The sequence below is a fragment of the Hymenobacter metallicola genome (assembly GCF_004745645.1).
GTDB lineage: Bacteria > Bacteroidota > Bacteroidia > Cytophagales > Hymenobacteraceae > Hymenobacter > Hymenobacter metallicola.
On record NZ_SRMB01000003.1, the window covers coordinates 517,489 to 573,451 of the forward strand.

Annotated in this window: 54 protein-coding genes and 1 tRNA gene (2 of these 55 running past the window's edge); 20 read left to right on the forward strand and 35 right to left on the reverse strand. The window is 56.6% G+C overall.

The window, feature by feature from the left end; all coding sequences use genetic code 11:
* The 3 genes from truA to E5K02_RS17415 all read right to left on the reverse strand — a co-directional run.
* Window positions 1-470, reverse strand: the 5' portion of a protein-coding gene (gene truA / locus E5K02_RS17405; RefSeq protein ID WP_135396479.1) for a tRNA pseudouridine(38-40) synthase TruA. Its footprint begins 322 nt before the window's first position; 470 of the gene's 792 nt are visible here — the first part of the coding sequence; it begins with the start codon at window positions 468-470; the stop codon falls past the left edge of the window.
* Window positions 471-549: 79 nt separating this feature from the next.
* Window positions 550-1,095: a GNAT family N-acetyltransferase gene (locus E5K02_RS17410; protein ID WP_135396480.1), complete on the reverse strand. Its 546-nt coding sequence runs from the start codon at window positions 1,093-1,095 to the stop codon at window positions 550-552.
* 19 nt (window positions 1,096-1,114) lie between these two features.
* The gene (locus E5K02_RS17415; RefSeq protein WP_135396481.1) at window positions 1,115-2,317 is read right to left on the reverse strand and encodes a thiolase family protein; all 1,203 of its coding nucleotides are present in this window, start codon (window positions 2,315-2,317) and stop codon (window positions 1,115-1,117) included.
* 91 nt (window positions 2,318-2,408) lie between these two features.
* On the opposite strand from E5K02_RS17415, the gene E5K02_RS17420 reads away from it, so the two are divergent.
* On the forward strand, window positions 2,409-2,885 hold the full coding sequence (locus E5K02_RS17420) for a DUF4293 domain-containing protein (protein WP_135396482.1): 477 nt from the start codon (window positions 2,409-2,411) through the stop codon (window positions 2,883-2,885).
* A 76-nt stretch (window positions 2,886-2,961) separates the two neighbouring features.
* Here E5K02_RS17420 and E5K02_RS17425 read toward each other — a convergent pair whose 3' ends face one another.
* The 5 genes from E5K02_RS17425 to E5K02_RS17445 all read right to left on the reverse strand — a co-directional run bounded on the left by E5K02_RS17425 (window position 2,962) and on the right by E5K02_RS17445 (window position 9,115).
* Window positions 2,962-3,816 carry a DUF4476 domain-containing protein gene (locus E5K02_RS17425; protein ID WP_135396483.1) on the reverse strand — a complete coding sequence of 285 codons (855 nt, stop codon included), beginning with the start codon at window positions 3,814-3,816 and terminating at the stop codon, window positions 2,962-2,964.
* A 209-nt stretch (window positions 3,817-4,025) separates the two neighbouring features.
* Window positions 4,026-5,954 (reverse strand): OmpA family protein, encoded by a 1,929-nt coding sequence (locus E5K02_RS17430; protein WP_240737334.1) that lies wholly within the window; start codon window positions 5,952-5,954, stop codon window positions 4,026-4,028.
* Between the two features lie 115 nt (window positions 5,955-6,069).
* Window positions 6,070-6,552: a hypothetical protein gene (locus E5K02_RS17435; protein ID WP_135396484.1), complete on the reverse strand. Its 483-nt coding sequence runs from the start codon at window positions 6,550-6,552 to the stop codon at window positions 6,070-6,072.
* A 195-nt stretch (window positions 6,553-6,747) separates the two neighbouring features.
* Window positions 6,748-7,608, reverse strand: a complete 861-nt coding sequence (locus tag E5K02_RS17440; RefSeq protein ID WP_135396485.1) for a (Fe-S)-binding protein — start codon at window positions 7,606-7,608, stop codon at window positions 6,748-6,750.
* A 112-nt stretch (window positions 7,609-7,720) separates the two neighbouring features.
* Window positions 7,721-9,115, reverse strand: a complete 1,395-nt coding sequence (locus tag E5K02_RS17445) for a 4Fe-4S dicluster domain-containing protein (protein WP_240737335.1) — start codon at window positions 9,113-9,115, stop codon at window positions 7,721-7,723.
* Between the two features lie 164 nt (window positions 9,116-9,279).
* Here E5K02_RS17445 and E5K02_RS17450 point away from each other — a divergent pair.
* A tRNA-Phe gene (locus E5K02_RS17450) sits at window positions 9,280-9,352 on the forward strand.
* 77 nt (window positions 9,353-9,429) lie between these two features.
* Here E5K02_RS17450 and E5K02_RS17455 read toward each other — a convergent pair.
* The 3 genes from E5K02_RS17455 to E5K02_RS17465 all read right to left on the reverse strand — a co-directional run bounded on the left by E5K02_RS17455 (window position 9,430) and on the right by E5K02_RS17465 (window position 12,471).
* Window positions 9,430-10,737 (reverse strand): Y-family DNA polymerase, encoded by a 1,308-nt coding sequence (locus E5K02_RS17455; protein WP_135396487.1) that lies wholly within the window; start codon window positions 10,735-10,737, stop codon window positions 9,430-9,432.
* A complete protein-coding gene (locus E5K02_RS17460; protein ID WP_135396488.1) occupies window positions 10,721-11,188 on the reverse strand; it encodes a LexA family protein in 468 nt (155 codons plus the stop codon). The genes E5K02_RS17455 and E5K02_RS17460 overlap by 17 nt, the downstream gene beginning before the upstream one ends.
* 140 nt (window positions 11,189-11,328) lie before the next feature.
* Window positions 11,329-12,471: a J domain-containing protein gene (locus E5K02_RS17465; RefSeq protein ID WP_135396489.1), complete on the reverse strand. Its 1,143-nt coding sequence runs from the start codon at window positions 12,469-12,471 to the stop codon at window positions 11,329-11,331.
* A gap of 151 nt (window positions 12,472-12,622) precedes the next feature.
* Here E5K02_RS17465 and E5K02_RS17470 point away from each other — a divergent pair, with 151 nt between their 5' ends.
* The 4 genes from E5K02_RS17470 to E5K02_RS17485 all read left to right on the forward strand — a co-directional run bounded on the left by E5K02_RS17470 (window position 12,623) and on the right by E5K02_RS17485 (window position 15,767).
* Window positions 12,623-13,000 carry a phage holin family protein gene (locus tag E5K02_RS17470; protein WP_135396490.1) on the forward strand — a complete coding sequence of 126 codons (378 nt, stop codon included), beginning with the start codon at window positions 12,623-12,625 and terminating at the stop codon, window positions 12,998-13,000.
* A 7-nt stretch (window positions 13,001-13,007) separates the two neighbouring features.
* Entirely contained in the window at window positions 13,008-13,766 is a 759-nt protein-coding gene (locus E5K02_RS17475; RefSeq protein ID WP_135396491.1) for a hypothetical protein, read from the forward strand.
* Complete coding sequence (locus tag E5K02_RS17480) at window positions 13,744-14,514, forward strand: geranylgeranylglyceryl/heptaprenylglyceryl phosphate synthase (RefSeq protein ID WP_135396492.1); 771 nt, start codon at window positions 13,744-13,746, stop codon at window positions 14,512-14,514. The genes E5K02_RS17475 and E5K02_RS17480 overlap by 23 nt, the downstream gene beginning before the upstream one ends.
* Window positions 14,515-14,681: 167 nt before the next feature.
* On the forward strand, window positions 14,682-15,767 hold the full coding sequence (locus tag E5K02_RS17485; protein WP_135396493.1) for a tetratricopeptide repeat protein: 1,086 nt from the start codon (window positions 14,682-14,684) through the stop codon (window positions 15,765-15,767).
* A 116-nt stretch (window positions 15,768-15,883) separates the two neighbouring features.
* On the opposite strand, the gene E5K02_RS17490 is transcribed toward E5K02_RS17485, so the two are convergent.
* From E5K02_RS17490 to panC, 7 genes are all read right to left on the reverse strand, one after another.
* Entirely contained in the window at window positions 15,884-16,807 is a 924-nt protein-coding gene (locus E5K02_RS17490; protein ID WP_135396494.1) for a helix-turn-helix domain-containing protein, read from the reverse strand.
* 159 nt (window positions 16,808-16,966) lie between these two features.
* Window positions 16,967-18,106 carry an acyl-CoA dehydrogenase gene (locus tag E5K02_RS17495; RefSeq protein WP_135396495.1) on the reverse strand — a complete coding sequence of 380 codons (1,140 nt, stop codon included), beginning with the start codon at window positions 18,104-18,106 and terminating at the stop codon, window positions 16,967-16,969.
* A gap of 257 nt (window positions 18,107-18,363) precedes the next feature.
* Window positions 18,364-19,062, reverse strand: a complete 699-nt coding sequence (locus E5K02_RS17500; RefSeq protein WP_135396496.1) for a zinc metallopeptidase — start codon at window positions 19,060-19,062, stop codon at window positions 18,364-18,366.
* A gap of 11 nt (window positions 19,063-19,073) precedes the next feature.
* Window positions 19,074-19,559 carry a D-glycero-beta-D-manno-heptose 1-phosphate adenylyltransferase gene (gene rfaE2 / locus E5K02_RS17505; protein ID WP_135396497.1) on the reverse strand — a complete coding sequence of 162 codons (486 nt, stop codon included), beginning with the start codon at window positions 19,557-19,559 and terminating at the stop codon, window positions 19,074-19,076.
* Complete coding sequence (locus tag E5K02_RS17510; RefSeq protein WP_135396498.1) at window positions 19,549-20,598, reverse strand: lysylphosphatidylglycerol synthase transmembrane domain-containing protein; 1,050 nt, start codon at window positions 20,596-20,598, stop codon at window positions 19,549-19,551. The genes rfaE2 and E5K02_RS17510 overlap by 11 nt, the downstream gene beginning before the upstream one ends.
* A 95-nt stretch (window positions 20,599-20,693) precedes the next feature.
* The gene (panD, locus tag E5K02_RS17515; RefSeq protein WP_135396499.1) at window positions 20,694-21,041 is read right to left on the reverse strand and encodes an aspartate 1-decarboxylase; all 348 of its coding nucleotides are present in this window, start codon (window positions 21,039-21,041) and stop codon (window positions 20,694-20,696) included.
* Window positions 21,042-21,114: 73 nt separating this feature from the next.
* Entirely contained in the window at window positions 21,115-21,981 is an 867-nt protein-coding gene (panC, locus tag E5K02_RS17520) for a pantoate--beta-alanine ligase (protein WP_135396500.1), read from the reverse strand.
* A gap of 120 nt (window positions 21,982-22,101) precedes the next feature.
* Between panC and E5K02_RS17525 the strand changes: the two genes are divergently transcribed.
* From E5K02_RS17525 to E5K02_RS17565, 9 genes are all read left to right on the forward strand, one after another.
* Entirely contained in the window at window positions 22,102-22,914 is an 813-nt protein-coding gene (locus E5K02_RS17525; protein ID WP_100338327.1) for a glycogen/starch synthase, read from the forward strand.
* A complete protein-coding gene (locus E5K02_RS17530) occupies window positions 22,898-24,412 on the forward strand; it encodes a DUF4270 family protein (RefSeq protein WP_135396501.1) in 1,515 nt (504 codons plus the stop codon). The genes E5K02_RS17525 and E5K02_RS17530 overlap by 17 nt, the downstream gene beginning before the upstream one ends.
* Window positions 24,413-24,509: 97 nt before the next feature.
* Window positions 24,510-26,345 carry a glutamine--fructose-6-phosphate transaminase (isomerizing) gene (gene glmS / locus E5K02_RS17535; RefSeq protein ID WP_135396502.1) on the forward strand — a complete coding sequence of 612 codons (1,836 nt, stop codon included), beginning with the start codon at window positions 24,510-24,512 and terminating at the stop codon, window positions 26,343-26,345.
* A gap of 105 nt (window positions 26,346-26,450) precedes the next feature.
* Window positions 26,451-27,944 carry a DUF6056 family protein gene (locus E5K02_RS17540; RefSeq protein ID WP_135396503.1) on the forward strand — a complete coding sequence of 498 codons (1,494 nt, stop codon included), beginning with the start codon at window positions 26,451-26,453 and terminating at the stop codon, window positions 27,942-27,944.
* A gap of 103 nt (window positions 27,945-28,047) precedes the next feature.
* A complete protein-coding gene (locus E5K02_RS17545; protein WP_135396504.1) occupies window positions 28,048-28,434 on the forward strand; it encodes a RidA family protein in 387 nt (128 codons plus the stop codon).
* 95 nt (window positions 28,435-28,529) lie between these two features.
* A complete protein-coding gene (locus tag E5K02_RS17550; protein ID WP_135396505.1) occupies window positions 28,530-28,715 on the forward strand; it encodes a hypothetical protein in 186 nt (61 codons plus the stop codon).
* Between the two features lie 160 nt (window positions 28,716-28,875).
* The gene (gene gltX, locus E5K02_RS17555; RefSeq protein ID WP_135396506.1) at window positions 28,876-30,435 is read left to right on the forward strand and encodes a glutamate--tRNA ligase; all 1,560 of its coding nucleotides are present in this window, start codon (window positions 28,876-28,878) and stop codon (window positions 30,433-30,435) included.
* A gap of 116 nt (window positions 30,436-30,551) precedes the next feature.
* Window positions 30,552-30,926, forward strand: a complete 375-nt coding sequence (locus E5K02_RS17560) for a hypothetical protein (protein ID WP_135396507.1) — start codon at window positions 30,552-30,554, stop codon at window positions 30,924-30,926.
* 136 nt (window positions 30,927-31,062) lie between these two features.
* Entirely contained in the window at window positions 31,063-31,845 is a 783-nt protein-coding gene (locus tag E5K02_RS17565) for a TIGR00266 family protein (RefSeq protein ID WP_135396508.1), read from the forward strand.
* 27 nt (window positions 31,846-31,872) lie between these two features.
* On the opposite strand, the gene E5K02_RS26085 is transcribed toward E5K02_RS17565, so the two are convergent.
* The 4 genes from E5K02_RS26085 to E5K02_RS17580 form a co-directional block, all read right to left on the reverse strand.
* Window positions 31,873-32,007, reverse strand: a complete 135-nt coding sequence (locus E5K02_RS26085; RefSeq protein ID WP_262709862.1) for a hypothetical protein — start codon at window positions 32,005-32,007, stop codon at window positions 31,873-31,875.
* Window positions 32,008-32,365: 358 nt separating this feature from the next.
* Window positions 32,366-33,883 carry a GH3 auxin-responsive promoter family protein gene (locus E5K02_RS17570; RefSeq protein ID WP_135396509.1) on the reverse strand — a complete coding sequence of 506 codons (1,518 nt, stop codon included), beginning with the start codon at window positions 33,881-33,883 and terminating at the stop codon, window positions 32,366-32,368.
* A 149-nt stretch (window positions 33,884-34,032) separates the two neighbouring features.
* Window positions 34,033-34,764, reverse strand: a complete 732-nt coding sequence (gene lptB / locus E5K02_RS17575) for an LPS export ABC transporter ATP-binding protein (protein WP_135396510.1) — start codon at window positions 34,762-34,764, stop codon at window positions 34,033-34,035.
* A 60-nt stretch (window positions 34,765-34,824) separates the two neighbouring features.
* Window positions 34,825-36,669 carry a M61 family metallopeptidase gene (locus tag E5K02_RS17580; RefSeq protein ID WP_135396511.1) on the reverse strand — a complete coding sequence of 615 codons (1,845 nt, stop codon included), beginning with the start codon at window positions 36,667-36,669 and terminating at the stop codon, window positions 34,825-34,827.
* Window positions 36,670-36,791: 122 nt separating this feature from the next.
* Here E5K02_RS17580 and E5K02_RS17585 point away from each other — a divergent pair, with 122 nt between their 5' ends.
* A complete protein-coding gene (locus E5K02_RS17585; protein ID WP_135396512.1) occupies window positions 36,792-37,181 on the forward strand; it encodes a DoxX family protein in 390 nt (129 codons plus the stop codon).
* Between the two features lie 15 nt (window positions 37,182-37,196).
* On the opposite strand, the gene recJ is transcribed toward E5K02_RS17585, so the two are convergent.
* From recJ to pdhA, 12 genes are all read right to left on the reverse strand, one after another.
* A complete protein-coding gene (gene recJ, locus E5K02_RS17590; RefSeq protein ID WP_206025979.1) occupies window positions 37,197-38,921 on the reverse strand; it encodes a single-stranded-DNA-specific exonuclease RecJ in 1,725 nt (574 codons plus the stop codon).
* 250 nt (window positions 38,922-39,171) lie between these two features.
* Complete coding sequence (locus E5K02_RS17595; RefSeq protein ID WP_135396513.1) at window positions 39,172-41,007, reverse strand: tetratricopeptide repeat protein; 1,836 nt, start codon at window positions 41,005-41,007, stop codon at window positions 39,172-39,174.
* Window positions 41,008-41,232: 225 nt separating this feature from the next.
* A complete protein-coding gene (locus tag E5K02_RS17600; RefSeq protein WP_135396514.1) occupies window positions 41,233-43,365 on the reverse strand; it encodes a peptidylprolyl isomerase in 2,133 nt (710 codons plus the stop codon).
* Between the two features lie 131 nt (window positions 43,366-43,496).
* Window positions 43,497-43,781, reverse strand: coding sequence for a hypothetical protein (locus tag E5K02_RS17605; RefSeq protein WP_135396515.1), 285 nt, complete (start codon window positions 43,779-43,781; stop codon window positions 43,497-43,499).
* 12 nt (window positions 43,782-43,793) lie between these two features.
* Complete coding sequence (gene lptC / locus E5K02_RS17610) at window positions 43,794-44,366, reverse strand: LPS export ABC transporter periplasmic protein LptC (protein WP_135396516.1); 573 nt, start codon at window positions 44,364-44,366, stop codon at window positions 43,794-43,796.
* Between the two features lie 13 nt (window positions 44,367-44,379).
* Window positions 44,380-45,744 carry a hypothetical protein gene (locus E5K02_RS17615; protein ID WP_135396517.1) on the reverse strand — a complete coding sequence of 455 codons (1,365 nt, stop codon included), beginning with the start codon at window positions 45,742-45,744 and terminating at the stop codon, window positions 44,380-44,382.
* Window positions 45,731-46,474, reverse strand: coding sequence for a type III pantothenate kinase (locus tag E5K02_RS17620; protein ID WP_135396518.1), 744 nt, complete (start codon window positions 46,472-46,474; stop codon window positions 45,731-45,733). Before E5K02_RS17620 ends, E5K02_RS17615 begins: the two co-directional genes overlap by 14 nt.
* A 126-nt stretch (window positions 46,475-46,600) precedes the next feature.
* Window positions 46,601-48,382, reverse strand: a complete 1,782-nt coding sequence (locus tag E5K02_RS17625; protein ID WP_240737336.1) for a pseudouridine synthase — start codon at window positions 48,380-48,382, stop codon at window positions 46,601-46,603.
* Window positions 48,383-48,552: 170 nt separating this feature from the next.
* Window positions 48,553-48,936, reverse strand: a complete 384-nt coding sequence (locus tag E5K02_RS17630) for a TraR/DksA family transcriptional regulator (RefSeq protein WP_135396519.1) — start codon at window positions 48,934-48,936, stop codon at window positions 48,553-48,555.
* 246 nt (window positions 48,937-49,182) lie between these two features.
* The gene (gene ribH, locus E5K02_RS17635) at window positions 49,183-49,659 is read right to left on the reverse strand and encodes a 6,7-dimethyl-8-ribityllumazine synthase (protein WP_135396520.1); all 477 of its coding nucleotides are present in this window, start codon (window positions 49,657-49,659) and stop codon (window positions 49,183-49,185) included.
* Window positions 49,660-49,751: 92 nt separating this feature from the next.
* On the reverse strand, window positions 49,752-50,528 hold the full coding sequence (locus E5K02_RS17640) for a tetratricopeptide repeat protein (RefSeq protein ID WP_167856472.1): 777 nt from the start codon (window positions 50,526-50,528) through the stop codon (window positions 49,752-49,754).
* Window positions 50,529-50,582: 54 nt separating this feature from the next.
* Window positions 50,583-51,755, reverse strand: a complete 1,173-nt coding sequence (pdhA, locus tag E5K02_RS17645) for a pyruvate dehydrogenase (acetyl-transferring) E1 component subunit alpha (RefSeq protein ID WP_135396521.1) — start codon at window positions 51,753-51,755, stop codon at window positions 50,583-50,585.
* A gap of 65 nt (window positions 51,756-51,820) precedes the next feature.
* Between pdhA and recF the strand changes: the two genes are divergently transcribed.
* The 3 genes from recF to E5K02_RS17660 all read left to right on the forward strand — a co-directional run bounded on the left by recF (window position 51,821) and on the right by E5K02_RS17660 (window position 54,074).
* A complete protein-coding gene (gene recF, locus E5K02_RS17650; RefSeq protein ID WP_135396522.1) occupies window positions 51,821-52,930 on the forward strand; it encodes a DNA replication/repair protein RecF in 1,110 nt (369 codons plus the stop codon).
* Between the two features lie 85 nt (window positions 52,931-53,015).
* Window positions 53,016-53,339 (forward strand): DUF721 domain-containing protein, encoded by a 324-nt coding sequence (locus E5K02_RS17655; RefSeq protein WP_135396523.1) that lies wholly within the window; start codon window positions 53,016-53,018, stop codon window positions 53,337-53,339.
* 171 nt (window positions 53,340-53,510) lie between these two features.
* Complete coding sequence (locus E5K02_RS17660) at window positions 53,511-54,074, forward strand: acyl-CoA thioesterase (protein WP_240737338.1); 564 nt, start codon at window positions 53,511-53,513, stop codon at window positions 54,072-54,074.
* A 111-nt stretch (window positions 54,075-54,185) separates the two neighbouring features.
* Here E5K02_RS17660 and E5K02_RS17665 read toward each other — a convergent pair whose 3' ends face one another.
* Entirely contained in the window at window positions 54,186-54,572 is a 387-nt protein-coding gene (locus tag E5K02_RS17665; protein WP_135396524.1) for a helix-turn-helix domain-containing protein, read from the reverse strand.
* Between the two features lie 992 nt (window positions 54,573-55,564).
* Here E5K02_RS17665 and E5K02_RS17670 point away from each other — a divergent pair.
* Window positions 55,565-55,963, forward strand: partial view of a DUF2939 domain-containing protein gene (locus E5K02_RS17670; protein ID WP_135396525.1) — the 5' portion only. It continues 222 nt past the right edge of the window; 399 of the gene's 621 nt are visible here — the first part of the coding sequence; it begins with the start codon at window positions 55,565-55,567; the stop codon falls past the right edge of the window.

A 55,963-nucleotide genomic window follows, 5' to 3' on the forward strand; every position in this document is an offset into this window, starting at 1 on the left:
TTCGAAAAGCTGGTAAAGTCGAACGACCCCAGCATAGAAGCGGCGGCTTCATTCATAGCCGCCACGTCGGGCGCCCGGTCCAGATACAGGCTGTGGTGTACGCTGAACGGGTCGGGCACGAGGCGCACGTGATACTCGTAGGTGCGGGCTTCGGCATCGAAACGGGCATGGGCACGCTCGGGCACCGGGTGCAGCAGGCGCACGGCAATATCCTTGGGCAAGGCCCGATTCAGGCGGTACACCACGGTGGCCTCATCCAGGGCGGCCGGAATTTCGGCGTCGAAGTGTGCTACCTGGTGGCTGGCGTGCACGCCGGTATCGGTGCGGCCACTACCCAGAATATGAATCGGCTGGCGCAGCACCTGGGTTAAGCACCGCTCCAGCTCCAGCTGCACCGTGAGGGTGTTGGGCTGCACCTGCCAGCCGTGGTACTGAGTGCCTTCGTAGGCGAGATGAAGAAAGTAGCGCAAAGGATTCTAGTTGGTAGTTGTTGGTTGTCAGTTGTTAGCTTTCCATTGTTAGTTGCTACATAAGTCTAACAACCAGCAACTACGATTTGAGCGTAGCGAACAGCAGCGCATCCTGCACAATCCCCTCCTTCACGATGCTTTTGTGCAGGCGAGCCTCGAACTGGTAGCCGGCCTTGGTCAGCACGCGGGCTGAGCCGGTATTACGGGCAAAGATTTCCGCGTAGAGCCGGCTCACCTCGAAATGAGCGAAGGTGTACTGCGTCAGCACCTTTACGGCCTCGGGCACAATGCCGCGGCCCCAGTAGCCCCGCCCCAGCCAGTACCCAATTTCGGCGCTACACCGGTTGATATCGTCTTTGAACAACACACTGATGGCCCCCACGGCTTCGCCCGCTACCTCAATAGCCAGGTGAATATCCGTGGAGGCCGGGTCCGTGGTCAGCCCGATATACCAGTAGGCATCTTCCAACCGGTACGGGTGGGGAAAGATGTCCCGCAGGTTTTCCCAGATACCCCGGTCATTGGCCTGTTCAGCCAGCACCGGGGCATCGTGCAGGTGCCAGGGACGCAGCCGTACCCCGGGCAGCGGGACAGCAAGCGTGGGACGAAGCGGGGTGTCGGCCATGCGCTTGCGGAAGCTTAGACTACAGTTTCTCGAAAATGGTAGCCGCGCCCTGCCCTACCCCGACGCACATCGTCACGAGGCCGTAGCGGACGTTGTCGCGCCGCTGCATCTCGTGCAGGAGCGTGGCCGTGATTCGCGCCCCACTGGCACCCAGCGGGTGACCAATGGCAATAGAACCCCCGTTCACATTCACCTTGTCGGGGTCCAGTTCCAGGTCGCGTAGGCAGGCAATGCTCTGGGCGGCAAAGGCCTCGTTTAATTCAATCAGGTCCAGGTCGTTGATGGTCAGCCCGGCGCGCTGCAGCACCTTCTTGGTGGCCGGCACCGGCCCCACGCCCATCACCGACGGATCGACGCCCGCCACGGCGGAGCAGACAATCCGGGCCATCGGCTTGAGGTTATAGCGCTTCAGCGTTTCTTCGCTCACTACCATCACCGCGGCGGCGCCATCGTTGATGCCCGCCGAGTTGCCCGCCGTTACGGTACCATCCACGGGCTGGAAGGCGGGCCGGATGCTGGCCAGCTTTTCCATCGACGACAAGCGGGGTGGCTCATCGGTGTCGAACAGCGCGGTGTCGCCTTTAGGATTCGGCACGAACACCGGCACAATTTCGCGGCGAAAACGTCCTTTTTCCAAAGCCCGCTGGTACTTGCGCTGGGAGTTGAAGGCAAACTCGTCCTGCTCCTGTCGCGAAATGCCATACTTGCGGGCCACGATTTCGGCCGTTTCACCCATGGCGTACGGGTGGTGCATCTTGGAAAGCTTCTGGTTCACGAAACGCCAGCCCAGGGTCGTGTCGTGGGCGGTAAGCTCACGCCCGAACGCTGTTTCCGACTTGGCCATCACGAAGGGCGCGCGCGTCATGCTCTCAGAGCCTCCGGCCAGGTAAATATCTCCTTCCCCGCTCATAATTGCCCGCGAAGCATCCATGATGCTTTGCAGGCCCGAAGCGCAGAGGCGATTCACGGTCACGCCGGGCACAGTGATGGGCAGGCCCGCCAGCAGGGCCGCCATGCGGGCCACATTGCGGTTGTCTTCGCCGGCCTGGTTGGCCGCGCCCATAATTACATCTTCTACAGCGGCCTTGTCCACGGATGGATTTCGGCGTAAGAGCTCACGCAGCACGTGCGCGGCCAAGTCGTCGGGACGTACGCTGCTGAGGGCACCGGCAAATTTGGCAATTGGGGTGCGGACGGCGTCCACGATATAAGCAGTTGGCATTTTCTTGAATGCGGTTATTCCGGTCGTTGTTGGCTACTTTTGCTAGCCCAGTGCGTAAGAGTGCATGGGGCAGAGTTTCATAACAACAAAGATGATACAAAGAATTCAAAGCGTATTTCTCTTCTTGCTGGCACTAGCCATGATAAGCGTGGTGTTTCTCCCGATCTGGAGCAAACTCGACCCAGCCAGCGGCCAGGAACTGGTCCTGACGGCCACCAAGCTCACCTACGCCCACGCCGATGCGGGCATGTCAGTCCCGACCAACACCTACGCTATTGCGGCCCTGGCCCTGATTTCGGCCGCGGTGGCCCTGTTTGAAATTTCTCAGTTCCGTAACCGTTTCACCCAGCTCAAGCTGGGCATGCTGAACCTGCTGCTGATTACGGCAACCCTGGGCGCCTGCTTCTATTATTCCGGTGTGGGCGAGCAAATGCTCAACATCAAAATCCCGGGCTCTTACGAAGCCGGTTTTTATCTACCCACGGTAGCCTTGCTGCTGAATCTGCTAGCCAACCGTTTTATTCGCCGCGACGAACAGTTGGTACGCTCGATGGACCGCCTACGCTAGGTTGAAAATCCCGAATACAGAAAAGGCTCCTGCATTGCTGCAGGAGCCTTTTCTGTATCTGGAAGGGGCCGCCGGATTAACGCTTGGTAGCTTCTTGCACTTCCCGCACACTGGATTCAAACTGAAATGCGTCGTATACGCGGTAGAAGTTCTGCTGATCTGCCACGTGCGGATAAGCAAACTTGGCCAACTCTACTCGTGAATTCTCAAAGTCCATGGCGCTTAGGAGTTGTTTCAAATCATCGGCTCGAATTACCGTCTGTTCGAGGGCTTGCTTGGCTACCGCGAGCCGGCTGCTGTCGAAGGACTTGCCACGCACCGTGCTGACCAGGGCATCGACATCCTGGGCCTGCATTTGGCGGTACTGGCTCACCGAGCCCCCAGGATACTGTCCGTTGTTGTCGTAGGGGTTACTGTAGCCGCCATTGTTGTAACCTCCGTTGCCGTTGCCATACCCTGAGTTGCCAGAGTTGCCCCCGTTGTCATTATTGCCGTACGAATCATCGTAGTAGCCATCATTACGGCCACCTCTATCATCGTAGCGCGGGTCGTAGCCGCCCCGGGGCCCATATCCTCCGCGAGGGCCGCCATACAGGGGCACGGCCGCTACCTTACGGAGCACGGGTGGGTAGCCCTGCCGCGTTACGAGCACATAGCTCGTTTCCAGGCCCGGGTCGAGAAACACGCGGGTGCGGTAGCTGATGGAACGTCCGTAGCCGGTGGGAATAAAGAATTCGGCCATGTGGTAACCTGGTACCAGCCGGTCGATGTGCACTTGCCGGGCGCCGCCGCGCGTCAGGGCCCGGCCGTCGAAGACGAGCTGAAAGGGAATACCCCGCTCGGAAGCAAAATTCACATTGGCCGGGGCAGCCTGAAGATCGGTAGCCAGCAACAGCAGCAGACTGAAGCAGAGGAGTAGTGCCTTTTTCATGGCAACAAGAGCTTTCGGTAAAGCGGCTCGTCCGCTTCCGTAGTAGCTATAAATCCAAGGATTGTGCCAGTTCCGGAACTTCATCCACGCCTCAGCTGTTGGCGCGCTTTTCCCAGCGGCAGGCCCCTTCGCTACGGCCTGTCACGAAAACCAAAAAGTCCCGCTACAAGGCTGTAGCAGGACTTTTAACAATAGTGTAGAGCAGAAAACTACTCCCCTATCTTAGTCACTTTGAATTCCGTGCGACGGTTGCGCTGGTAGTCCTCTTCCGTCTTGGCGGCCTTAATGACGGGGCGGGTTTCTCCGTAGCCCTTGGCCGTAATCCGGGACTTATCAACACCTTTCGAAATAATATAGTCTACCGCCGACTGAGCCCGTTTCTGCGACAGAGTCTGGTTGTAGGCATCTTTACCCCGCGAGTCGGTGTGCGAGCTAAGCTCAATGGTGATTTTGGGGTTGTCATTGAGGGTCTGCACCAGCTTATCCAGCTCCGTGGCGGCATCCGAGCGAATATCCCACTTGTTGTAGTCGTAGAAGATATTGTCGACCACAATGGCTTTGTTCTTTACAATCTTGGTCAACGTCAGAGTCACGGGCACCTTGATGTCGTTCATCTCGTTGGGCAGCTCTGCCTGGCTGGGCTTGCGGCCTACCGTGCTAACGCCGTTCCGAGCGGTGAAGTAGCCGGCGCGGTCGGCAATGAGGGAGTAGCTGGCCGCTGCCGAGTCGAGCTTGATGCTGAACTTGCCATCTGGCCCCGAGGTAACTTCCTGCAGCTTTTGGCCCTTGCTGTCAAACAAGGCCACGGCCTCGTTGGCCACGGGCAGCGTTTCGCCGGTTTTGTCGTTGCGCTCCACCAGGGTACCATCGGCGTAGAAGGTCACGAGCTTCAGCGGCTTCTTGCGGAACATGTACAGGTCGTCGCTACCTTTTCCGCCCGAGCGGTTGGAGGCAAAAACGCCCATATCCTTGCCCATGAAGAAGGGCGCAAAATCGTCACCGTTGCTATTAATGGGGGCCGCCAGGTTTTTGACCTTGCCTTTTTCCACCATGAAGATGTCCAGCTTACCTAAGCCCGGATGGCCATCGGAGGAAAAGTACAGCGTGCCATCAGGGGCTACGGCCGGAAAGTTCTCGTTACCAGCCGTATTGATTTCCGGACCCAGATTTTCAGCCGCCGTAAAGCGGCCATTGGCTCCTAGCGTAGCCTTGTAGAGGTCGTTGCCGCCTTGTCCGCCCTTGCGGCCCGAGGCAAAGTACAGCGTCTGGCCATCGGGCGAGAATACCGGCGAGAAGTCGTCGGCGGTCCGGTCATTGATGTTGATGAGCCGGGGCTCTTCCCACACGCCGTTCTTGAAAAACGAAGCCCACAAGTCGACGCTGAGGTAGCCTTTCTTCGAGCCGTTATTCGAACGGGCAAATACCACCATCTTGCCGTCGGGCGAATAGGTGGCACTAGCCTCGTGCATATCGTCGGTATTGAACGTAGGCTCCAGCTTGCGGACCGTACCGCCGGTCATCTTGGCCTCGTCGTCGAACTTGATGGCGTACAGGTCGTTGAAGCCTTCCCCGTTGCCAGCGTACTTTTTGCCTTCCCGCCCCGAAGCAAATACCAACTCCTTGGTCGTGGGCATCAGCGTAGCGCTAAACTCTGCCGAAGGCGTGTTGATCTGATCCAGGGGCATCACCTCGTTGTTGGTGCTCATGGCCACCAGCTGGGTGCCGAGGCGGGAGTTTTTCGCCTCCATTTCGGCCCGGGCGGCCAAGGCGCGGTTGGAACCGCTCTGGGTGTACGCCTCAAACTGCGTAGCCGCCTCATCAAACTTACCGTTGGCTTTCAAGGCCAACCCGTAGTAGAAGGCCGCATCCGGGTTTTTTATGCCGCCGTCAAGCGCCGCCTTGTAATAGCTTTCGGCTTGCTCAACGCGGTTGGAAAGCCGGTAAGATTCGGCCACCCGAAAATTAGCCATAGCAATGTTCTTGCCCTTAGCTACGTCCGCTTTGTATAACGCAATAGCAGTTTCGTATTCGCCACGAGCAAAACGCTTATCGGCTTTGCTCATGTTGCCAGTCGTAGCACAGCTGCTTAGCATTGCTGCCGAGCCTGCCGCGGCACACACAAACAGTAGTTTCCTCATGGATTCCGGAAGGTGGAGTGAAAAGGTAGCAGGCCCTACGTTATGTGAACTCGAGCCTAGCAATAATACTAAGTTTACCTATTATTCTGATTTTGGCCAACAAACATTTCTTGGCTTAGAAGTATTTTGCTAGCCAAGTTGTTGCGGCCGGAGCCGGCCAGGTTTGCCGAAGCTTACCGTGTTCGGCCACCGTATTATCGAAGTACGGCGTCTGGGCCGTTAGGTGGCCATCGGCAATGGCTTGCCGCAGCTGCCGCCGGTCGACCAACTGGATTTGGTTGTCCACCAGAAAGGCCAACTGCGACTTTTCCAGCAGCTGCACCCCCAGCCGCTCTTCCACCAGCCGCACAAAACGCACCGAAGCATCAATGGAGCAGCCACTGGCATCGGCCACTGCTTCATTCAGGCCAATGACGAGAAACTGGTGGTGCAGAATAGCCGCCGACGCCTCCAGGTTGCGGCCGTGGCTGGTCCATTCCGCCGCAAAACGCTGCAGTTCGGGTTCAACTTGGGCTATTTCACTAGCCGCGAAAGGGCGACTGGCCTGGTAAATCCAGACGCGGGCCGAGGGTGGCAGTTCAGAGAAAGGTACAAACATAGCGTAGGGTAATAAAACGGTGCCCCGGTGGTCAAGTCGTGTGGCGGCAGGTTTCGCCAACAACAGTCACAACAGCAATAGTACGGCAACCTGTTAGTAGAAACGCAAACTGCCCCGGTTGGAAGTTCCACCGGGGCAGATTTATTAACGGCACGAGGAGCAGATAATTTTTCTCGCGCTCAGGCAGTTAGCCGGCTAGGCGTTTAGTCCTTCAGCCGTAGCAATTAACTCGGCCAGGTCAAACACCTGCACGTTGTTTTCGCGCTCCTTATTCTTCACCCCGTCGCTCATCATCGTCATGCAGAAAGGGCACGACACGGCAATAATGCTGCGCTGCTCCCCGCTGCGGGGTGCTGGCGTAGCGCCGGCGTTGCCGCTTTCTACGCCGAGCAGGTTGTGCAGGGCCGCGGCATTGCCATCCAGGGCCGCCAAAGCTTCCTCGGTACGCTCCACGTTAATGTCCTTTTTGCCCGGCTCGGGCTCTTTCCACATCTGGGCCCCACCGGCACCGCAGCACAGGCCATTGGCTTTGCTGCGCTTCATTTCCACCAAGTCCGCATCCAGAACTGCTAGTACGTCGCGCGGGGCCTCGTAGATGTCGTTGGCCCGGCCCAGGTAACAGGAGTCGTGGAACGTGATGCGCTGCCCTTTGAACTCCCCACCGCCGGCCACGCCCACGCGGCCTTCGTTGATGAGCTGCTGCAAGAAGGTGCTGTGGTGGATGACTTCGTAGTTGCCACCCAACGCCGGGTACTCATTTTTGATGGTGTTGAAGCAGTGCGGGCAGGCCGTCACGATTTTCTTAATGCCGTAGCCTTCGAACGTGGTAATGTTCTGCATGGCCTGCATCTGAAACAGGAACTCGTTGCCGGCCCGCTTGGCCGGGTCGCCGGTGCAGGTTTCTTCCATGCCCAGCACGGCGTATTTCACGCCTACGTGTTCCAGAATCCGGACGAAAGCCCGGGTAACGCGCTTATAACGGTCGTCGAAAGCTCCGGCACACCCTACCCAGAAGAGAATTTCGGGCTCCTCTCCGGCCGCAGCCAGGTTGGACATGAGAGGAACATTGATTTGACGTGCGGCAGTTTGCTCAGCCATTGTATTGAGTTGACAGTTGTCAGTTGTTAGTTGTCAGAGGGAATTACCAGCCGCCAGCCGGCAACTCCATTTAGGCTTTCACAGCCTTGTCAGCCACGAATAATTCGTCGGCCCAGTTGAAACGGTCGGAAGGCGAGAAAGCCCACGGTGCGCCGTTGTTCTCGATATTGGAGAACATCACATTCAGGGAGTTCGGCGCCGCCGACTCCTCCAGCACCAGGAAGCGGCGCATTTCCACGATGCTTTCCAAAGGGTTGATGTTGACCGGGCAGGCTTCTACACAGGCATTGCAGGTCGTGCAGGCCCACAGTTCCTCGGGCGTTACGTAGCCGCGCAGCAGGGTGTGGCTTTCCTTGTCCAGCACTTCCTGTTCGGCGTGCTTAGCCTCGGTACCGTAGAGGTTGGGCTGAAAAATCAGCGGCGAATTGTACTTCTCCTCCACCCGGTCGCGGGTATCCATAATGATCTTGCGGGGCGAGAGCAGCTTGCCCGTAATGTTGGCCGGGCATACGGAAGTGCAGCGGCCGCACTCGGTGCAGGAGTACGCATTCAGCAGATTGGTCCAGGCCAGGTCATCTACATCCTTGGCTCCAAACGGGGTAGGGGCCGCGGCCGAGCCGTCGGGATTGGTAGCGGGCGGCGGCACTTGGTAGCTGGGGTCCATCATGGCCTTCACCTCGTGGGTGATGCTGTCCACGTTCGAAAACTGCCCCTGGGGTACCAAGCGGGAGTAGTACACGTTCGGGAAAGCCATGATAATGTGGAAGTGCTTACTGCTGGGCAAATAATTCAGAAAGGCCAGAATACCCACAATGTGAGCCCACCAGCCTACCCGCTCCAGAATTTCCAGGGTAGCCACATTACTGGGTAGCAGCCCTGTCAGCAGCGAACTGATCGGAAAGGCGCCGGGCAGTTCCAGGCCCTGCACCTGGTGCAGTTTCAAATCGGCGGTGTTCATCGTGAACAGGGCCGTCATCAGAATAACTTCGACATAGAGAATAATGTCAGCATCCAGCTTGGGCCACATACGTAGCTCCGGCCCGGTGAAGCGCCGCACCTTCTTCACATTACGGCGCCACCACAGGGCTACTGCCGCCATAATCACGAGCACACCCAAAATCTCATTGGTGCCCATCAGCAGGCTATACAACGGCCCGAGGAAACTCAGGGCGCGGTGGGTCCCGAAGATGCCATCAATCATGATTTCGAGTACCTCGATATTGATGACGATGAAACCCACGTACACAATCAGGTGTAACAAGGCGGGCGTGATGCGCTTAAACATCTTTTGCTGACCAAGGGCCACCAACAAGGTTTTGTTCAGCCGCTCGCTGACGTTGCCCGACATATCCCGGTCGCGCCCGACGAGGATATTTGCCCGGATCTTGCGAACCTGCCACGCAAACAGACCGAAGCCTGCCAGCGCAACGAGCAAGAAGAGGATGTTTTGGATAGAGAAGTGCACGGGAAAGGGTAGGTTTGGGGTTAGGTCCGAAATATACTCGTTATGCATAACAAATTACGGCTTTTCTCGCAGAAAGATTTTTTTCACGAAGACTTGCAGGTTCATTTTCCTTTACTACTTTTGTGCTCCCCAACGGCAATAACGGCCTACGGGGGCCCAGAGCTGGTAATGTAGCTCAGTTGGTAGAGCACAGCACTGAAAATGCTGGTGTCGTTGGTTCGATTCCAACCATTACCACAAAAAGCCCTTCTGCTTCCCGCGGAAGGGCTTTTTTGTTGGTTATAGTTTTGCTTCTTACTCAGAGAGTTTCGGAGCTAGCTGAAGCTATTTCCGTCCATATTAATACGCCAGAGTTCTTCGAAGCTGGTGGTATATGCCGGGGTGCGCAGGTTCTTTTTGCCCGCCCAACTCTCTTCCTTGCCGGCTAGTGCCGCCGCAAATCCTATGGTTCCGGCTCCGTAGCGGCTATTTAGCTGGTCTAGTTCGGCCATTAACCTCACGCGTAGCTCCACCTGGCCGGCGTCCTCAAACAACTGCAGCTGCTGCTGGCCCGCCGTTTCCAGACCGTCAAAAACAACCCCGGCTTTTTGGTAGTGGCTATTGGGCCGCCACAATTTTTTTAGCGCCGTCTGGGCATAGCGGATCAGTTCGGCAGTATCGCTCGTCGCAACTGGCAGGTTCAGCGTGACCGAACTCGTGTAGGGCGGTGGTTCGGGTCCGAATCGGCTCTTGCCCAGGAATACAGTCAGCATATTCGTGGCGCTGTGTTGACGGCGCAGCTTCTCGGCGGCCCGGCTGGTAAAGGCCGCTACTGCTCCGGCCAAAGGCGGATAAGCCGCTAGTGGGGTGCCAAAGCTGCGGGTAAAAGCCACACTCTGCCGCGCAAGGGGGCCATCAGTATCCTGAGGAATTATTTCCAGGCACGACTGTCCTTGCAACTCGCGCACAATCCGGGCACCGACCACTCCGCCCAGATGCTTCCGGGCCCAGGCGTCGGAGACGCGGGCCAGGCTAGCTGCCGTGGTAATGCCCTGCTCGTGGAGTTTAAGGGCATAGCGCCGCCCGATTCCCCACACCTCTTCGACGGGTACTTGCTTCAGTGCCCACTCCCGTTGCTCAGCGGATTCTAAGAGCAGAACATGGTTGCAGGCATCATAGCGCTTGGCTACCCGATTAGCCAGCTTGGCCAGGGTTTTGGTCGGGGCTATACCTATGCAGGTCGGAATGTGGGTGTACTGCAGCACTTCGTGCCGGAGGCGTCGTCCGTACGCCTCCAGGCTTTCCGTGCGCTGCATTCCGGTCAGGTTCAAAAAAGCTTCGTCGATAGAATATACCTCGATTTCTGGAGCAGCCTCCGCCAAGTGCCCCATTACCCGCCGCGACATATCCCCGTACAGGGCATAGTTGGACGAGAAGGCCTGCCCGTGGTGCTGAGCCAGCAGGGGTTTGGCCTGGAAATAGGGCATGCCCATGCGAATACCGATGACCTTGGCCTCCGAGGAGCGAGAAACAATGCAGCCGTCGTTATTGCTAAGTACTACCACGGGCTTGCCGGCCAGCCGGGGCTGAAAAGCCTGTTCACAGCTGACATAGAAGCTGTTACAATCAACTAACGCGAACATAGCGCGAGAGCCGACCGGGGCGGGCTTCCGTTATCACGTGGGTTACAACGCCCCAGCAGTCGTATAAATCAGGCTCGCCGTTTAGCGGTACAGAAGGATAGGCGGGATTGTCGGGCACCAGCCACCAGGTTTCACCCCGCCGGAGCAGGCGCTTTACCGTATGCTGCCCCTCCACTACCGCAATAATTACGTCGTTGTGTTGCGGACTCAGGCGGCAGTCGACGGCCAGCAAAGCCCCGTCGCGGATGCCCGATTCGCCCCCCGTCATGCTGTGCCCTTCCACCCGAACCAGGTAGGTGGCATGCGGATGCGGCAGCAGTAAGGAATTCAGATCCAGCTTTCCGCCTAAATGGTCTTCGGCTGGTGACGGAAATCCCGCTGGCACCCGGGTCCGAAAGAATGGAAGCAGCAAGGGCTTCCGCACAACATCTAAAACAACGACGCGACTCATGGCAGCACAATAGGGTTTGCTGCAATGATACGCACTGCCAATTATATTAGTATATTTTTTACTAAAAAAATTAGATGATCAATTCGTGCTTCACTCCTAAATAGCAACCGGGGTTGTTTTAAGGCCTGTTGTCAGCGGGGTCAGGGACAACTCTGGCTCAAGGCTTCACCGGCGTAGAGGTAGCCCAACTGCATAGCTCGCCGAAAAAACTCGCAGGCGGCCGACCGGTTTCCTTCCTGCTGCGCCAAGCGGCCCAGTAAAAAGTGAACCTGCCCATTCTTCGGATTTTTGAGCAGCACCTGACGATAGTCTTCCCGGGCGCCGCTGAAGTCCCGCAGCTTATAATACGCCAAGCCACGGTACGTCAGGTATTTTAAGGACACCGTTTTACCAGCGGCTTCCCGCTGGCGCAGACCAACCGAAAAATCTTTAACGGCTGGCTCAAACTGCAGCAAATCGAACAGCCGTAGTTCACCCCGGGCCAGCCAGGCGCCGCTTAAGGTAGAATCGAGCGCCAGGGCCCGGGTAAGATTATACTGGGCCGAATCCTTCTGGGCCAGCGCCGACTGGCATTGCCCTAAGCGGTACAGCAGCACGGCCGCCTGCCGAGGCGAGTTGTTCTGGTGCAAGGCGGTCTGGTAATCGTTGCGGGCCGCTTTGTAGTTGTGGTAGATGTGCTGCTCGATTTCGGCTCGGTGCCGCAACGCCTCCCGATGACGCGGCTTAAACTCCAGCGCTTCGGAGAAGAAGCCGTGGGCAGTGCTCCACTGCTGGCTGGCATAGGCCTGTAGTCCTTTTTCATAATTGCTGACGGCCGTCACGTGGTCCATCGTCACCTTTACCGAAACCACGAACAGTAGCAGCAGCACGAACAAACCGCCCGTCAGCAGGTAGTCGCGCCGGGTAAACTTGGGGCGACGCTTGGAGATGGTGCGGTAATGCCGCTCCGCGGAATCGGCGGGGCGGCGGGTGCGGAGCGGCTCGGCCGGGGGCATGGGTACGCCATACACGTGCTGCCCCTGGGCTCGGTACTGCTGTTGCCGTCGGGCTTCCTCCGCCCGCAAGACGGCCGCCCGCAGCTGGTGGTCGTAGGAGGCGCGCCGGCCCGGGTCGCTCAGTACCCGGTAGGCAGCATTGACGGCCTTGAACTGCTCTTCATACTGGGTATTACCGCCGTGCTTGTCGGGGTGAAACTGAATAGCCAACCGCTTGTAGGCCAGCTTGATTTCCTGAGCCGTAGCGGTAGCTGAAACGCCGAGTACCTGATAATGATTTTGGCTCAAAACGGGACTTTATATAGTAAAAGTAACGCAAAATTCAGACACGGAGTGCCGTTTTGCGTATGAACGACCAAACCGAAAAAGAGGCTTACGCGCTTCGTTTTTGGCCGCCGACCTATCTAACATCTTTTCTCGCTATTCTTCTCCCCGCCGTATGGCTTACGACGACGACGCTTCCAAAACGCCCCGCAACGACAGCTTAGTGGGCAACCTGAAAGGCTACCTCGATACCCGTATCGACTTAGTTCGCCTCGAAGTTCAGGAGAAAGTCAAGCTGGCTTTTGTGGGTACCATGCACGGTGCCGCCATGGGCCTGATTGCGCTGATGTTCCTGATTTTTCTGAGCATTTTCGCCGGCTTGGCGCTGAACGACGCTTTCGACAGCTCTTTCTGGGGCTTTGGCGCCGTAGCCGGGTTCTATTTGGCCCTGCTGATTATCTTCCTGGTGGGCGTCGACAAAAAGCTGTTCCAAGGCTTAGCGGACAAGCTGTTGAACAACACTATCTACAAATCTGACAAACGTCAAGCATAATCTACTCATGGCTGAGCTGACCAACCCACTGTTCGACGACGAAAGAGAGTTTCTGGAGCGCCAAAAGCTTGAGTACGAGCGGGCCTTGCAGGGCGATGTTGACGAAATCAAGGAAAAAACCCAAACGGCCGGCAAATACGCGCTTATCGGTGCCGGTTTGCTGAGCAGCATTTGGCTGATCAAAAAAGCGTTCAGCAGCAAGAAGCCTTCTGCGTTTGACGCCGGCTTGGACGAATGGGATACGCACGAGCGCATCGGTCAATCCAAAAAAAAGCTACGGCACAGCGGGAAGCATTTCTCCGACGTAGATACGGCCGTAGCTGATGATTTAGGCTTTGGCTCGGCCCACAGTCACCAAGCCGACCGCGGCTACCAGAGTTCGACCCACGAGCGGGCCCACTTGGCGCCCGACGTGTACCATACCGACTCGGACATGGACCCGTTCCCGCCTGTTTCCCGTGCGCGCACGGGGCGGTACCCGGTTCAATCCTACCAGTCGCAGGCTTCCTATTCTTCAGAAGGCCCGAGCTTGGTCGCCTCCGCATTCCAGAGCTTTTTGCAGTCCGATACCGGCAAGATGCTGCTGGCCCAGGTAACGGCCGTTTTGATGGCGTACGTAGCGAAAAAGGTCGGCGAATATTTGCCTATGGACAAAAATCCCGACCTTGCAACTTCTCCTGGCTCATTCACAGTCGAGCCCGAGACGAAGGATATCGACTTTACGTATCACCACGACGAAGCGGATGCGCCTCACCAGTCTGTATGAAACCCTCAGTAAGCGCCGCGCCCGGGGCCAGAAATCTTTGGCTGTCCTGCTCGATCCGGACCATCTGGATGAGGCCGGGTGCCGGCGCCTACTGGAGTTGAGTGAAGCAAATCCTGTTGATTACTTTTTTGTGGGCGGCAGCCTGGTGATGAACTCTCACCAGGCGTCGCTCATTCGTTTGATAAAGAGCTGTAGCGCCGTGCCGGTGCTACTTTTCCCCAGCCATAGCCTGCACCTCGACACCCAGGCCGACGGCATCTTGCTGCTCTCCTTGATTTCGGGCCGCAACCCGGACTTCCTGATTGGCCAGCACGTGGTAGCGGCCCCTTTGCTGCGGGCCAGCAACCTGCAAATCCTGCCAACTGGGTACATGCTTGTCGATACGGGCCGGCAGACCACGGCCAGCTACATGAGCGGCACCACTCCCCTGCCCTACGACAAACCCACTATTGCCGCTTGCACGGCCATGGCGGGCGAACAGCTGGGGCTGCGGCTGATGTACCTTGATGGGGGTAGCGGAGCTATGTACCCGGTTTCGTCGGCCATGATTCGGGCCGTACGGCAGGCCACCGATACTCCGCTGATTGTGGGCGGCGGCATCAACACCGTCGAAAAGGCCCATGCTGCCCTATCTGCCGGCGCCGATGTTATTGTTATTGGCAACCAGATTGAGAAAGCCCCGGACTTTCTGGCCGATATGTCGAAAGTGGTGCGCACGTTCAATGCGGTGCTCGACATGAAGATTTAGAGTAAGCCCGTAGTATTGCTACCCTGCTGAGTCTCACCTCCTGGTGAGACTTTTTGCGTTGTGGGCTCTTGGCCGCCGCCCGCTTTTGAAAATTACCTTTAGCTTACATACCGCATTCTGAGAGTCGTGCTTCTATTTCCGCATCTACCACCTATTGACCCGTTTCTATGCCCAAACCTTACTCATTCTTAGTTGGTCTGTTTCTGACCACCATTGCCGCACCGGCGGTTGCCCAGACGCCCCAGGAGCAAGCCTACACTAAAGGCATGGAAGCCATCAAGCTGATGGATAATGGGAATCTGGCCCAGTCTATCGTCCTGCTGGAGGAAGCCCGGCGCTTGGACCCAAAAGACTTCAACTATCCCTACGAGCTGGGCTATGCCCTCTACATGCAGAAGGAGTATGGGCAAGCTATTAAGATGCTGGCTCCCCTGCTTACGCATAAGGATGCCAGCGACAAGGTATTTCAGCTACTGGGCAACAGCTACGACATGGATGGCGATGCCAAAAAGGCGGTGGCTACCTACGAAAGTGGCTTGAAGCAATTTCCTGCTTCCGGGTCACTGTACTTGGAGCTGGGCAATATGAAGCTCGGGCAGAAGCAGTATACGCAAGCGTTGGAGTACTACGAGAAAGGCATCGAAGTGGCGCCTGCATTTCCCTCTAACTATTTCCGGGCGGCGAAAATCTACCTGAGCTCCACCTCTGAAATGTGGGGCTTGCTCTACGGGGAAGTGTTTATGAACCTGGAGCGCAACAGCCCGCGCACGGCCGAGATGAGTAAACTGCTCTACGACACCTATAAGAGCGAAATTACTTTCCCTAATGACTCTGCCACTGCTATCAGTCTGGCCCCTAGCCTGGTAGTCAGCGTGGCTGATGTTAAGCACAAAAAGTTCAAGATGCCCTACAGCGCCTCGTACGAAACCTGTATGGGTGTGGCCGTCGGTGGGCATCGGACTATCAATCTCACGACGCTGGATGCCATTCGGTCCAGTTTTGTAGTCAATTACTACAGCATGAAGCTGGACGAGAAATATCCCAGTAACATCCTAGTCGACTATCAGCAACAGATTGCCCAGGCCGGCTATGCCGAGGCTTACAATCACTGGCTTTTGATGATGGGCGATGAGGACGGTTTTACCAAGTGGCTTTCCATCAACAAAATCCGGTTTGATGACTTTGCCGCCTGGTTCAACAAGCATCCCTTGGTCTTGGACGACAAGCACAAGCTCCTGCGCAGCCAGTTCTGACCCGCCAAACACCCCGCGGCAGTAGCGGTAGTCCACACGCAAAAGAGGATACCACCCTGGGGTAGTATCCTCTTTTGCGTGTGACACTTACACCGGCTGAAAAGCCGGGCAGCTGCCTAGATATTCATGGCCGACTCGCGGCGGCGCATCTTGCCGGCCGGAATGCCGAACATCATCTTGAAGCGGCGGCAGAAGTACGCCGTATCCTTGTAGCCTACTTCCTTACCAATGTCGCGAATGCTCTTCTTGGTGGTGCGGAGCAGGAATACGGCGCGTTCCATACGCTGATACTCGATGTAATCCTGGGGGTTGATGCCGGTCAGCATCTTGAAGTACTGGCCTACGTAGTCTTCACTCACGTTGGCCACGCTCGACAGCACCTTATTCGACAGGTCGCCGCCGATGTTCTCCTTGATGTAGTTGAACAGGTCGATGAGGCGGGGGTCCTTGAAGTAGGTGCTGTTGGTAGCCAGCTGCTCCACGAACATCTTGTTCTTCAAGATGTAGCGCACAATCTCCACCACGATGTTCTCGGTGTAGATGGTGATGAGACGCTCCCGGCCCGGCAGCTCCTGCAGGCTCTCCTCTACTACTTTAATTACCAGGTTGGCCAGCTTGGAGTTGCCCGTAATCAGGAAGGCGGGCACGTCGAGCGAGGCAAAGAAGTTTACCGAGTCGAATACCTTGGCTTCGAAGCTTACGTGGCTATGGCTTTCCTCCGCGTCGCCAATCAGGTCTAGATCGGCGTTGGAGTGGAAGAACTTATCCTTATTGCTAATCAGATCGTCGTTGGTAATGACTTTACCAGCGGCTTCCCCGTAGCTTACCTTCGTAGCGCGGCCCCCGGGAATGAAGAGCATTTCGCCTTCTTCCACTACTTGCTCCTCGTCGCCGAAGGCAATGCGGCCCTTGTGCAGCAGAATCAGATTGTTGCCAACATCATAATAATTACGAACCGTAAACGGCTGCTGGAGGACCAGATTTTTCGCTTTAATGTATCGTACACCAAGCGACTCTATCACTTTATTGTAATCTTCCATATTCTAGGGGGTGGTTGGGGTAGCAGGTTAAAACCGACCAGTTGAGGGGTTGGATTTAGACAATGCAAAATAACATATAAAAATTCACAAAAACGAAAAACCCAGCCAATTTATGGCTGGGTTTAATGCAATGATTCTGACTTTTAGGCAATTCCAAAACTACTTCAGCAATTCACGAGAGATTACAATTTTCTGAATCTCAGAAGTTCCCTCGTAAATCTGGGTGATTTTGGCGTCGCGCATCATGCGCTCCACGTGGAATTCTTTCACAAAACCGTAGCCACCATGAATCTGCACGGCCTCAACGGCAGTGTCCATAGCAACTTTCGAAGCGAAGAGCTTTGCCATAGCTCCCGACTTGGCGTAGTCCTGGTGAGCATCCTTGTCGTGGGCGGCCTGCAGGCATAGCAAGCGGGCTGCGTCGATGTTGGTAGCCATGTCGGCCAGCTTGAACTGAATGGCTTGGTGCTTGGCAATCTCGACTCCGAAAGCTTTACGCTCCTTGGAGTACTTCAGCGACAACTCGAAGGCACCGGAAGCAATGCCCAGGGCCTGGGCCGCAATACCGATGCGGCCGCCGGCCAGCACTTGCATAGCGAACTTGAAGCCGAAGCCGTCCTCGCCGATGCGGTTTTCTTTGGGCACCTTCACGTCGGTGAACATCAGGGAGTGCGTATCGGAACCCCGGATGCCCAGCTTGTTTTCCTTAGGACCAACCACGAAGCCGGGCATGTCCTTGTCAACAATCAGCACGTTAATACCGCGGTGCTTGAGTTCGGGGTTGGTCTGGGCCACGACCAGATACACCGAGGCCGACGAGCCGTTGGTAATCCAGTTCTTGGTGCCGTTCAGCAGGTAATGGTCGCCTTTATCTTCGGCCGTGGTGCGCTGCATGGTTGCATCCGAGCCGGCCTCGGGCTCTGACAAGCAGAAGGCACCGATGATTTCGCCGCTGGTGAGCTTGGGCAGATATTTCCGCTTTTGCTCCTCGGTACCGTACTTCTCCAACCCCCAGCACACCAGGGAGTTGTTTACCGACATAATAACCGAGCAGGAAGCGTCGACTTTGGAAATTTCTTCCATGGCCAGCACGTACGATACGGTATCCATGCCACCGCCGCCGTACTCAGGGCTTACCATCATACCGAGGAAGCCCAGCTCGCCCATCTTCTTGATTTGCTCGGCCGGGAATTTTTGATGTTCGTCACGCTCGATGACACCGGCCCAGAGTTCACTCTGAGCAAAGTCACGGGCAGCTGCTTGGACAGCGAGTTGTTCTTCAGTGAGCTGAAAATCCATTAGAAATACGCTTGGGTGGGAGGGAAAGAGTACAGCCCGGAGGCGGTTGAACTTGGCTTCAAAATTAGCCCCTAGATGTTGGACAATAAGCAGGTGGGCCTCATTTTTATTCGGCTAGCCGCTTAGTAACCAAAATACGGCCGGGCAAGTTTAGGCGGGCTGCTCTTCGTGGGTAGCAGCGGTATTGGGCAAAAAGACAGCAGCCGCTCCTATTCTCGGAGCGGCTGCTGCTATATTCTTCCCGGCAAGCTCAGGCGCTAACGCCGGTCGCGGCCCCCCAGGAAGATACTGACGTAATACAGAAGCGTAGCCAAGGAGCTAAGTGCCGCTACGACGTAGGTCATGGCGGCCCACCACAGGGCGTCTTTAGCCATGGCATGTTCTTGCGTCGTCACGATACCGCGCTTATCAATCCAGGCCAGGGCGCGCCGACTAGCATCAAACTCGACCGGTAGGGTAACGAAGGAAAAGAGCGTGGTCAGGGAAAACAAGGCAATGCCAACGCCCAGGGGAATCATGGTGGTGCGAATCATAAACACCCCGGCCATCAGCACCCAGGGCATCCAGGTCGATACGGCGCTCAGGGCCGGCACCATGGCCGAGCGAAACTGCAGCATGCTGTAGGCCGTGGCGTGCTGCACGGCGTGGCCGCACTCGTGGGCGGCTACGGCGGCAGCGGCGGCGCTACGCTCCTCGTAGACGGCCTCGCTGAGGTTCACGGTTTTGTCGGCCGGGTTGTAGTGGTCGGTCAGCCGGCCTTCGGTTGAAATGACGCGCACATCGGTAATGCCGTGGTCGGCGAGCATGAGCTCGGCAATCTGCCGACCTGACAGGCCCGACTGCAAACCGATTTTGGCGTACTGCGAGAATTTACTGCGGAGCCGCCACTGAATCAGCCAGCTTACCACCATTGCCGCCAGGACAAGGAAAATAATCGGACTTGAGTTATAGTACATGAGTGAAGTTGCTAGGAGTGAAACTGGGCCTGTATCCGCTCGACGATACGAGTAGTGCTGTAGCCCTCTACGAGGGGTACGGTTAGTACCTGGCCCCCGTTTGCTAACACCAATTCGTGGCCTACAATTCCACTGACAGCATAGTCGTCGCCCTTCACCAGGATGTCGGGCTTGACCAAGGTAATCAGCTCCAGCGGGGTGGGCTCGTCGAACAATACTACCGCATCCACGAACAAAAGGGAGGCCAGAATACGGGCCCGTGACACTTCGTCCTGCAAAGGCCGGCCGGGCTTGAGCCGGCTGACCGACGCGTCAGTATTCAGGCCCAAGACCATGACATCACCCAGGTTACGGGCTTTTTCCAGGTAGTCGACGTGGCCTAGGTGGAGCAGGTCGAAGCAGCCGTTGGTGAATACAACCCGCTTGCCTTCCCTGCGCCACTGCGCCAGCCGGGGCAGTAGCTCGGCGGGGCTTACAATTTTGTCTTTACTCCACATCAGTTGTTACGGCTAGGGCCGGCTCCGTAGCAAGTTCCCGCATTGTCCGACCCGATTTGATCATACTAGCCACGAAGCTCACGCCACCCATGAACACGACGAGCAGCGTCTGGGAGCCGTGCACCACCAGGGCATAGGCAATACCCGCTTCTTTGCTGATACCGTAAGCAAGTAGAATGCCCTGCACCATGACGTGAAATGGGCCAATGCCACCAGCCACGGGAGCCGCCATACCAAAAGCTCCAAATGTGAGAACGGCCAACCCAGCCTTCATATCCAGCGAATAGGTAGCCGGAAAGCAGCGGAAGGCCAGGTAATCCATCAGGTAATACACGAACCAAGTAAAGAAGGTATGGAACAGAAATAGGCTCTTGTTCTCTAGCTTCAGAATGCTGAATACCCCGGCCAGCAGGCCTTTCACAAACTCCACCACTTTGTTGAAGAGCGCACTTTGCCGCAGCCGCTCCAGGTTACGAAACAAGGCGTAGGCCAGGCCTAGCAGCAGCACCAGGGCAATACCGCCCGCTACCAATAACGGGGTTCGGTTGCGAGCCAGCGCATCGTAGCGGCCGTCCAGGAGTTTATCAGTCACAAACGACCAGAAGGTATTGAAGTCGAGCAGCAGCGTACCGCCCAGCAGCCCCAGTAGTACCAGTACGTCGATTACCCGCTCGGTTACCACCGTGCCGATGGCCACCTGCACTGGCACGCGGCTGGTGCGCTGCAACACCGAGCAGCGAATTACTTCGCCCATACGGGGCAGCACGAGGTTGGCCAAGTAGCCCACCATCATGGCGTGGTACACATCCCAAAAGGGGGCTTTGTACTTGGAAGCATCCAGCTGCATTTTCCAGCGGTAGGCCCGGCTGAAATAGCCCAGCGCCGACAGAACCATAGTGATAATCAGCCAGGAGTAGTTGGCTTCGCGCATGTGCCGGCCAATGCTGCTCAGGTCCTGGCCCTGCACGGCATACCACATCAGCAGCCCCGACACCGATAAGAGCAGAGCGTATTTTAGAATATTAAGCAGCTTTTTCATCAATGCCGTACACGCAACAAATACCAAGAACAAGCTTGCATCAGAGCCCCCGTTAACCCAGACCGAAGCCTAGGTCCAGGTAATATGAGGGGCTCTTATACCAGCCGATTGTGCTGATCCGGAAACACCAGCGTAGGCTTGTGGGTACGGGCTTCGGCAAAATCAATCAGGGCATACGAGAAAATAATAACAATGTCGCCCACGGCCACGCGCCGGGCCGCGGGCCCGTTCAGGCAAATCATGCCCGAGCCTCGCTCACCGCGAATGGTGTACGTTTCGAAACGCTCCCCGTTGTTGACGTTGACGATAGTAACCTTCTCATTTTCCACCATGTTGGCCGCATCCAATAGGTCTTCGTCGATGGTGACGCTACCGACATAATGCAGCTCGGCCTGGGTAACCTTGGCCCGGTGAATTTTGGACTTGAGAACTTCGATATGCATGAGAAAAGGACGGGTGATTTTCAGGCCGCAAAGGTAGCTAAATCACGCTGAACGCTTCACGGCCGCCCCAGGCTCAACTCCGCTCCGGCAGGCTCACCAGTACATTGTCAATCAGGCGGACCCCGCCAACCTGGGCGGCCAGGCACAAGGCCACTAGGCTACCGGCCGGCCAGCTGCCCGTTATGGGCTGCAGCGTGCGACTGTCGGCAATAGCAAAATACTCCAACTCAATTCCGGGTTCGGCGGCCAGAAACTGCTCGACGGCCTGCTGCACGGCTTCCGGAGTCAGCCCCTGCTCTGCTACCAACGATGCTCCCAGGGCCAATCCTTGGTACAGGCGGGGTGCCACGGCCCGGGCCTCGGGCGAGAGGCGGCGGTTGCGCGAAGACATAGCCAGTCCATCGGCCTCCCGAATGGTGGGATACGCCACCAGTTCCAGATCAAAGGACAAATCGGCCACCAGCTGCCGGATAATAGCGACTTGCTGCAAATCCTTCTGCCCGAAATACGCCCGGTGCGGCCGGCTCAGATGAAATAGCTTGCTGACCACCGTAGCCACGCCGTGGAAGTGTCCCGGCCGATGCTCCCCTTCCATGACCCGCTCGAGCGGACCAAAGTCGAAACGCAACACCGTGGGCTGCGGATATATCTGCTCCACGGAAGGCATAAACAGAGCGGTGCAGCCTGCCGGGCCCAGCAGTTCCGCGTCAGCCTCGGGCAGGCGCGGATAAAGCCGGAAGTCTTCGGCATTGTTGAACTGCGTGGGGTTCACAAAGATGCTGACCACGACCACGTCGTTGTCTTGGGCGGCGGCCCGCACCAGTTGCAGGTGGCCTTCGTGCAAGGCGCCCATGGTGGGCACGAGTCCGATGCGCAAGTTGTTCTGACGCCAGATTTCTGTCTGGGCTTGCAACGCGGCAGCCGATTGGAGTATCTCCATAGGGTGAAAAGGCCCGTTGGCAGGGTGCCGGGGCAGGTTTAATTGATAATTCGCTCAAAAATGCTTAATTTTGTGCATCCCAAAGTGTTGCCCTATCCCAATCACACCAACTGACTCTATATGTCCAAGTTGAGAATACTTTACGCTGCCACGGAAATTAACCCGTTTTTGCAGACGACCAAGGTAGCGGAGTTTCTGCGTATGCTACCGCAGGGAATGCAGGAGATGGGGATGGAAATCCGCATTTTCGTGCCCCGTTTCGGTATTATCAACGAGCGTAAGAACCGTTTGCACGAGGTAGTGCGCCTGTCTGGCATCAACATCGCCGTTGGGGAAGAGGAAAAGCCGCTTATCATCAAAGTGGCCTCTATTCCCAATGCGAAGCTGCAAGTATACTTCATCGACAACGAAGATTACTTCCACCGCAAGTCGGTGCTGGTCGATAAAAACGATAAGTTCCACGCTGACAACGACGAGCGCGCTATCTTTTTCTGCAAGGGCGTACTCGAAACCGTGAAAAAACTGGGCTGGGCACCCGACATCGTGCACTGCAACGACTGGATGACGGGCCTGATTCCGATGTACTTGAAGACGACGTACAAGAAAGACCCCATCTTCAAGGATGCCAAGTCGGTATTTACCATCTACAACAACGAGTTCAGCCACAAATTTGAAGGCGACATCATCGAGAAGGCCAAAATGCTGGACATCGATGATGAAATGCTTGCAGCGCTGAAATCGGCCGACTTTGGCGGCTTCATCAAAGTGGGCATGGAATACGCTGACTCGGTAGTGAAGTCCGACGAGGATTTCAGCGACAACCTGAACGCCATGTTTTCCGAGTACTCGCAGAAACGTCAGATTGGCCAAGTAAGCGCCGACGAAAATCTGCTTTCTTCTTATTACACGCTTTATAATGAATTGGCCAATTAATAGAGCCTTCCGAGTAGCCTCGGTTTCCTTCATTTCCACAGCGTTGCTGCTCGCGGCCACTGGCTGCGAGGATCCAAACGACTTAGACGTTGAGTTGCCGGGCACTTCCCCTATTAACACGGAGTTCCGCGACTACCGCGTAAATGCTTCCACTATTCTGCAGGATTCGGTAGAAACCCTGAATTCGGATCAGGTGTTGGTGGGGCGTGTGACCGATGCCCGCCTGGGCACGACCACGGCCAAGGCCCTGTTTAACCTGCGGGCCAGCGCCGACTCGTTGCCGCATCAGTTTAAAGATGCCAAGCTCGACTCGGTGGTGGTGGTTTCCAATTTCACCGACGTCACGCTGGTGTCGGGCAGCTCCAAGCCCGTACACTTCGACTTGTACAACTTGGCGGCTCCGCTGGACGACAAGAAAACTTATAATGCCGGCGTGCTAAATGTCTCCCTGGGCACTGTTATTGGCAGTGACCTGGTAAGCTCCCTGACCCGGACCAAGAAAGTAGAGAAGCCAAACGGACTAAAAAAGCTAGTAAAGGACCCTGTAACCGGCATCAAAGGCCCTGGCTCAGTGGATAGTACTACTACGACCACGGAACCGGACCCAACCATCCGCCTGGTGCTGCACAAAGACAAAGTGCGGAACTCGGAATTTGCCATCCGCTTGTTTGCAGCCCTGAACGATGCTTCGTTTAACCAGGCGAAACTGACGGAAATCTGGAAGGGATTGGGCATTGCTCCTTCGTCTAACCACAACGAGAGCATAGTACCCCTGAACCGGTCTAGCGACTCCCGGGTCTACGTCTACTTCCACGCGACGAATACGAAAACCGGGGCAAAAAACCCAGTTTACGTACCGCAGCCGTTCACTATTCGCCTGGGCAACTCCTACAACAGTAGCGATGCCAACGCCCCGCGCTACTACACCCAGATTGCCACCGTTCTGAAAGCTCCCTTTGACCAGCTGACGGACGGCACGAAATCCATCCGATTGGCTGACAGCGTGGCATACATGCAGTCGGGGTTGGGGTTGGCCGCCAGGCTAACCATTCCGGGCCTGAATGCTTTGCGGGAGCAATCCGCCCTGGCCATCAACCGTGCGGAACTCATTATTCCGGTTGTTAATTCGGCCAATACGGCTCTGTTTCCCACTGCTACCCAGGCCTTTCTCTACGAGCTGAATGCCAAGAACCGGGTATTGCAGCGCACAGTCGGTATTTCGCCGGTTGAGCGTGTCGTACAGACGAACCTGGCCAACCCCAATGGCCAAGGCAACGAAGCCCTGGTAACGCTAAACGAACGGGACCCCAACAACAAATTCTATAGCGTGGTCATCACCACCTATCTCCAGGCAAACTTGTCGAATCAGCTAGGCGAACAGGCTGCGGCCTTGATGCTAAGCCCGGTCCTGCGGCGCTCTTATGAATTGTCCTTAAAACGGGGCATAATTGATGCCCAGAATATCAAGCTCCGCGTATACTCTTCCAAGTTGCGCTAAAGCTCAGCTTCCTTTACACGAATCACTCCGGCACGGCCTTTGTTGAAGGGCCGGGCCGGAGTGATTTTTCTCTCAACATCTCTTTCTCTGACACACTATGTGCGGAATTGTCGCTTACATCGGGCACCGCGAAGCCTGTCCCATTATTCTGAAAGGTCTGCGCCGCTTGGAATACCGCGGTTACGACTCAGCAGGCGTGGCCCTGCTCAACGGGGCGCTCAATGTATACAAGAAGAAAGGCAAGGTTAACGACCTAGAAGCCTTTATAGCCGAAAAGGATACCCACGCCCATATTGGTATGGGTCATACGCGCTGGGCCACCCATGGCGAGCCGAACGACTCGAATGCACACCCGCACTACTCCACTTCCGAGCGGATTGCCATCATTCACAACGGCATTATTGAAAACTACGCGGCGCTGAAAACGCACTTGCAGAAGCAGGGCCACGTGTTTCAGTCCGACACCGACACGGAGGTATTCGTCAACCTGATTGAAGAGATTCAAAAGCAAAACAGCTGCTCTTTGGAAGAAGCTGTGCGCCTGGCTCTGCACGAGGTAGTAGGTGCCTACGCCATTGTGGTGCTGAGCAAGGACGACCCAGGCCAGCTGATTGCGGCCCGCAAAGGTTCGCCGCTGGTAATCGGGGTGGGCAAAGACGAGTTCTTCCTGGCTTCCGACGCCACGCCTATCATTGAGTACACCAACGAGGTAGTGTATGTAAACGACTACGAAATTGCGGTTATCCGCGACGGGAAGCTCGACATCCGCACCAAGGAAGACGTGCAGCAGACGCCCTATATCCAGAAACTGGAAATGGAGCTGGACAGCATCGAGAAAGGTGGCTACGAGCACTTCATGCTGAAGGAAATCTTCGAACAGCCCCGTTCTATCCTCGACTCCATGCGGGGTCGTTTGGAGCTGGAAGCCGGCCACCTGAACATGGGTGGCATTCGGGCCTACGAGCGGAAGTTTGTGAATGCCGAGCGGATTATCATTGTGGCTTGCGGCACCTCCTGGCACGCTGGCCTAGTGGCCGAGTACCTGATTGAGGATCTGGCCCGCATTCCGGTGGAAGTAGAGTACGCCTCGGAGTTCCGCTACCGCAACCCCATCATCACCGAGCGCGACATCGTGCTGGCTATTTCGCAGTCGGGTGAAACGGCCGATACGTTGGCGGCTATAGAGCTGGCGAAGAGCAAGGGCGCGACAATCTTCGGTATCTGCAACGTAGTAGGTTCGAGCATTGCGCGGGCTACCGACGCGGGTGCTTACACCCACGCCGGTCCTGAAATTGGTGTCGCCTCAACCAAGGCTTTCACCGCTCAGGTAACCGTGCTGACTTTGCTGGCTATGATTGTGGGCCACAAGCGCGGCACCCTCACCGACTCCAAGCTGCGTGAGCTGATGGTGGAGCTAAGCAACATCCCGGCGAAAGTGGAAAAGGCGCTGCTGCTCAACACGGAAATCGAGCAGATTTCGGAAATCTTCCGCGACGTGCCAAACTTCCTGTACCTGGGCCGCGGCTACAACTTCCCCGTGGCCCTGGAAGGCGCCCTGAAGCTGAAAGAAATCAGCTACATTCACGCCGAGGGTTACCCAGCGGCCGAAATGAAGCACGGTCCTATTGCCTTGATTGACGAGAACATGCCAGTGGTTGTTATTGCGACCAAAGACAGCTCATACGAGAAGGTAGTATCCAACATTCAGGAAGTGAAGGCTCGCAAGGGCCGTATCATTGCCGTGGTTACCGAGGGCGACACCGTAATTCCGCCCATGGCAGAGTTCGTGATTGAGGTTCCGGCTACGAGTGAAGTACTGATGCCGCTGGTATCGGTAATTCCGCTGCAGCTGCTCTCGTACCACATTGCCGTGCTACGTGGTTGCAACGTCGACCAGCCCCGCAATTTGGCTAAATCGGTGACGGTAGAATAACCATCCCCTTTCCGGCAACTTAAAAAGAGCGCTCTTACCCGGAGCGCTCTTTTTTTGAGACTTTGCTGGCCGCTGATTCCGGTTTCAGATGCCACCTTTGCTCTTATGCAAGCATCAGAATTCGATTCGCACCCAAAGCAGCCGACGACGCGGCTTGTTCTGCTTGGCCTTGCCGCAGCGCTGGCGTTGCTGCCCTTTCTGGTACTCTGTTGGTACGCGCACCCATCGGCCGACGATTTTCTGACGGCCAACGATGTGCGTAAGCACGGGCACTGGGGCTACATCGGCTACATGTACATGCAGTGGACGGGCCGCTACACGGCAGCTACCCTGTGGGGGTTGGTGAATCCGGTAGCGTACGGCAATACCACCGAAGGCTATGGCCTAGTGTGCCTGCTTGGGTTGCTCGGCTTACCCACGGCGTTGTACCTGCTGGTTCGGGCGCTGTTGGGCCGGCAGTTCCCGTCGCACTATTCTTGGCTGGCAGCAGGCGGACTCACGAGTCTTTTCCTATTTCAGATGCCTAGCCCGGCGGAAGGCTTCTACTGGATTACGAGCAGCTATAACTACTTGGTGCCGGCCTGCCTAACGCTGCTGTGGCTGGCCGCTTTAGTACGCCACGCCCAAGCTCCGACTCCCGCCGCTCGTCGTACCTGGCTGGCAGGAGCAGCTCTTCTGGCCGTATTGGTAATAGGCGGGAATGAAACCAACGCGCTACCCGTCTTAGTCGGCACGATTAGTTTCACGCTTCTGCGGTGTATACAGCGCCGCACCCTCGACTGGGAGTACCTCCTATTGAGTGCAGTAGTGGTGGGGGCCTGCGCCGTGGCTTTTTTGGCGCCGGGCAACTTCGTCCGGCTTCACGGGCACCAGCAGCAGTACAGCCTACTGAAGGCGGCGGACCGGGGCGCACTGTCGGCCTACCGGTCCTTGATCAACTGGATGGGCAACGGGGTACTACTCTCTGTTACGGTACTCCTGGCCCCGGTGAGCTCCCGCCTCAGCCGACACCCAGACTTGCCTTTAAACCAACTGGCTCGTCGCCCTCTTTTTAGTACGCTGCTGCTCCCGGTCACGACCATCCTGGTATTTTCGCTGGCTCATTATGCCACTAGCACTTCGATGCCGCCCCGGTCGCAGAATGTGCTGTATCTATTCTTTCTGCTGGGCTGGTTTCTGACGACTCATGCCTGGGCGTTACGTTTCTGGCAACCCAGACAGTTTTTCTCGTTCTCATTACCTGCCGCTGTCCGTTGGCTGCTTGCGGCCTGGATAGTCTTGGCCTTTTTCTGGGCTGACCAGTTCCGGGCTCGGGGCCGCGACAAGGTTGATAACGTCAATAACATTCTGCAGGCCTATCAGGATTGGCTGGGTGGCGCGGCGGCCCGCTACGATGCGCAGCTTATGGCCCGTTATGCCCATCTGCAGTCCTGGGAATCGCCCCGTCAGGATGTGGTGGTGGAACCACTGCAAGCTCCCTCCAAGACGCTGCTGTTCTATGACATCACGCCCGACGCCTCGGACTGGTCCAATCAGGCCTACGCCGAGTTCTTCGGCAAGAGCAGTGTTCGGGTTCCGGCGGCGCCTCCCGCCCCCTGACCAGTGCATGGCCTTCCCCTTAGCATTGCAAAGTGCCAGGCCTGTATGACCACCATTTTCGTTAGTTTTCGGCCCGAAACCGACTTCTTCTAACCTTCTCTTCATGGCCAACTCCATTATTTACTCGCCCGACGCCCCCGCTCCCATTGGCCCCTATAGCCAGGCTATTCAAGCCGGAAACACTGTGTACGTATCGGGCCAGATTGCTCTCGACGCTACTTCGGGCCAGCTCGTCGGCAATGGCGACGTAGCCGCCGAAACCCACCAGGTCATGCGCAACCTGCAGGCGGTGCTGGGCGCGGCCGGCATGACCCTGCGCGACGTGGTGAAGTGCAGCATCTTCGTGAAAGACCTGGGCAACTTTGGCCTGATCAACGAAATATACGGCAGCTACTTCGAGGCCGACTATGCCCCCGCCCGCGAAACGGTAGAAGTAAGCCGGCTGCCCAAAGACGTGCAGGTAGAAATTTCCTGCATCGCCGTGAAGTAGGGCGCGGCTGCTATAGTGATTTGGTGGATATTACGTTCTATTGGCGCACTACGGCGCCTATTGATTTTCACCTCACTGTTTCACCCTCTCATTGTATGAAAGAACTTGGACTAGGTCTGCTCCTGCTGGGTTTGCTGTCGTTGGTTTTGCCCTTTCTGGGTATGAAGTCCATGCTGCTCACCTGGATTGACCAATGGGGAGCAACAGTGGCCTGGCTTATCCGGGGCGGCATCACCCTGCTGGGCCTTATTCTTTACCTGACTTATCGAAATCGGGATTAAGGATAACCCAGGGAAATAGTGAGATAGTGAGGGGCCTGATTGGCGTAAGACTACGCAAGCAGGGCAAAAACTCACTATCTCACCATTTCATAACTTCACCAGTTGATCTTTGTACCTTCGCGTCGCGTTTCTACCAGATTCGACGCGAATTTTTGTTTATATGGAGAGAGAAGTACGGGTGCGCTTTGCGCCCAGCCCTACGGGACCGTTACATATCGGCGGCGTGCGCACGGCGCTGTATAACTATTTGTTTGCCCGCAAGATGGGTGGCAAAATGCTGCTACGCATCGAGGATACCGACCAGAACCGCTTTGTGCCCGGCGCCGAGCAGTACATTGCCGAGTCGCTGAAGTGGTGCGGCATTGAGCTCGACGAAAGCCCCTGGAGCGAAACGCCCGGCCCGCACGCGCCCTACCGGCAGAGCGAGCGGAAGCCGATGTACATGGAGTATGCCATGCAGCTCATCAACAGCGGCCACGCCTACTACGCCTTCGATACGCCCGAGGAGCTAGATGCTATGCGCGCCCGCCTGACGGCCGCTAAGGTGCCCAACCCCCAGTATAACAGCATCACGCGCACCCAGATGCGCAACTCTCTGACCCTGCCCGAAGACGAGGTAAAGCAGCTGCTGGACAGTGGCTCGCCCTACGTCATCCGCCTGAAGGTGCCGCGCAAGGAAGAAGTGCGCTTCAACGACATGATCCGGGGTTGGGTAGTGGTGCACTCGAGCAGCATCGACGACAAGGTGCTGATGAAGTCGGACGGCATGCCCACCTACCACTTGGCCAACATTGTGGATGACCACCTGATGGAAATCACCCACGTAATTCGGGGCGAAGAATGGTTGCCCTCGGCCCCGTTGCACGTGCTGCTGTACCGCTATTTTGGCTGGGAAGACACCATGCCCCAGTTTGCCCACCTGCCCCTGCTGCTCAAGCCCGACGGCACCGGCAAGCTCAGCAAGCGCGACGGCGACCGGCTCGGTTTCCCGGTATTCCCGCTCGAATGGCACGGCACCGACGTCGAAACCGGCCAGCCCACGGTGAGCAGCGGCTACCGCGAAAGTGGCTACCTGCCCGACGCCTTTATCAACTTTCTGGCTTTCCTGGGCTGGAACCCCGGCTCCCAGCAGGAGATTTTCTCGATGCCCGAGCTGATCGAAGCCTTCAGCATCGAGCGGGTGAGCAAGTCGCCGGCCCGCTTCGACCAGAACAAGGTGCGCTGGTACAACGAGCATTACTTGCGCGCCAAGCCCGACACCGAGCTGGCCCAGTTCCTGCTGGCGGCCTTGCAAGAGCACAATATTGCCTGCTCGGCAGAAAAAGCTGTGCAGATTGTGGGCGCCATGAAGGAGCGCGTGACGTTTCCCCAGGACTTCTGGCGTGAGGCCCAGTACTTCTTCATTGCCCCGGAAAGCTACGACGAGCAGGTTATCAGCAAGAAGTGGAACGCCGCTACGGCCTCGGCCCTGCTGGAATTTGCCCAGGAGCTACCCGCGCACAGCGATACAACTCCCGAGGGCATCAAAACCCTGCTCACGATGGTGCTGGAGCGCCAGGGCGTCAAAATCGGGCAGGTGCTGCAGGCCTTGCGCGTGGTGGTAACCGGGGTAGCCGCCGGACCCGACCTGATGGCCATTATGAGCATTCTGGGGGCTCAAGAAACCGCGCAGCGCATTACCACGGCAGTAGAGCGCCTGGCAAGCAAGATAAGCGCTTAAACGGCTCGTTTTAAAATTCGTGCATCCGGCATCCGGGCCGCTTCGTACTAGTTGGTACGGAGCGGCCTTCGTGTTTGGGGAAGGCGCTGGCGTAGCACCACATACGGATATGCATCATGGCGAAGAAACCCGTTAATAAAAGCAAGAAAACCGACCCGGAGAAAAAGGCTCGAGTACACAAAGACCTCGAAGGCTTTGAAATCAAGGTGAATCCTCTGGGCGAAATCACCTCCAATTACTCGATTGAGGAAATCAACCACTTCCTCAACCAACACGTGCGCGACAAGAAACTGGTAAACCGCGACGGGCAGTTTGGGGAGAAGATTGAAGAGGACGAAGAATTTCCGCTCGAAAACGGGGCGGCTGAGCCCGAAGAAACGGATGAAGAGTTTATGCGGCGCACCAGCACGGAGGCCAAAAAGAAAGGTACCAAGGCGGAGCCCGAGGCTGACGCCGAAGCCGATGTCCGCAAAGAGCTCAGCGACGAGTAAATAACGAGCTATTGCCCTGAAGTATAAGATAAAGAGGTTGTTCCGGGCAGGAGCAGCCTCTTTATTTTTCTCTGAAGCCCCTTGATTATCGGCAGTTCGCTATACTTGAACTCCTTATCCCCCTAATCATTCTCCTATGCAGTCCCACGACGTAGATTACCGCATTCTGGGTTCCGATATTCAGGTTCTGGAAGTAGAGCTGGACCCCAATGAAACCGTTATAGCCGAAGCCGGCGCCATGGTGTACATGGAAGAAGCCATAGCCTTCGAAACCAAGATGGGCGACGGTTCAGAACCCGACCAAGGCATTTTAGGCAAGCTGTTTTCGGCCGGCACCCGCCTGATTACCGGCGAATCATTGTTTATGACCCACTTCACTCACCGGGGGGGCTACGGCAAAAGCCGGGTGGCTTTTTCGGCCCCCTACCCCGGTACTATTATTCCCATCGACTTGGGCACCATGCCCAATGGCCTGATTGTGCAAAAAGACGGTTTCCTGGCCGCGGCTCGGGGCACCAAGATCGGTATTCACTTCAATCAGCGCCTCGGAGCAGGTTTTTTTGGCGGGGAAGGCTTCATTCTGGAGAAGCTGACCGGCGACGGCAAAGCCTTTATCCACGCGGGCGGCACCATCATTGAGAAGCAGCTCAACAACGAATTGCTACGCGTAGACACGGGCTGCGTCGTGGCCTTTGAGCCCAGCATCAACTTCAGTATTGCCCGGGCGGGGGGCCTCAAATCAATGATTTTTGGCGGAGAGGGGCTGTTACTGGCCACCCTGCAAGGTACTGGCCGGGTATGGCTGCAGTCGATGCCGGTGAAAAAGCTAATTCAGGCCTTGGCTCCTACGGGCGGCAATGCCGGTAAGGAAAGCGGCAGCGTACTGGGCCGCTTAGCCGGCGGCTTCCTCGACGAGTAAGTGTTTTGCCGATAAAAGGTCCCGCCGTTACTGACTTACAACAGATTGGGTGATGGCGGGACTCATGGCGGCTGAAGCCCCGGGTCCCGGGTCGGCGCTGGTCAGCTTAACCGCAATGATGACTAGGCTAGCCAGTAAAGTGAAGACCAACAGACTAAGCATGCCCAGCGTAGCTTTGGTACTTAGCGCAGAAGGTTCGGAAGAACGGCTACGCTTGCGGCGTGAGACGTAGGGGCGAGAAGAAGAGGTCGGAGTAGCGGGCACGGGTGTGAGCGTGAACGTTAACAATCCAACAATATATTACATAATCTATTAAAATCTAAGGTTGAAGGACTAAATTATTTGTATTGAAATAAAATTTATGCAAATGATTATAAGTCGCTATGTATCAAGTACTCGCCCCGCCCTTTTCACTGGGCAGATTAAGGCATTGTTTTGGATTTTTATAAGGACATTGCCTAATGCCGTATTCTACAAAAAGTAGCACTATGGAGTGGCGCCCTACTGCCAAGGAGCTGGGCTAACTTTTCTGCAGCACCTCTTCTATCATTTCCCGTGAATTGCTTAGTCGTGGTACTTTATGCTGACCGCCCAACTTGCCTTTATCGGCTAGCCAGCGCGTAAAAGTACCAGGGCTGGCAATAGTCAGAACGGGCGGACTGAGGGCCAGGTCGCGGTGACGCTTGGCGTCGTAGTCGGAGTTGAGCTCCCGTAGCGTCTGATCCAGCACGGCCACAAACTGCTCGGGCTGCTGTAGAGGCTGGCTGAACTCAATTAGCCATTGGTGGCCCCCACGCGACGAATCGGAAGCATCAAAGTAGATGGGAGCCGCGGTGTAGTCGCGCACGGTGGTGCCGGTAGCTTGGCAGGCGGCGGCAATGGCCGCATCGGCGTTTTCGATGACCACCTCTTCGCCAAAAGCATTCAGAAAATGCTTGGTACGCCCCGTAATGCGGATACGGTAAGGAGCCAGGCTGGTGAAGCGCACCGTATCCCCGATTTTGTAGCGCCACAGCCCGGCATTGGTGGTAAGCACCAAGGCGTAAGTTTGCCCCAGCGCCACTTGCTCCAGCGTCAGGGTCTGGGGATATTCGGCATCAAACTGGTCGACCGGAATGAATTCGTAGTAGATGCCATGGTCGAGCAGCAGCAGCAATTCCTCGGAATTGGGCTCGTCTTGCAGAGCCAGGTAGCCCTCGGAGGCGTTGTAGATTTCCAGGTAGCGCATCTGCCCGGAGGGAATCAGCTGACGGAACAGCTCCCGGTAAGGCCCAAAGGCGACGGCTCCGTGCAGAAACAAGCTCAGGTTGGGCCACACCTCGGTGATATTATCGGCGCCGGCCAGCTCCGTAACGCGGCGCAGCAGCACAATCATCCAGGTGGGCACGCCGGCCAGGGCCGCCACATTCACTTCCAGCACGTGACGGGCAATTCGCTCGATCTTCTCCTCCCACTCGTCGAGCAAAGCCAGTTCCAGAGGCGGGGTCCGTAGGTACTCGGCCCAGGAAGGCAGGTTTTGCATAATGACAGCCGACACATCACCCACCCGGGAGGCCTCATCATCCAGGCGGAAGGGGTTAGGGCCGTGGGTACCGCCCAACGACAGCGTTTTGCCGGCCAGGATGCGGTTTTCGGGGTAAAGGGAGGTAGCCAGGGCCGTCATGTCGCGGCCGGCGCGGTAGTGGCACTCGTGCAGCGACTCGCGGGTGACGGGAATGAACTTGCTACGGGCGTTGGTCGTGCCGCTCGACTTGGCAAACCACTGCACCCGGCCTGGCCAGAGCACGTCGGGCTCCCCGCGCAATACTCGCTCGATGGCCGGATACAGCTCCTCGTAGCTGCTAACCGGGACACGCTGGGCAAACTCGGCGGCACTGGGCGCGTCGGCAAAACCGTAGCGCTGCCCCCACTCGGTGGCACGGGCTTTCTGCAATAAGTCCTGAAATACCCGGGCCTGAACCTCGTGCGGATTCTGGCGAAAATGGTCGATGCTGGCCAGTCGCCGCTGTACGGTCCACGTCAGAATAGAATCAATCATTCGGGGTTGTTGCCGGTTTAGAACGTGGCGCCGGAAGTACTAGTCACCAGTCTTTTCGGCGCAGCTTTCGTTGGAGGGGTGGGGCGTATACGCAAACCGCGCCGACATAGCTGCCGCACGCCGGCCTGCTCCCACTCCCGGCCCGAAGATTATATTTTCCGCTTTAATTCAAAGTTCTTGCCCAGGTACACCCGGCGCACGGTTTCGTCGGCCGCCAGCTCCTCGGCGGTTCCGGCTTTGAGCAGCTTGCCTTCGAAGAGCAGGTAGGCCCGGTCGACGATGCTGAGCGTGGAGTTTACATCGTGGTCGGTGATAAGAATGCCGATGTTCTTGTTTTTAAGCTTGGCCACAATGCCCTGAATTTCTTCGGTAGCAATGGGGTCGACGCCGGCGAAGGGCTCGTCGAGCAGCACGAACTTTGGATTTACGGCCAGGGCCCGCGCTATTTCGGTGCGGCGCCGCTCCCCCCCGCTCAGCACCCGCCCTAGGTTTTTGCGCACGTGGTTCAGGCTGAACTCGGCCAGCAGCTCCTCTACCTTGTCGCGCTGGGCCTGCTTGGGCAGGTCCGTCATTTCCAGCACCGACAGAATGTTCTCTTCCACCGACAAATCCCGAAAAACGGAGGCTTCCTGGGCCAGGTAGCCCACGCCGCGGCGGGCCCGCTGGTAGATGGGCAGCTTGGTAATTTCTTCGTCGTCGAGGAAAATCTTGCCGCTGTTGGGCTTCACCATGCCGACCGTCATGTAGAAGCAGGTGGTTTTGCCAGCCCCGTTGGGCCCGAGCAAGCCCACAATTTCTCCCTGTTCTACCGACAACGACATGTTGTTGACGACAGTGCGGGACTTGTAGGTTTTGACGAGGTTTTCAGCGCGCAGAATCATTACGGCAAAGGTAGGCGTTAGAAAGCAGAAGCCTGGCGGGCAGCCCAGGTCCTGTAGCAGCTAGCTCAGCGGCTTCAGAACCTGGGTGCGCAGCTGCAGCTGAGCCGGCGTGGGCTGAGCGGCTTCCTCCAGCATGTTTTTGATTTCCACGTCGAACTCCCGCGGGGTTGCCTGCCGTTCCTGGGGCGCTTTGGCGCCGGCCGACTGAAACCGGATTTTCACTACGTCGTTGGTCGTGGGCTCTACTAGGGGGCGCAGCAGCTTTTCGGCGTTGCCCATATCCACGGGCGTCCCGTTGACGGCCAATACGACGTCGCCCTCCTGGAGGCTGAAGGCGTTCTGGTCGGGCTTGGTGCTGGCGACCAGGAATTGCTTTTTCTCGGTGTCGTAGCTGAAGCCCAGCCGCCCGAAGGCTTTGACCGTCGATTGTCCCACGGCCTGGTAGCGCCAGCCTATTTTGGCGAAGTACTCGGCGTAGGGCAAGGGCTGGTTGCCGATAACGTACTGGTCGAAGAACTGCTGCAGGGCCGGGTTGGTGAGGGCCACAAACTCGGGAATCAGCTGGCTGTCTTCGAAGGAGCGGGTGGGGCCGTATTTGGCGCGCAGGGCCAGCAGCACGTCGCGCAGGCTCTGGCGGCCCTGGCTCAGCTCTTGGATGCGGATATCGAGCAGAAAACCAATAAGGGCGCCCTTGTCATACACGTTGTCGTACATGTCTTTGTAAGGCGCCTCCAGAATCTTGCGGCTCATTTCGGTGAAGGACACCGACGGATGCTTTTCCGCCTTGCCGATTTTCTCCTTCATCCGCTCCCGAAACTGGTCGGGAGTACTCAGCCCGCCCCGCACTTGCACCAGCTGGGCAATGTACTCGGTAACGCCCTCGTAGAGCCACAGGTGCTGCGACATCTTGGGGTTGCGGAAGTCGAACTCGCCAATTTCCCGGCTGTGGATGTTGAGCGGGGCCAGCATGTGCAGAAACTCGTGGGAGGCCACTTCCTGCACCATGCTGCGCAGCCGGTCTTCGCCGGGCACTTCGGGCAGGAAATACACCGACGAATAACTATGCTCCATAGCCCCGTAGCCCCCGTTTTTGCTGGCCAGCGGCGAGGAGAAGCTCGGGAAATACATCAGGAAATGATAGGTCGGCACGGGCATCTGGCCAAAGAACTTGGTCAGGGCTTCGGCCATGGGGCGCATAATCTCGCGCACCTGCGCGGCCTTCACCGTCCCGGTTTCCGACACCACCGACACCGCAATCCGGGCCCCGCCGGTACTGAAGCTGGCTGTATCGGGGCGGCTGTAGAGAATCGGCGAGTCGGCCAGCTCCACGTAGCTGGCGGCGGTAAATACATCCTGAGTTGGGGTGGCGCGGCGGGCGGGCAAAGAGGTAGCACCGTAGAGTTCGGCCGGCTTGGCCACCGTCACCTGGTAGGGCTGCATCTTGTAGCCTTCCAGGTAGCCATACAGCCCGTAGTGGTTGAGTACGAAGTTCTGGCCGGCTTCGAAGTTGGTACCACCCGGCTGAAAGATAAAACCATCATCCTGCTTAGCATCCCAGGTGTCGTCCACCAAGTACTCGATACGGGCCAGGTTGGGGGCTTTTTCGATTACAAACAGGTTGGGGCCCTGCTGCTTCACTTTCAGCTTCTGCCCCTTGCGGTCCAGGGCCACGAAGTCCTGCACAAAACGGCCGTAGTCTTTCTTGGAATACGACCCCGGCACCACCGACGGCATCACGTAGGTGGCCTGAGCCTCCTTCACCGGCGGCGTATTGATAATTACTTTTACCCGGTCGTTGGTAGCGTGTTCCAGGTCCAGGGCAATCTGATAGCCGGCGGGCTGCTGCGCTAGCGCCGGCGTAGCCGCAGCTACTCCCAGCCCCAGGGCGAGATAAAACAATTTCATGCAAGAGGGAAATACGGATGATAGCAGAGCGTACAACGGCTAACGAAGGTACGCAGTACGCCGGGGCAGCCCAAATTGCGGGATGAATCCGTATGTTGAGCTATTTAAGGCACTCACCCGGTATGCCGCGTCCCAAAACCATAAGCCTGTATGCGCTGGCGCTGCTCTTTATCGGAGCCGGGATACTGCATTTCATCAAGCCTGAGCCGTATCTGCGCATCATGCCGCCTTACTTGCCCTGGCATCGGGAGCTGGTCTGGCTCAGCGGTGCAGCCGAGGTAGCGTTAGGAATACTGCTGCTACCCTACCGCACCCGCCGCTGGGCTGCTTGGGGGCTAATAGTGCTGCTAGTGGCGGTATTTCCGGCCAACGTATACATGGCCCAGGCCAGCGGGGCCGGACTCGGGGTAGCGCCCTGGCTGGCCTGGGCCCGCCTGCCGCTGCAGGCCGCGTTGATTTGGTGGGTAGGGCAGTATGCGAAGCCTAAGGCTACTACACCCGCTTCGCCCTAAACCAACCCGCGCCGCCTATTCTACCCACCGAATATCCTTCACCCGAAGCTGCAGACTCTTCTGGCCCCGGTACTCGTTGATTTCGACCGTGTAGCACACGTTAAACGGGTGCCCATCGGTGATTCGCTCGTGGTACTCGCCCAGGCCGAAGCCGATGGCATCCACGGTGTGGCGGCCGTCTTGGGTCAGGGTGAGCTTGAGGTGGGAGTTGCCGACGATACGAGCGGAATCGGGAGTGGCATACACGTACTCCGACTCAAATACGGGGTTAGGATTGCCTGGGCCGAAAGGCTCCATCTGGTGCAGCAGCTTGTAGAAGCTGTCGGTAATTTCTTCCAGGCGCAGCACGCCGTCAATTTCGACGGGCGGAATCAGCTGCTCGGGCAGGATGCGGCCGGCCACCACCTGCTCGAACCGCTCCCGAAACTTGGGCACATTTTCTACGGGCAGCGTGAGGCCCGCCGCGTACATGTGGCCGCCGTACTGGTCGAGCAAATCGGCGCACTCACTAATGGCCTGGTGCACATCAAAGCCGACCACCGAGCGGGCCGAGCCGGTGGCTTTGCCGTTGCTCTGGGTCAGGATGATGGTGGGCCGGTAGTACTTGTCGAGGCAGCGCGAGGCCACGATGCCGATAACCCCCTTGTGCCAATCTTCTTTGTAGAGCACCGTGGAATGAGCATTGCGCAAGGACAGGTCGTCCTCAATCATACTCAGCGCCTCCTTGGTGATGCTGGTATCGAAGCCGCGGCGCTCAATGTTGGTTTTATCCACCACCCCGGTTTTCTCCACGGCTTCCTCCTTGCTTTCGGCCAGCAGCATAGCCACCGAGCGTTTGGCGTCGCCCATGCGGCCGGCCGCGTTGATGCGGGGCGCAAAGCCGAACACCAGGCTACTAATTGTTAGCTCCCCGTCGCGCAGACCCGCCAGTTCGCGCAGGGCGGCCACGCCGGGGCGCTGGCCCTGCACTTTGTCGTTGAGCAGGCGCAGGCCGTGGTAGGCCAGAATGCGGTTTTCGCCGGTAATAGGCACAATATCGGCGGCAATGCTGATGGCCACCATGTCGAGCAGCTCGTAGAGCGGGCCCTGGTCCATGCCGAGGTGCTGGCACAGCGCCTGCATCAGCTTGAAGCCCACACCGCAGCCGGAAAGCTCCTTGAAGGGGTATTCGCAGTCGGTGCGCTTGGGGTCGAGCACAGCCACGGCCTTGGGCAGCTCGGTACCGGGCAAGTGGTGGTCGCAGATGATGAAGTCGATGCCCCGCTCGTTGGCGTACTCAATCCGGTCGACGGCCTTCACGCCGCAGTCGAGGGCGATGATGAGGCTGAAGTTCTGGGCTACCGCGTAGTCGATGCCCGCGTCGGAAATCCCGTAGCCTTCCTTGTAACGGTCGGGGATGTAGTAATCGACCCGCTCGGGGCCAAACAGGGTGCGTAGATAAGAAAACACCACGGCCACGGAGGTCGTGCCGTCCACGTCGTAGTCGCCGAACACCAGCACCTTCTGGCCCTCGTGCAGGGCCGTGAGCAGGCGTTCTACGGCCCGGTCCATGTCGCGCATCAGCAGCGGGTCGGGAAGATGGGCAAGGCTAGGCCGGAAGTACTCGTACGCTTCGTCGTAAGAACACACCCCGCGCTGACAGAGCAGCGCGATGATGGCCTCATTTACGCGCAGGGCGTCGGCCAGGTGCCGCACCTTCGTAGGTTCAGGCGCAGGCTTGCGGATCCATCTTTTTTCCATGATTCGGCGGCGGGCCCTTACGGGCGTTATCTTCAAAAGTAAGAAGAAAACTGCGGTCCTCCCGCCTGTTGCCCGGGAAGGCGGGGGCTAATTCGTATTTTTGCCCCAGCCCCGTGCCAGCCCCTTGCCATGAAAAAGCTGATTGCCTTTTACAAGCAGTACAAACAATACATCCTGACCGACGGGCTGATGTACCTGATATTTCTGCTGGCACTGGCCATCATGTTTCTCTTCTTCCGCTAGCGGGCCCCTAGTTCACCGCGTCGCCGCGCAGCTTGCGGAAGCGCTTACGCGCCTCGGCCGTGTAGATGCTGCCCGGGTATTTCACGAGCAGCTGGTTGTAGAGGGTCTTGGCTTTTTCGCGGTCCTGCAAATTTTCCTCGGCAATGCTGGCCGTCAGGAACAGCGCGTCGTCGCTGAGCACGTCGTACTTCGGATTGGCCGTAATCTTTTCCAGGGTGGTCAGGGCGGCCGGGTAGTCGCCCATGCGGCGCTGCAGCTGGGCCTTCAAATACCAGGCATCGTCGGTGAGGGCGTGGCCGGGGTATTTCTGTAAGAGATTATCCAGGCCCTTCAAGGCCGCGTCGAGCTTGTTCTGGAATACGAGCAGCTCCACGGCCGAATAGTCGCGCAGGGCCACGCCGGAAGTGTCCATGGCCGTGTTATCAGTGATGAGCAAACTAAGCTGCATAGCATCGTTGGCAATTTCGCGGCTGGTGGCTTCTTTCAGGATGTCCAGGTGGCTTTTGGCCAACTTGAAGTCGCCGGCATAGTAGTTCAGGCGGGCATTGCGCAACTTGGCCTCATAGCCCACGGGCGAGTCTTTGTGCGACTTCTCTACCTGCGAGTACAGCAGCGTGGCCTCCCAAGGCTCACTGCGGAGCACGTAGATATCGGCCAGATTGATTTTGGCCTCATCCACCACATCGAGGCTGGCCCGCGGCAGGTCGATGACTTCCTGTAGCATGGCCATGGCCTTGTCTTTCTCATCGAGCTGAAAGGCGTACAGCGCGGCCATGTTGCGCAGCACGGGGGCCGTTTCGGGCGTTTTGCCCAGTTCGGTCAGCACGTTCTGGTACTCTCCTATCAGGCCCCGAATCTTGGCTGGGTCTACCGGATAGGAAGAGCGTACCTGCTCCTCGCGGGCCTGCACGAGGCGCTGCCGGGCCAGGCGGTAGTACATGCCGCCGCGGTACTCGCGGGTTATATACTCGTAGCCAGCAATGGCGCTTTCGAAGTCTTTGTTGCGCTGGGCAATGGCGGCCAGCTCCATCACCCGGGCTCCTTCGGTGCGGCTGCGCCGGTCGAGGGCCTTGGCCTGCACCAAAGCCCCGGTGAAGTCGCGGCGCTGCATCTGCAGCCACAGCAGCAACTCGCTGTACACGGCCCGCTCGGGAAACTTCTGCACGTTGGCAAACAGCACCTTTTCCAAAGCATCTAAGTCTTTGTCCTCGCGCAGGCTGTTCTGGAGCATATTGCGCACGAAAGGCAGCTGCTGCTCATCGTCCTGCACCAGGCGCAAGGTTTCGGTCATCACCTTGTCGGTCTGCCCGGCCTGGGTGTAGAGCTGAATTAGCTGCGGGGCATATTCGGTATCAGTCTTGGCTAGCATCCGGCCCTTGAGGTAGGCTTTTTCGGCCCATTCCGGCAGCTTGCGGCGGTTAAACTCGGTGGCCACGGGCACGACCTGCGCAGCCGTCAGCTGGTTTATCACCCGCTCGTACTGCTTGGTAGCAGCGGGCTGGTCGCCGGCGGCGGTGTAGAGCCCGCCCAGCGCCACGCCGTAGGACGACTCCTCAGGCCGCTGCCGAATGGCCTTTTTGACCAATTTTTCGGCGTCCTTATACCGCTTCAGGTTTTCCAGAACGGTCAGATACTCGGGCAGTACGTTGGGAGCGGCCTGTTCTTCGCTGCGCAGGCGCCCAAACAGAAAGGCGGCCTTTTCATTTTCGCCCTTGCGCGCATACTCCCGGGCCAAGGCAATGCCACCGTCGTCCTGGGCCTGTAGCGGCTGTAGCCCCAACCCCACACACAGCACCAGAGCCGGACCAACTTTTACAAGGCGACGCAAAGAAAAATGACGCATAGCGCAGAATTCAAACAGGTAGTAATCTGAGACAGTAAACCGGCCACGGCTTACTTTCATTCATTTAGGGGCAAAAACCAACTGGTAAACGTAAAACCTCCACAGGGAAGAATCTTCTCCAATCGAAAGAGGGGGTAGCGGCAGATGAGGCTGCGTTGGTTACTAAACAAAAAGGGCCGTACCCGAAGATACAGCCCTTTCTGGTGCTTTTAGATTTCCAGCGGCCTAGAAGAACTTGGTGCGCTCATCCTTGATGTTGGCATTGTTCTTCACGGCTTCGTAGATGGCGCCATCGGCACGGGCCGTACGCTGGGCCGTCAGCTGTTGCCGCACGGCTTTTACGTCGGTCGGCACCGTGGGCTTTTCAATCTTCACGGGCTCCACAATCAGTACGCCCTGCTCGCCCTGGAAGGGAGCCGACTGCTGACCGGGCTTCACCCCGTAGGCTTTGCCCACGGCCAGCGGCTCACCGCCCAGGCCCTGAATTACGCCGGTGCCCAGCACCACATTGTCGGCCGTTTTCACCTGGGCCGTGGGGCCGTAGGCAGCCGCAATCTGCTCGAGCGTGCCTTTCTTACCGTTCAGCTTAGCCATGATCTGCTTGGCTTTCTCCTCGTTGCGCACGGCCGCCGACAGCTCCTGCTTCAGGCTGGCTACGTCGGCCGTGCCCTTGGCGCGCTCTTCGGTGAGCACGGCAATTACGTACTGGTCCCCGATTTCGTACACTTCCGATACGTCACCGATTTTGGTTTCCTTACCGGCTTGGCCAGCCCCGTAGGCCCAGCGCACCAGTTCCCGGGCATTCTGCAGGTTGTTTACGGCACGGGCGTCGCTGCTCAGGCCTTTGGCTTCCTGCTTCTGCAGGGTTTTGTCGGCGGCCACGGCGGCCCGGAACGAGTTCAGGTCCGTAGCCTTGCCCTTGAGCTCCTGAGCCCGGGCGTAAGCAGCTTCGCGGGTAGCATCCGAAGGAGCAATACCTTTCTGCACAGCGGCAATCTGGTAGGTCTGGCTGGTCTTGGGCGCCGTGATTTTGATGATGTGGTAGCCGAATGAGGTTTCTACCGGGTTAGGCAGCAGGCCGGCCGAGGTAGCACCGAACACGGCTTTCTCAAACTCGGGCACCATACGGCCCTGGGTAAACCAGCCCAGGTCGCCACCGGTAGCGGTGGTACCATCGGTACCGTACTGACGAGCCATGGCGGCGAAGTCAGCCCCGCCTTTGATTTTGGCCAGTACGTCTTTGGCTTTGGCCAGCGCGGCGGCTTTGGCTTCGGGCGTAGCGCCTTCGGGCTTAATCAGGATGTGGCTGGCGCGGGCGGCAGCCTGAGCACCGGCCTTCTGACCAGTTACTTTGAAGATAGAGTACAGACCATTCTCGGCGTAGGGGCCGTATACCTGACCCACGGTGAGGGGCAGCTGCTGACGCAGCTTCTCGGGCATATCGGCCGGCGACACGTAGGCTGAGCTGTAGGGGTGCTCGGGGTCCGTGTTCAGCTTGGCAAACAGCGAGTCGTTGGGGGCGGTGCGGAACTGGGCAGCCAGCTCATCTACCTGCTTGCGAACCGCGGTGCTGTCTTCGACCGAAGCCGTAACCGGAATCGAGACGTACTCCACGCTCCGACCGGCTTCTACTTTGTAACGGCCCTTATTCTTGTCGAGGTAGGCTTGCAACTGCTCATCGCTCACCTTTACGGCCGAGTCCGAGATAGAGAAGTACGGCACAAACAGGTACCGGATGCTGGCGCGGGTGTTCTGGTTCTCGTTGTACTGCTTCACCTCCGCCGTCGTCACGTAAGTCGAGAGCTTAAGCAGGTTGTTGTACTTGTTGCCCATGCGCTCCTGGGGCAGGTTGGCTTCGAAGTTGCGCCAGGCGTCCTGGGCCTGGGGAGGCAGCTTGTCGAGGTTGCGCAGGTACTCAATCACCTTGGTGCGGTCGAACTGGCCGGTCTGCTGGTCGGTGAAGGCTTGGCGGATGCTGGGGTGAATATTCTTACCCTGCACCATGTCGGTCAGCTCGTCGTCGGAAACCGTGATGCCCAGCTTTTCGAATTCCTTGGAGAAGGCAATGCGGTAGATGGTCTGGTTCCAGGCCTGGTCGCGCAGGTAGCCCATGGCCTGCTCGTCGGGCTGGCGGCCCTGCTGGGAAATGTAGTTTTGCTTGGCTTGCTCTAAGGCCGCCTGGAAAGCTTCATAATCTACTTTTTCGCCGGCTATTTCGCCTACCGAATTCTCATTACGGTTAAACAGGCGGTTTTTACCGCCTATCAGGTCGCCCCCGACGATAAAGAGCAGCAAGCCGATGGCAACAATGCCAACCGCCCAACTCGATTTTTCTCGGATCGTGTTAATTAATGCCATTTACTTGAAAAAAAGCGCGGTAAAAAAGTAGAAAGAGGTGCAAAATAACCAGAATCCGCCGGACATTCAAAGTTAGCCCGACGCAAGCACGCCCGGAGGCTAGTCCGGGCGTGCAAGTTTCAGGTAGAAAGCTAGTTTCGGGGCTTCTTGCGCGGTTTCGATTTACCGGGGTTTGCCGCCGTTTTGGGTTTGTTCTGTTGCTGGGCCAGGAAGGTGGCTTCCTTTTCCCGCTGTTTGAGGTAGCGGTAGTACATAATGCAGGCCAGGGAAATCATGAACAGCCAGTAATTGCGCTGCAAGCTTTCCATGGGCACCTTCGGGTTGTTTTCGACCAGCGTCTGATACACGCCAATAACGAAGGTGACCACGCCGACCGAAAACAGGACTGTGCGCCACAAAGACGGGTCAATGCGCATTATAGAAGGCAGTTATTGTTTTGGCGCGTCCGGGTTTATCGTAAAGATGCCCGTTGGATTAAGGATACTGTAGAGCGAAAAGTCCTGGTTGGCCGTCAGGCCATTGCCGGTCAGGATTTCGGTCTGGGTTTCGACCCGGACCAGAGTTTCGGGCTTGGTGTAGATGACGGCTTTCACCCGGTCATAAAACAGCTCTTCCGTATTCATCTTCTGCTGCTTGACCTGGTTGGCCACGCGCACGTCGCCCCGCACCACGTACAGGTTTTTAGCCTTGTCGTACTTGGCGTAGTTGCCTTCCAGGGTGTTGATGACCGTGCGGCCACCTTCCCCGTAGAAACTCACCTTCACGCCCTTGGGGTAGATCTGGTCACCGGTTTCGTAGGTCTGCTCGATGGGGGCCGTCAGGCGAATCTGAAGTTTTGCCGAGTCGCTGAGCAGCGTCAGCACATTGGTGGTTTCGGCGGCGGGGCCTTTGTACACCACTTTCTTGGCTACCTCCGTATCCTTTTTCTTGCAGCCCCAGCTACTGACCGTCGCCAGCAACGAGCCCCAAAGCAGCCAATAATGCACGCGGGTAGCCGGCATAACAGCGGGTAGCTTACTCAATCTTGCGTTTGATAAACCAACGGTTGTTCAGCGTCACGCCCAGCTGCATCCGGACATAGTCCTCCTTTACATTGCTGATAACGCGCGACGTTCCGTTTTCGGTCAGGGTACTGCTTTCCGTATTGCCCCGCTGCCCGTAGCTGAAAGCTAGGCTGATAATGGTAGCATCAAGCGGGGTGGCTGAAGGCATTGGAAAGGCAAAGCCCCAGCTTACGGCCCGGTCGTAGAGAGCTTTGCCGTTGGGCCGATAGGGCATCTGGCCTACGCTCAGCCCAGCCCGGTAGCTGACGCGCTTAAAGTAGTTATCGACCGAAGTAGGATCGGGAGCAAACTCGCCGCCAATGCCTACCCGCACGGTGTTATTCAGCGCCGTGTTGGCACCGGAACCCGAGAACCCTCTGAACTTGGACCACTGCTGCTGGGATACATCCACGCTGGCACTCCAGTTCTTGTTGTTATCGAGCGTAATGCCCAACTGCGTTAGGGCTGGCAGCGTGGCCGAGCCCTTCTGGTCATTGACCAAGGCCAGTTCTTCTATCAGTACTCCCTGCACATCTTCCCGGCGCAGCGAAGTGCTGCGGGTACCGTTTAGTTTGGTCTGGAAGGTATGAACTGCGCCCAGGTTGTAGTTGAGGTTGTCGTTGACTTTGCCCCGGTAATGCACCCCACCCCGGAAGGTGAAGTCGGAGTAACGCATCTTGTCGGCTACGGCTGAGGTCGTAGGATTATTATCCTCAGTCGTGGTAGGGTCATCGACGGGCGACTTCACCGTGGTGGCAATGGATTCGTCGATAGTGCCGAAGACGTAGGAAGCCGTGGCACCCACCGTCAGCCCTTTGGCCAGGCGAAAGGCATGGGCCATGTACGCTTCCGTAATTTCACCTTCTCCCTTCTGCCGCTTTTCTACCAGCAACCCGCTGGGGTCATTGGCGATAGACTCGCTCGTAAATGACTCGTAATCCACCGAGCTCAAGGGTTTAAGACCAATAGCCGCCGCCCAGCTTTTGGAGATGGGCAGACTTAGGGCCAGATAGCCCAAATTGCCGCTACCGGTTTTATTGGTTGAAGTAGCATTACGCAGGGTTTTGTACTGTCCATTAAATCCTGCTTCATAGGTGGTACGGCCGGTATAGTACAGCAGGGCCGGGTTGATATCGTTGACATTAATGCTATTGGGCGACGCCAAGCCGACTCCGCCCATAGCCTGCTGGCGTACGCCTCCCAGGTTGGGAACATAGTCGCCTAGCCCTAAACGTGAATAGGGAGAGTTGCCCAGGCCCTGGCCATAGACATTGGGGGCGGCCATCAGGCCCAGTACTACCAGCCCTACAAAGCCAGCCGAGTTAGTTTTCAACATTATGCACCAGTATTCGGTGAAGCCCAATGAGCACGAGCTCCGGAATGACAAAGATACGGCCTTTCAGCCGTGGTTGGAAAAAGCCGGCATCGCCCCCGGCCAGCACGACCCGCAGATCCGGATTCTGAACCTGATATGCTTCAATAAATCCGTTTACTTCGGCCACCGCCCCGTTGAGGACGCCGCTGCGAATGGCGGCCTGCGTGTCGTCGCCGGCCCACGCCACGGGAGCAGCCAGATCCGGCGGCATAGCTACCAACGGCAGGCGGCCGGTAAACGTGTGCAGGGCCTCAAACCGCAGCCGCAGCCCCGGCGCGATACTGCCGCCCCGAAACGTGTGCCCCCCTTCCACCCAGTCGCATTTAATGGCAGTACCCGCGTCGACGATTAGCGTATCGTGCGTGGGCCAAAACCAAGCGGCACCGACGGCCGCTGCCAGCCGGTCGGCCCCGAGCGTGTGTGGCGTGGCATAGGCATTGCGAATGGGCAAAGGCGTCGTGGCCGGCACAAACTCCAGCACCTTGCCTTTAATCTGCTTCTGCCATTGCCGGGCCCAAGCGGCCGTATCTTCGGCCACCGAGCTAACGATGACGTGGTCGGGCTGTAGCCGTTCCAGTAAGTACCTCACCTGCCCTATCGACTCGGCTAAGGCCGCTTCGAGCAGCACGTCGCCAGCAAAGCAGCCGTACTTCACGGTGGTGTTGCCAATATCAAGGGTTAGGGTACGCATGGAAAGAATAACAATAGCGGGGCGGCCTTCCGGACTTGCGTCCCCTTGTTCAGGTTGCTGATACCTGGGGTAGTATACCAAACAGGCTGGCTGTATGAGTCAACAGCCAGCCTGCAGGTTGCTTGGTTAGAGGAAATACTTCAGACGAATCACTTCCTTTTCCGTCAGGAAGCGCCACTTGCCCCGGGGCAGGTCCTTCTTGGTCAGGCCCGCGTATTGTACCCGGTCTAGGGTGACTACCTCATACCCCAGATGCTCGAAGATGCGGCGCACGATACGGTTGCGGCCCAGGTGCAGTTCAATGCCCACAAAGTGTGGGTTGCCCGCCACCACAGCCACATCATCCACCTCTGCCTTGCCATCTTCCAGGTCGAGGCCGGCCGCAATCTGCTTCAGGTGTTCCTCCGTCAGGGGCTTGTTCAGCTCTACCTGGTAGATCTTCTTGTTCTTGTGCGAAGGATGCGAAAGTTTCTGCGCTACTTCTCCGTCATTGGTGAAAAGCAGCAGGCCTGTGGTATTACGGTCGAGACGGCCAACTGGGAAGATACGCTCCCGCGAGGCCGAAGCGACCAGTTCCATTACCGTGCGGCGGCCTTCCGGGTCGTCCGTAGTGGTCAGAAAATCCTTGGGCTTGTTGAGCAACACGTACACGTGCTTCTCGCGCTTCAGATTGGTCTTGCCATACTGCACCGTGTCGGTGGGCTGCACCTGGTAACCCATTTCCGTAACCACTTCGCCATTCACGCGAATTTCGCCAGCGGCAATCAGCGAGTCGGCTTCCCGACGCGAACAAATACCGGCATTCGCAATGTAGCGGTTCAGGCGCGTCGTGTCGGCATGCGTGTCTTCCTCAACCCGCCGGCGCTTGTTACCCCGGGTTTTATCTTCCTCGTAGTGGCGCAGGTTTTTGTAATCGGGGGCTTCCCCAGCTACCTCGCCACGCTTGGGCTTGTCGGCCCGGTTTTCGAAAGCAGGCCGCACGGGGCGCTCCGAACGTTCGCCGTAGGGCCGTGCTTCCCGCTTATCGCCGTACGCCGGCTTGTCGCCAAACGTACGGGGCTTAGAATCCCCACGAGCTTCCCGCTTGTCGCCGTAGGGCTTGCTGCCAAAGCTGGGCCGCTCGCCGAAGCTACGATTGCCAAAGCCGCTTTCCCGACGGTCGGGCGTGCTGCGGCGCTCCTCCCGACCAAAACCGCTTTCCGACCGCTCCGTGCGGGGCTTCTCCTCGCGGTTGAAACCCTCGGGTACTCCGCGAAAATCGAAAGGCCGAGCCGGTCGAATAGCGCGGTTAGGTCCCGTGTCGGCGTCGCGCTCCTCCCGATGAAAATCGACCGGCGGCTCGGGCATGCTGGGCTTGGGTTGAACAAAGGGGTTTACTTTGTTGAACTTCCGGTTACGCTCACCGGCGCCCCCGCGGGGTACGGCAGGCTTGCCTTCCTGCTGATAGGGCTGGCCGGGCCAGTTGGCCTTGGGCTCGTAAGGCCGGGCCGGACGTTCATCACGGCGCTCATCGTTGCGGCGGAAGCCATTCCGCTCGTTGTCGCGGCCGAAGGAACGACGCTCGTCTCCTCCATCGCGGCGCGAACCACCGAAGCTGCCACGGCTGCCCGAACCCTCATTGCGACCAAAGCCGCCGGGCCCGCTGCCAAACTTGCGCGGACCACCTTCGTTGCCGCCGAAGCGCTTGCTGCCGCCTGAACTAGGACGGCTACCGGAGCGGTCGAAAGAAGGCCGGGAGGAAGAGTCCCGTCTCCCACCCTCATTGCCGGAGCGGCTGCCCCCAAATCCTCCTTCGCCGGGTCGGGAAAAGGATTTGCGCGGACCACCGCTGTTACTAAAATTGCCGGTTGGTTGGTCGCCGGTGCGCCCGCGCCGGGCCGGATTGTCATCGTTATGTTTCTTGCCCATGGTTGCAAGTATACGTGCCGTATCGCTACGGTACAGGTTGAAAAGTTATGCGGAGATAGATAAGCAGCGGACTAACGCAGTAGCCCAGAAAACAGTGCCCGGACTAGCGGCGCGGCTGGTAAGAGCCGCCTGCCGAAAGTCCGGGCAAGGAGTGTAGGTGTGGAACGCGGCTAGTCGCGACGTGCCATCTTAGCTTCGATGGAATGTTGAGTGTGCGGTACCGCACGCAGGCGTTCCTTAGGAATCAGCTTGCCCGTGCCGATGCACACGCCGTAGGTACCGTTCTTGATGCGTACCAGCGCGTTTTCAAGCTGCTGAATGAACTTCATCTGGCGTGAAGCCAGCTGGTTCATGCTTTCCTTTTCAGCCGTATCAGCCCCGTCTTCCAGCACTTTGGCGGAGGAAGCAGTGTTGTCGGTACCCGAATCGTTGCGGCGGCTCAGGGTTTCTTTGATGAATGCTACTTCCTTGCGGGCTGCGTTGAGTTTATCTTGGATAATTTCCGCAAACTCAGCCAGTTCTTCCCTGGAATAGCGTAGGTTTTCTTCACTCATGGGGGTTCAGGGAGAGGTTAACAAATTAAATATTAAGTTCTTACCAAGCAACGTCTTAGCAAAACACCGGCATATTTGGCTTTTTAACAGCACACCTTTCAAATAAGTTTGCTGTTGAGCCTCCCGCACAGATTGGGCTTCCGGTTTCGGCGTATTCCCGCGCTATTTGGCCGCAAAGCTACGCTTTTGTCCGATAATCAGCCAGCTACGATTTTTCTTTGCGGCACTTCTCTGGTAACCTCAACACTAAAAGCCCAACATATGAATTGCCGCCGCCGCCGCCTCTACGCCTTTGTTGCCGTGTTTGCCACCAGCGCGGTCCAAAGCCTGCTCTAAGTTGTTGGTTGTCACTAGCCCGAAAATAACGGGCTTGTTAAACTTTAACCCTACGTTGGTTAGGCCATGGGCCACCGCGTGGTTGATATAGTCATCGTGCTTGGTGTCGCCTTTGATAACTACGCCTAGGCAAATCACGGCGTCTATTTCCTCGTGCTGGGCTAAGAACTGGGCTCCTAGGGTTAGCTCAAAGCTGCCGGGTACGCTGTTGCGGTAGATGTTCTCTTCCTTGGCGCCGTGCTTTAGGAGAGTTTCGTGGGCCCCTTGTGCCAGCACATCGGTGATTTCACGGTTCCATTCGGCTACGACCAATCCAAAGCGCTTATCGGAGATGTCGACGAAGTTATTGGCGGTGTAGTCGCTTAGGTTTTTCAGGGAAGTAGCCATGGCCTTCTTCAGTTCGGTGGTCGATTTACTATAAAACAAAGCTGCGCCTTCCTTGCGGAAAAGCGCAGCTCCTTAGGTTCCCATTGGGATGCTTACTTGCCGTTCAATCCTTCGGCGCGAGCCTTGAACTGCTTGGCTTCGTTGGCCTCCTGAGCATTCTGATAGTCTGTCAGGATCTTGTCGTAAGCCTTGATAGCTCCTTCGTAATCCTTGGCTAGTTCGCGGGCCGTGGCTTCCTTCATCAGGTAGCCGGGCGAGAAGAACTCATTGGCGTTATGGTTAGCGGCCTTGTTGTACAGATCAGCCGCCTCCTTGTACTTATTGAGTTCCATATTGGCATCACCCAGCAAGGAATACGCCCGAGCCTGCACCAGCAGATCATCAGAGCTGAAGTCTTCCAGGTAATCAATTGCCGCCTGGAACTGGCCTTGCTTCAGCGCGGCAGCCCCGGCATAGAAATTAGCCAGGTTGCCGGCTTTGGTTCCGCTATACTCCGAGGCAATTGCTTCCAAGCCGTCGTACTGCCCATCCCCCTTCATGGCCTTGGCCAGCGAGTCGGCTTCCCAGTAGTTTACGGCCTGGAACATGGCCGCCTGGGCTTTGCTATCCTGCGACGAGCGCCAAGTGTAATAGCCGAAAGCACCGACCACCGCCAGCACGATCAGCGCCAGTAAGCCAAGCAGAATGTTCTTGTTCCGACGCAGAAAATCTTCCGAGTTAGCAAGCCGGGCAGCCAAGGCATCAGGATCCTCGAGTAGAGGATGCTCGGGCACCAACTCACCTTCTATGGGCTGGTTAGGATCCGCGGGGACCTGAGTCGGCTGCGGACGGTTCTGCGGGCTATTGCGCGTGTAAGGAATCTTAGACATTACTAGGCTTTCAAAAGGGCGGCCGGACAGCCGGGTAAAACTCCGCTTAAGGGATTAGTCGCGGATGTAAGGATAATCCTGCTGCACGTAAACGTCTTTGTACAGCTCGTCGGCAGTTGGGAAAGGCGAGTTCTCCGCAAACTCTACTGACTCCTGTACCTGCGCTTTGATCTTCTCGTCGATGGCCGTCAGCTCTTCTTCCGTCGCCATGTTATGGGTCAGGATGGTGTGGCGGACCGACTCGATAGCATCACGCGAACGGTAGTCTTCTAGTTCCTCCTTGGTACGATATTTTGCCGGGTCGCTCATGGAGTGACCTTTGTAGCGGTAGGTTTTGAACTCCAGGAACGTGGGGCCTTCGCCGGCGCGGGCGCGCTCAGCGGCACGCGCTACGGCATCGTGAATATCCTCTACGTTCATACCGTTCACCGGCTCCGAGGGCATGTCGTAGCCCCGGCCAATATGGTAGAGCTCGGTCACATTCGACGTGCGCTGTACCGAGGTGCCCATGGCGTAGCCATTGTTCTCGACTACGAAGATGACCGGCAGCTTCCAGAGCATAGCCATGTTGAAGGCCTCGTGCAGGGCGCCCTGACGAACGGCACCATCGCCCATGTAGCAAATGCAGAGGTTGCCGGTCTTGTTGTATTTCTCGGCAAAGGCCAAGCCAGCACCCATTGGTACCTGACCGCCCACGATGCCGTGGCCACCAACAAAATTCACTTCCTTATCAAACATGTGCATCGAGCCGCCTTTGCCTTTTGAGCAACCGGTAGCCTTGGCATACAGCTCGGCCATGATGGCATTGGGCGAAGTGCCCAGAGCCAAGGGGTGGGCATGGTCGCGGTAAGCGGTTATCCACTTGTCGCCTTTCTGCAGGGCCGACACGGCGCCTGCCACGCAGGCTTCCTGACCAATATAGAGGTGGCAGAAACCCTTAATCTTCTGTTGCCCGTAGAGCTGACCAGCCTTTTCCTCGAACTTACGCATCAACTGCATTTGCTCGTACCAAGTCAGGTAGGTCTCCTTCGGGAACTGGGGCTCGGCGGGCGAAGTAGCGCGGGGAGCATTCTCCTCGGGCTGCTGATCGTGCGTCGGGGGCAATACCGGATCGGGCTGCTTCACCGTATCGGTGGCACCGTCCGCTTTTGGGGTAGTCTTCTTGTTCGACGATTTTTTCGCCGAATTGGAAGCGCTTGGGGTAGCCTTTACTTTCGTCTCCGCCATCGTACTCTCGGTTGTTCGCGTTTGGGATGCGAAAGTACGTAAAAGGATTGCAATTCCGAACCTGAATGATTCTTGAAACTCTACATCTGCTCTTCTTCAAAAACTATGATGAGGCGACGCTTCAGCTCTCGCCCCATATCAACTGTTTTATAGGAGACAACGGCAGTGGCAAGACCAACCTGCTGGATGCTATCCATTACTTAGCTCTTACCAAAAGTGCCTTCACTAGTTTGGACGCTCAGAGCATAAAGCAAGGAGAAGAATTCTTTGTCGTGAAGGGCCGGTTTTGCACGCCCCCCGATGATGAGCGGGAGACAATTCAGTGCAGTCTACGGGCCGGGCAGAAGAAAGCCGTGACGCACAACAAGCAAGCCTACGAGCGAATCTCGGACCACATCGGCCGCTTCCCGGTAGTACTTATTTCACCCTATGATACCGACCTAATCCGGCAAGGCAGCGAAGAACGCCGACGTTACTTTGACAGCCTGATATCGCAGCTCAACCATGAGTATTTAGAACTGCTCATTCAGTACAATCATATCCTGCGGCAGCGCAATGCTTTGCTCAAGCTGGCTGCCGACCGCCAGGGCTACGACCAGGATTACCTGCTAGTAGTAGATGAACAGTTAGCGCCCGTGGGCACCCAACTTGTGCAGTTGCGTCAGGAGTTCCTCGCCGACTTCACTCCTATCTTTCAACGCCACTACCAACAGTTGGCCGATAGCCGGGAGGAGGTCACGCTGGAGTATAAGAGTCAGCTACCAGATGCTGACTTTGGCCATCTGCTGCGCACCTTCGAACGGAAGGATTTGGCCCTCCAGCGCACGACTATCGGCCCCCACAAGGATGATTTCGTTTTCCTTATGGATGGCGTATCGGTTAAAAACTATGGCTCACAAGGACAGCAAAAATCGTACGCTATTGCCCTCAAGCTGGCACAGTTTGAGATAGCAGCGACCCGCAAGCAGCACAAGCCTATTCTACTACTCGACGACATCTTTGACCGGCTCGACGAGAAGCGCATTACTCGCCTGCTTCAGCTCGTTGCCGATCAGACCTTTGGGCAGGTTTTTCTAACCGACACTCACCTGGAGCGCACCGACCGTGCCCTGGCCAATTTATCAGACCAGATCAGTCGGTTCCGAGTAGAAAATGGCAAGGTGACGCCCCTGTAGCCAAGCTTCTACCCTACCTTTGTGTTGCGCTTCCTGCTGCTACTTATCAGCTGCAGAAGCAAGTGTTTCGCGCGTATTATAAGCTGTGGTTTTGAAAAAATATAACTCGCCCGAAAATTCCCGTAAGGCTGATGTTCTTACCCTAAAAGAAGGAATTACAGCTTTGTTGAAAGCTTACCGCTTGCAGGGTAAGCTCAACGAGACGTTAGTGGTTTCTAGCTGGGAGCGGATCATGGGTAAGGCTGTAGCCCTAAAGACACAAGAGGTGTATATAAGCCAAGGCAAGTTATTTGTTCGGTTGAGTTCAGCTCCTTTGAAGCACGAGCTAGTAATGGCCAAGACTCGGGTGCTAGATTTGATTAATGCCGAAGTCGGTGAGCAGGTCATCAAAGAGGTTGTCTTCTTATAAACCGATTCTCTTCTGACAGCCTTTTTCTATTGTTGGCTTTCTTTAAAACCAACCTGCGGGCACCTTTTTTTTCGTGTTGCTTCCCCCCTCCTACTAGGCCTCTCATGTATACTACATGTGAGGCCTTTTGCATGTATAGTTATAGTTCCTTTTCACTTTCACCTTCTTCTCATGTCCGATTTTCCCAAGCCGGAGTTTCGACCCGTGTCTTACTCTCGGGTTACGCTCACCGAACTCATGATTCCTTCCTATGCCAATTTTGGAGGGAAGATCCACGGAGGCATTTTGCTTTCTCTAATGGATAAGGTAGCCTATGCAGCAGCATCTAAGCACGCCGGCAACTACTGTGTCACAGTGAGTGTGGATGGGGTTAATTTCCTGCAACCCGTCGAGGTTGGGGAACTAGTGTCGCTCCTAGCATCTGTTAATTATGTCGGCAAGACTTCCCTACTAGTCGGAATCAAAGTCATTGCGGAAGATGTGCGGACAGGCGTCGTGAAGCACACCAACACTTGCTACTTCACCATGGTCGCTAAGAATGACGATGGGCGTCCGACCATAGTGCCAGGGCTTACCCTAGAGACTCCCGAAGACAGCCGACGTTTTCTGGAGGCTATCAAACGCCGAGAATTCCGGGAGCAGAACAAGGCTGAATTTGACAATGCTTTATCGGCACTCGCTGTGCATAATGAACTATATCTATTACAGCAGGAACGCTGTCATATAGCGTACTAAGGATTTTAACAACGAGGCAGGCAGCCTATTCAGAAGGGCTCGAAATGACCCTACCCCTGACAGCTCTATTACGCTCTAAATGACAAAAATGTTTCACGTGGAACATTTTTGTCATTTAGGCCCATACACCTTCAACAAGAGGTCATTATAGGCCTCTAAGAGGGCTATATACTTGGTTTGTAACACCATGAGCTGCTTTACAGGATCAGAATCGGACTGCTGTAACACATTTGAACGAGACGTTACACTTACAGGCGTTGTAACATTTACAGGTGTTGCAACAAAAGGCAGTACACCCTGTTGTAACGTAGTAAATTCACTTGAGAAATCATGTCCAATAATGTCTCCTATCTTCTTTACGAAAGCGTAATCTAACGTATCCTCTTTGAATTTACGGTATATAGTTGGACGTGTAATACCCAGATCCTCCACAATACGTGTAATGGAAATACCGCTGTTTTTGATGGCTTCTTGGAGGATTTCGCCTTGGTGTGGCATAGCGGGTGGAGTGTAATAAGGTCAGAATGTAAAGGTGCCAAAAGTGTAGCAATGAAACAAATTAGAGTTGTAAAAACAATACAACATTACAGTGTAACACCAATACAGTTTACACCCTGTAACACCACATTTGTAACACAAGTATATGTAACAGTACAAGTGCAATGTGTTACACAACATGGATACATGTTACATAATTGCAACAAACACAATGCTGTTACATACGCTAAGACTGACAGCCAAGCCCAATGTTGCTGATCCGCTGGTAGCACGTCTTGACACATATTGTGGCCGTGTAACGACTGAATACTTATCAATCCAAGCTCAGGCACAACACCAATTAGACTACTGTATCAGCCGAAAAAAGCAGTGCACCCAACAGATGAATTCATAACTAGAATTCGAAGCCTGACTCTCTTTCAGAAGGCTAGCACCGTACTGCCAGCTAAGACTATGTAGGCATTAACACAGCCCAATTCGTAGCCCACTAGAAGCAGTCTGGTTCACTGAAAGTGCGGCAATGAGTTGTTGCCTCCCTCCTACCGTGTAGCCCCCAACTCCTGCTGCAACGCCAGTATTGCTGACAAAGAATAGCTCGCACGTATTACCCGGAATTACCCTACGCACCGAGAGGCTAAGACTGTAAGAAAGTAGCCGAAGGCACTAGTCGCAGGATGATCAGGCTAGGCGACATCTGCTTAAATACAGAGCTGTTCTAATAAGTTAGTCGGGATATGAGCAGAGAACCACGCGTGATGCCTGAGGCTCTTTGGCTGGAGTAGTAGAATTCTACCTACAGGTATCGTTGCATTATGGTGCCTAGGGAACTTGCAAAAAGCCTACTCAATCACCCTTGGCACTTGTAGGGCTTGGGTTCGAAGAAATATTTCTATCAAGACTCATGAGAAAGACTTTGTAGCTGTGCCTCAAAAGCAAGACAGAATGGGCAGTAAACCGATATTTTCGCACCACAAATTCATCTTACTCGCCTCATGAAAAAACTTGTTCTACTCTTGCTCTTGGCGGCCCTGGGAGTAGGTGGTTACTTATACTACCGTAGTCTGACAACCGGCCCTGAATATTCGCTGATGCAAGCCGCTAAGGCTACGCAGGACCACGACATGGTCGCTTTTGAGCGCTATGTGGACGTAAATAGCGTAACAGGTAGTCTCGTAGACCAAGTGACGAGCCAAAGCTCCGTGCTTGGGATGTTAAACCCCGGTTCATTTGCCTTTAAAGGAGCCTTACGCTTACTCAAGCCTCAGCTGGCCAAGGCGGCTCATAAAGAGGTACAGAACTTCGTCGAATCAGGTTCTCTGGAAGCCGCCGCTGCCGCCCAGCCCGAGCGGATGGTGAAGGTTTCGCTGGCCGGATTGGCTAGCAAGGTGGTG

Excerpts from the sequence above, each read along its gene's own strand:
- E5K02_RS17410 (WP_135396480.1), bottom strand. The coding sequence starts at position 1,095 with ATGGCCGACACCCCGCTTCGTCCCACGCTTGCTGTCCCGCTGCCCGGG.
- E5K02_RS17415 (WP_135396481.1), bottom strand. The coding sequence starts at position 2,317 with ATGCCAACTGCTTATATCGTGGACGCCGTCCGCACCCCAATTGCCAAA.
- E5K02_RS17420 (WP_135396482.1), top strand. The coding sequence starts at position 2,409 with ATGATACAAAGAATTCAAAGCGTATTTCTCTTCTTGCTGGCACTAGCC.
- E5K02_RS17425 (WP_135396483.1), bottom strand. The coding sequence starts at position 3,816 with ATGAAAAAGGCACTACTCCTCTGCTTCAGTCTGCTGCTGTTGCTGGCT.
- E5K02_RS17430 (WP_240737334.1), bottom strand. The coding sequence starts at position 5,954 with ATGAGGAAACTACTGTTTGTGTGTGCCGCGGCAGGCTCGGCAGCAATG.
- E5K02_RS17435 (WP_135396484.1), bottom strand. The coding sequence starts at position 6,552 with ATGTTTGTACCTTTCTCTGAACTGCCACCCTCGGCCCGCGTCTGGATT.
- E5K02_RS17440 (WP_135396485.1), bottom strand. The coding sequence starts at position 7,608 with ATGTCCAACCTGGCTGCGGCCGGAGAGGAGCCCGAAATTCTCTTCTGG.
- E5K02_RS17455 (WP_135396487.1), bottom strand. The coding sequence starts at position 10,737 with ATGTTCGCGTTAGTTGATTGTAACAGCTTCTATGTCAGCTGTGAACAG.
- E5K02_RS17460 (WP_135396488.1), bottom strand. The coding sequence starts at position 11,188 with ATGAGTCGCGTCGTTGTTTTAGATGTTGTGCGGAAGCCCTTGCTGCTT.
- E5K02_RS17470 (WP_135396490.1), top strand. The coding sequence starts at position 12,623 with ATGGCTTACGACGACGACGCTTCCAAAACGCCCCGCAACGACAGCTTA.
- E5K02_RS17475 (WP_135396491.1), top strand. The coding sequence starts at position 13,008 with ATGGCTGAGCTGACCAACCCACTGTTCGACGACGAAAGAGAGTTTCTG.
- E5K02_RS17480 (WP_135396492.1), top strand. The coding sequence starts at position 13,744 with ATGCGCCTCACCAGTCTGTATGAAACCCTCAGTAAGCGCCGCGCCCGG.
- E5K02_RS17485 (WP_135396493.1), top strand. The coding sequence starts at position 14,682 with ATGCCCAAACCTTACTCATTCTTAGTTGGTCTGTTTCTGACCACCATT.
- E5K02_RS17490 (WP_135396494.1), bottom strand. The coding sequence starts at position 16,807 with ATGGAAGATTACAATAAAGTGATAGAGTCGCTTGGTGTACGATACATT.
- E5K02_RS17495 (WP_135396495.1), bottom strand. The coding sequence starts at position 18,106 with ATGGATTTTCAGCTCACTGAAGAACAACTCGCTGTCCAAGCAGCTGCC.
- E5K02_RS17500 (WP_135396496.1), bottom strand. The coding sequence starts at position 19,062 with ATGTACTATAACTCAAGTCCGATTATTTTCCTTGTCCTGGCGGCAATG.
- rfaE2 (WP_135396497.1), bottom strand. The coding sequence starts at position 19,559 with ATGTGGAGTAAAGACAAAATTGTAAGCCCCGCCGAGCTACTGCCCCGG.
- E5K02_RS17510 (WP_135396498.1), bottom strand. The coding sequence starts at position 20,598 with ATGAAAAAGCTGCTTAATATTCTAAAATACGCTCTGCTCTTATCGGTG.
- panD (WP_135396499.1), bottom strand. The coding sequence starts at position 21,041 with ATGCATATCGAAGTTCTCAAGTCCAAAATTCACCGGGCCAAGGTTACC.
- panC (WP_135396500.1), bottom strand. The coding sequence starts at position 21,981 with ATGGAGATACTCCAATCGGCTGCCGCGTTGCAAGCCCAGACAGAAATC.
- E5K02_RS17525 (WP_100338327.1), top strand. The coding sequence starts at position 22,102 with ATGTCCAAGTTGAGAATACTTTACGCTGCCACGGAAATTAACCCGTTT.
- E5K02_RS17530 (WP_135396501.1), top strand. The coding sequence starts at position 22,898 with ATGAATTGGCCAATTAATAGAGCCTTCCGAGTAGCCTCGGTTTCCTTC.
- glmS (WP_135396502.1), top strand. The coding sequence starts at position 24,510 with ATGTGCGGAATTGTCGCTTACATCGGGCACCGCGAAGCCTGTCCCATT.
- E5K02_RS17540 (WP_135396503.1), top strand. The coding sequence starts at position 26,451 with ATGCAAGCATCAGAATTCGATTCGCACCCAAAGCAGCCGACGACGCGG.
- E5K02_RS17545 (WP_135396504.1), top strand. The coding sequence starts at position 28,048 with ATGGCCAACTCCATTATTTACTCGCCCGACGCCCCCGCTCCCATTGGC.
- E5K02_RS17550 (WP_135396505.1), top strand. The coding sequence starts at position 28,530 with ATGAAAGAACTTGGACTAGGTCTGCTCCTGCTGGGTTTGCTGTCGTTG.
- gltX (WP_135396506.1), top strand. The coding sequence starts at position 28,876 with ATGGAGAGAGAAGTACGGGTGCGCTTTGCGCCCAGCCCTACGGGACCG.
- E5K02_RS17560 (WP_135396507.1), top strand. The coding sequence starts at position 30,552 with ATGGCGAAGAAACCCGTTAATAAAAGCAAGAAAACCGACCCGGAGAAA.
- E5K02_RS17565 (WP_135396508.1), top strand. The coding sequence starts at position 31,063 with ATGCAGTCCCACGACGTAGATTACCGCATTCTGGGTTCCGATATTCAG.
- E5K02_RS26085 (WP_262709862.1), bottom strand. The coding sequence starts at position 32,007 with ATGCTTAGTCTGTTGGTCTTCACTTTACTGGCTAGCCTAGTCATCATT.
- E5K02_RS17570 (WP_135396509.1), bottom strand. The coding sequence starts at position 33,883 with ATGATTGATTCTATTCTGACGTGGACCGTACAGCGGCGACTGGCCAGC.
- lptB (WP_135396510.1), bottom strand. The coding sequence starts at position 34,764 with ATGATTCTGCGCGCTGAAAACCTCGTCAAAACCTACAAGTCCCGCACT.
- E5K02_RS17580 (WP_135396511.1), bottom strand. The coding sequence starts at position 36,669 with ATGAAATTGTTTTATCTCGCCCTGGGGCTGGGAGTAGCTGCGGCTACG.
- E5K02_RS17585 (WP_135396512.1), top strand. The coding sequence starts at position 36,792 with ATGCCGCGTCCCAAAACCATAAGCCTGTATGCGCTGGCGCTGCTCTTT.
- recJ (WP_206025979.1), bottom strand. The coding sequence starts at position 38,921 with ATGGAAAAAAGATGGATCCGCAAGCCTGCGCCTGAACCTACGAAGGTG.
- E5K02_RS17595 (WP_135396513.1), bottom strand. The coding sequence starts at position 41,007 with ATGCGTCATTTTTCTTTGCGTCGCCTTGTAAAAGTTGGTCCGGCTCTG.
- E5K02_RS17600 (WP_135396514.1), bottom strand. The coding sequence starts at position 43,365 with ATGGCATTAATTAACACGATCCGAGAAAAATCGAGTTGGGCGGTTGGC.
- E5K02_RS17605 (WP_135396515.1), bottom strand. The coding sequence starts at position 43,781 with ATGCGCATTGACCCGTCTTTGTGGCGCACAGTCCTGTTTTCGGTCGGC.
- lptC (WP_135396516.1), bottom strand. The coding sequence starts at position 44,366 with ATGCCGGCTACCCGCGTGCATTATTGGCTGCTTTGGGGCTCGTTGCTG.
- E5K02_RS17615 (WP_135396517.1), bottom strand. The coding sequence starts at position 45,744 with ATGTTGAAAACTAACTCGGCTGGCTTTGTAGGGCTGGTAGTACTGGGC.
- E5K02_RS17620 (WP_135396518.1), bottom strand. The coding sequence starts at position 46,474 with ATGCGTACCCTAACCCTTGATATTGGCAACACCACCGTGAAGTACGGC.
- E5K02_RS17625 (WP_240737336.1), bottom strand. The coding sequence starts at position 48,382 with ATGGGCAAGAAACATAACGATGACAATCCGGCCCGGCGCGGGCGCACC.
- E5K02_RS17630 (WP_135396519.1), bottom strand. The coding sequence starts at position 48,936 with ATGAGTGAAGAAAACCTACGCTATTCCAGGGAAGAACTGGCTGAGTTT.
- ribH (WP_135396520.1), bottom strand. The coding sequence starts at position 49,659 with ATGGCTACTTCCCTGAAAAACCTAAGCGACTACACCGCCAATAACTTC.
- E5K02_RS17640 (WP_167856472.1), bottom strand. The coding sequence starts at position 50,528 with ATGTCTAAGATTCCTTACACGCGCAATAGCCCGCAGAACCGTCCGCAG.
- pdhA (WP_135396521.1), bottom strand. The coding sequence starts at position 51,755 with ATGGCGGAGACGAAAGTAAAGGCTACCCCAAGCGCTTCCAATTCGGCG.
- recF (WP_135396522.1), top strand. The coding sequence starts at position 51,821 with ATGATTCTTGAAACTCTACATCTGCTCTTCTTCAAAAACTATGATGAG.
- E5K02_RS17660 (WP_240737338.1), top strand. The coding sequence starts at position 53,511 with ATGTCCGATTTTCCCAAGCCGGAGTTTCGACCCGTGTCTTACTCTCGG.
- E5K02_RS17665 (WP_135396524.1), bottom strand. The coding sequence starts at position 54,572 with ATGCCACACCAAGGCGAAATCCTCCAAGAAGCCATCAAAAACAGCGGT.